The following is a 57,671-nucleotide window of genomic DNA, read 5'->3' on the forward strand; positions in this document are numbered from 1 at the left end:
TGCCGATCGCTTAGCCAGTACAGGTGCGTGTCAGTTCCACTACCATAATGCGACTTTTCAGGGCAATCATGCGCCCGCTGAAATCCGCCAAGCCATCGTTAGCGCCCAGCAGCAGTTTTACGATACTTATCAGCGTCTACCAGACTTACTAGTCATCATTCGCGGCGGCGGTGCGGTTGGTGATTTGGCTTATCTCAATGATTATGAGTTGGCCGCTCTGGTTGCTGAGCAGCCCGTCCCTGTCTGGGTGGGCATCGGTCATGAGCGTGACAAAGTCATCTTAGATGAAGTGGCACATACCAGTTTTGATACACCTTCAAAAGTAATTGCTGCTATCTATAGCCATTTAGCCCAGCTCGTCACTCAGACGCTGCACTATCAGGCGCAAATCAAGCAAGCGGCTCAGCGTCAATTGAATACTGCTGAACAACAAACCGCACGCCAGTTAAGCCAAATGCAGTCGCAAACGATTGGGCAACTCACCGCTCTACGAAAAGACAGTGATTATGCATGGCGCAGTATTCAACAAAGTGCCCAGCGCCAAGTAAAACAAGCAATCAGACTGACAGCTGAGCGATACACACAAACGCAAACCTTAGCGCATCAAAAGCTCGCAAAAGCCGCTACCAATAGCAGAAATCATCAAAAGTCAATCATGCAGAACGCGCAGCAGCAAATTGTGCAAGCACAGCGCGATAGCGAACATCTACGTGACATCGTGCTATTACATCGCCCCTCTCGCGTGCTCAAGCAGGGCTACACCATGCTCACGGATGCTCAAAACAAGCAGACTCTCACTAGTAGTACCCAACTGTATCCTGAGCAAACCGTTAATATCATTTTAAAAGATGGCAACGCAAAAGCGCAGATTATCGATGTCACTATGGATAAAGAAGCGACGGAAACCTCAGGCGCTCTAACTTAACCACATAATAATATCTAACGATTATTCACCGACTTACCTTTAAAAATTAGGAAATTTTATGACTACCCCTACTCGCCGACGCAAAAAAGCCGCCCCAAAAACCTTTAAGGCGGCTTACGATATTTTAAAAACCAATGCGGCTGAACTACAGCAACAGGATGAGCCTGATATTGACAATCTAATGACAACGGTTGAAGAGTCTATTGCCGCTTATCGTGTTTGCGAGACTCGTATCAATGCTGTACAGCAAGCACTAGATGCGGCCTTTGCCGAAGAAAAACCTACTAGCAGCACGGATAGTTAGTTTATTCAGGCTCATCAACCTCAAAGACTTGGCGCAGATAGGCAAGATACGTGTCGTTATTGATCATGGTCTTGCCTGGGCTGTCAGACAGCTTGGCGACTGGCTGACCATTGCACTCTACCAACTTGAGCACGATATTAATCGGTGTAATGCCCATATCATTGGTCAAATTGGTGCCGATGCCGAAACTGGTTCTAATGCGACCTTTAAAGTATTGATGCAGCTCCCACGCCTTCTCTAAATCCAACCCATCGCTAAAAGTTAGAATTTTAGTTTTTGGGTCTATCTTTAGCTTCTCATAATGGGCAATCGCCTTATCGCCCCAGATGTAAGGGTCACCGCTATCATGACGCAGACCGTCGAATAGCTTAGCAAAATACAAATCAAAGTCACGTAAGAACGCATCCATGCCGACTACATCTGTCAATGCAATACCTAAGTCGCCACGATACTCATGCACCCACGCTTCAAGCGCAGCCTTTTGTGAGTCACGCAGACGCACATCTAATGCCTGAAACGCCTGCATAAACTCATGCGCCATCGTGCCTATCGGCGTCATTCCTAACTGCTTGGCCAAATACACGTTAGATGTACCACCGACTATCTTTGGCTCGGCTTTATGTAGCGTCTCCACTACATGTGCTTGCCAGCGTCGACTAAAGCGTCTACGCGTGCCAAAATCAGCGACGATAAATGGCGGTGTATCCTGACCGTACTGAGTTTGCGCATCGGCATACTGATGTAATAGCGCTACTTTTGCATCGAGGCGACGTTGCCCTTCTTCTATCACGCTGTCATTAGATAGCGTATTGAAATACAGCTCATTGACAATAGCCAGTACAAATACTTCAAAGAACATCGCTTGAATCATCGGCCCTTCGATATCGATAAACAGGCGACCTTTATCGTCTGTACTTACCGTAATAAAGCGGCGTTTTAGCTTAAATAATTCTAGATAATCAACGAAATCTGAGCGAATAAAGCGTAAGCTACGTAAGTACTCTAGCTCATCTGGCAAAAAGCGCAATTCGCATAAGCTGTCTAGTTGCTGCTCTAGATCTTTTTGGATATCAGCCAACGGATAGGCTGCATCTTTGTTATTACGACAGCGAAAGCGATAAACACCATGGGTTTGCGGAAACTGATGCAGCATGGCTTGTAACATCGTAAATTTGTACAAATCATTATCAAGCAATGAAGTAATAATAGGTGCATAAGAAACGGTCATGCTATGGCCTTAAAAGTGCAAAATAAGAAACAAACGTCATTTGATAGACAAAGCGACATCATATGTGGACGATAAACAATACACGCTCATTCATTATGAGCCATCGATAAACCGTTCAGTATAACGAAGTTTGGTATTTATTTCAGAGTTCACTTTTGATTGCCGAAAAAGAACAGTAAAATTCCAATAAAACAATTACTCAGACCATTCATAAAAATATCGTATAAGTCTATCCAGACAACCTATTCATGGATGGTTAACACGGCTTACGCTTTCGCACTCATAAACTGCTCCACATAATCATCAGCAGGATTATGCCGCAACTCGTTTGGCGTCCCCGTTTGTATGAGTCGACCACCATTTAGCATACTGATACGCTGACCTACTTTGACAGCTTCATCAATATCATGGGTAATAAATACAATGGTTTTGTTCAATCGCTCTTGCAATTCGAGTAATTGGTCTTGCAGTTGAGCGCGAATGAGCGGATCAAGCGCAGAGAACGCTTCATCCATTAGCAAAATTGGATTATCCGTCGCTAAAGCACGAGCTAGCCCGACGCGCTGCTGCATACCCCCTGACAACTCGTCAGGGTAGCTATTTTCCAAATTTGATAGACCGACTTCATTAAGCCAATGTCGAGCCGTTTCATGTCGCTCGTTTGCGCTCATCTTTCGGACACGCAGACCATAAGCAACATTTTGTATGACCGTCATGTGCGGCACTAAGCCGAAATGCTGAAAAACCATACTGACTGTCTGCTGACGATAATGCTGCAACTGCTTATCGTTGAGCGCTAAAATATTAATAGCTGTAGCAGAGCTTTCTTCTACTACCGTACTTACATTATCTGTCGCTGATTGCCTATCAGCTGTTGTGTGAGTCGCATGTTCTCTATTCAGAGCAGTATCTACCCATATCTTACCATTGGTTGGATCGATCAAGCGGTTAATATGGCGTATCAGCGTTGATTTTCCTGAGCCTGACAGACCCATGATGCAATGCAACTCGCCTGCCTTGATATCTAGATTGATATCATACAGACCAACTGAATAGCCCGTTTGCTCTTTTACTTTGATGCTATCCATACCCTCAGCCAGCAATGCCAATGCAGACTGTGCTTGCGTGCTACTGGCATTATAAATCTTACTGATATTTTTTAATTGGATATGATTCATCGGTGCTCTCACTATTCATGTGGTTTTTATCATTATGGCTTCGGTCGATTACCATAGGTTCAGTCGTATGCCACTAGACGACTTTTTATCCAATCGGACGTCTGCCTGCTTCGATGGTTTTTTGACGGGTACGCTTACCTTGACCAAATGCTTGCGTAATACGGTCAATGATAATAGCAACGATAACGATGGCCGTACCTGCTTGTAGACCCTGACCGATATTGAGCGTTTGGATAGATTGCAATACATCTTCACCCAGCCCAGGAGCACCAATCATTGAGGCCAATACCACCATGGCAAGTGACATCATCACAGCCTGATTGATACCTGCCATAATACTAGGCAACGCTTGTGGCAATTTAATCCAGAGAAGTAGCTGTAAATGCGTACTACCAAAGGAGCGTCCTGCTTCGACCATTTCATGATTGACTTGTGTAATCCCTAACGTCGTCAGACGAATCAAGGGCGGCAACGCATAAATCACGGTCGCGAATAACGCAGGCACTTTACCAATACCAAACAGCATCAGCACTGGTATGAGATATACGAAACTCGGCATCGTCTGCATGATATCTAGCACTGGCGTCACTATCTTGCGTAGTAGTTTGCTACCTGACATAGCGATACCAATAGGAATACCAATTACCACCGTGACCAGTACCGATACGATAAGCAGTGCTAAAGTATCGATCAGTGCGCCCCATAATCCAAAAGCGCCAATCAAAAACAACCCTGCACCACATGCCAGCGCGAACCAAATCTTGCGAACACCAAACCACCCAAGCACAGTTACAAATGCAATAATCAGCCAAGGCGGGATAACCGTTAATAATCGCTCAATAGGTAGTAGCAGATAAGTAAGCGCCATCGTGCTAATAGTACGGAATACATCGCCATAGTTTTGGACGACGTTTGCTAAAGCATTATTAAGTGGGATCTCAAGCGACCATGCAGGAAAGCTTGAGGCGAGCGCTGACGCATTGATACTAGATGCAGTTGTACCGGTAGAGATAGCACCCGTTGAGCTAAGGCCTAACTTGGTAGCGAGATTGGTAGCAGCCTCATCGGATAACCATGCTTGCCAAACCTCTGGGTTGTCACGCAAAAACACCATGGCTTGCTCATCGCCAGTGCGTTTACTTTCGCTCATCTCCAAGATAGCACCGTTTAGCTCATCAGAGGTAAATTGCACCTTTTCAAAGACAGCTGCTAGTTCGGGATTGGATTCGACAAACGGGGTAGAAACGGCTATACCTAACGGTGATACTGGGAATCCTGACACGCAATCCATCTTACCATCAGCGAGCAAAAGATTTTGCCAACAAGCATCCTCATAAGCTGGAAACTCTAATGGCGCAAGGTCATATTTTGCCATTAGCCCAGTGGGTTGCCAGTAGTAAAATAACAGTGGCTTATGCTGTTCAAAAGCGGAGGCAATTTCGGCATCGAGAGCAGCACCTGTACCAGGGTGTGCGTTGTTAAAAAGACTGTCTAGACCGGTGGTTTTTAGCAAACGTGTGTTAAAAATCTCACACGTCCAACCAGAGGGGCAGTTCATAAAGCGAGATTTACCAGGATCTTCATGGTCTTTAAATAGCTCAGTATATTTAGGCAAATCTTGATAGCTGCGAAGTCCTGGGTTCTCTTCCAATACATATCTTGGGACATACCAGCCTTGAGTTGCACCGCCTTTTAGCGTATCGCCGATGATAGCCACTTTATTCTGCTCAATGGCTTTTTCCATGATTGGCGAGCGACCAACCCACTGCTCCCCGATGACCTGAATGTCATTCTGTGAGAGCGCTGTATCAAGTGCAGGCCCTGCTCCTGGCACTTCTTCTACCGTACAACCGTATCCATCTTCTACGATATGTCTGAGTACGCCAGAGGTAAACTGCCCACTCTCCCAGGTTAGCGCCCCAAATTTGATCGGTGATTCACACGCCGCTGACGCCGATACAGGCAGTAGTAACGCGCTCATCCAAAGTAAGCTTAATGCAATCCATTGGCGCATACTCTTTCCTATTATTATGTTGTATCGGCATGAAACCACTATCAAAACAATAGAACTAAAAAACAGCTAAACTTCGCTATATCAAGTTTACCAATGCTGGCTCTAGACCATTGAGCTACTATCTACTGTTGTTTAGACTTACTACAAAGTGTAGCGATTTATAGAAGTGATGACAAACGCTTATTTGTCGATTAACGCATTAGATAAATTTACGATAATTTTGATAAAGCTCTTATGACAAGTCGCTCTTAATTTGAGAAATCTATATTCGAGAAGTCATATTTTAGACAAAAAAATAGCACCTATCTGGATAGGTGCTATTGGTTATGGAATCGATTAAAAAAGGTCACTATTAATTTCTATAGCTACTATAAAATGTCTAATTCAAGAATTGTTATTTTAAAGACTGTTATTTCAAGAACAGTTATTTCAAAAAAAGCGCCATCGCCTTTTTAAACAGTCCACCATAAGGCGGCAATAATAAATTCAGGCCATTGAGCTTGGTTTGGACAAAAATCGGCTTCATATGGCTGAGGCGTTCAAAGCCGGCCTTACCATGGTATGCGCCAGTACCAGAGTCACCCACACCACCAAACGGCAAATCATGCTGAGCCACATGTATCAAAACTTCGTTGATACATAAGCCACCTGAGACCGTATTATTACGTACGTTTTCGATACTGCTGTAGTTGTCACTAAACACATATAGCGCCAATGGACGTGGACGCGAGTTTACAAAGTAAATGGCATCATCAAGCGTCTCATAATGCATCAGCGGCAATATCGGAGCAAAAATCTCGTTTTGCATGAGGTCGCTGTCAGGCGCAGGCTCGCTGACGATGACTGGCGGCATTAGACGGGTTTCTATATTGGGTTCGGCGCCAGTTAACGCATGTACCTCGCCACCTGTTAGCGCATCTAGATAGCCTTTTACCCGTTTAAACTGCTCACCATTAATAATGCGAGAGTAATCTGGGTTTTCTTCGATATCAGGATAATGCTTGGTCATCCACTCTTTTGCGAGTTCGATAAACTGGTCATGGTATTGGCGCTGAATCAAGACATAATCTGGCGCAATACACGTCTGTCCAGCATTTAGTGTCTTACCCATCATCACTCGATTGACGACAGACTCTAGATTGGCATCATCTAGTACGATCACTGGTGATTTACCACCAAGCTCAAGCGTCACTGGCGTTAGATTTGGCGCAGCAGCAGCCATGACCTTTTTGCCCACCGCAGTCGATCCAGTATATAGTAGGTGATCAAATGGTAGCTCACTAAAGGTGGCAGCAATCTCGACTTCACCGAGTACCACACAGATCATATCTGGCGAAAAATAACGAGCAATGGCGTCAGCAAACGTCTGAGCAAATTGCGGCGCAGCTTCACTCATCTTGACCATAATGCGGTTACCTGCGGTGATTGCATCAATCATCGGGCCAATTGCTAAAAATAACGGATAGTTCCAAGGCACCATGATACCGACCACACCCAATGGCTGAGGCTGGATTTCATTATGGGCTGGCATATATAGCGCTGAAATAGGCGCACGATGTGCTTTCATCCATTTTTTGCCGTGTTTTTTGGCGTGGCTAATACCGGTAAAGCTAGGAAATAACTCAGCAAACTGCGTCTCTGACTGGCTACGATAGCCAAAATCTGCACTAATCGCCTTTGCAAAACTCTCTTGGTTGTCGCTAAGCATCACTTCTAGATTGTCTAGCTGCGTCGTACGAGTGCCCCAATCGTTGATTGGCTGGGTGCGGCTTAACATTTGCAAGCGTGAAAATTGCGCTTTCATCTCATCGATAGTCGTCGCCGTACTTAGGGCTTCAGGCACACGCTGCAGCGCAAAACCTGTCTCGGTCACTGCCTGCTCATGGGCGCTTTGGTTGCTATCTGTCATTTGTCTTCCTTGTTATAATCATAGTAATAGTCATAAGGTTTGTAGTCACTACATTATATTGGGTTAGAGGCTCTATCTTTCTAGTCAGGTGCACTCTTTGATAACCTACTCTGACTATAAATTTCATCAGATTCCATTCATCACACTTTAATGTAGCGCATCGACTGAGCAATGAACAGCACCTTTGGTTGACTACTGCGTCTGTACTAGCAGTACCTTTATAAGTGACTTACCACTGTTCTATACCAGTTACTTCTTCGTCCATTGCTAGCTGTTTTCTATTAGAATTTACGCCACTTACAGACATTGCGCCAGTATATATCTTTGGGCGATAGTCGCCAAAACTGCTACACTACCGATGAGCATTATTTATTTTAAACTTGATAATAATAAGACAGATACTCTCATGCAAAATGACACACAACCCCTCAATGATACGCTTGTCAGCAAATCTCTATCAGCCGCCGATTATGTCCCTACTCTCGATGCGATGCTGGCACGCACCCTCGAACGTATCGACCTAAAAAAACAACAAGGGCTGCGTACGCCTGATGAATTATGGATTGTAGATCATAACGATGTCTACACGCTTGGACAGGCAGGCAAAGAAGAGCACATATTACAGCGTACTGACACGCCTATCATCAAGACCGATCGCGGTGGTCAAGTGACATGGCATGGTCATGGGCAGCTGGTTATATATTGGTTGTTTGACTTGGACAGCCTCAAATGGAGTGTGCGCAATCTTGTCTCCCATGCTGAGCAAGCGATAGAAGACGTCATCAATGACTGTTTGCGTAGCTCACCATCTGATAGCAACAATATCAGTGCTCATGCGCGCCGTGACGCTCCTGGTGTCTACCTATACGCAGATACTGCTGCAACAGATGACAGCACCTCTACAGATGATAACTCTCTTGATAATAAGATTATGCTTGGCAAAATGGCCTCGCTAGGCTTTAAGATTAAGCATGGCTTTAGCTACCATGGTATTGCGATTAATTTAAATTGTGACCTGTCCTCATTTAACGCCATCAACCCTTGTGGCTATGCTGGCATGCAAATGTTGCGATTGTCTGATTTTGTAGCCATGCAGACAGATTCAGAGCAAACAGAGCCAGAGTCGCAAACCGGGCAGCAAATGAGCGATTCATTCAGCTATGAGACAGTCACTCAAAAACTTATTGATAACATCGCCAAGCGTCATGCTGGGCTGATTGAGTTGCGAGCTATCGCGCCCAAGTAAATTTTGAGTCCGTTTTTGCATAATCTTTTTTTGCATAATATCTTGCACGCTTAGACTTAAGCATTAAGAGAAAATTCAGTACAAACTTGCTATAATCGCATGCAGTACAAATCGGACGCAGCAACTATCCTTGCTGGATCCCTAGCTCAGCCCCTTATTCAAACATTTAAAACAAAAGCAAATTGGAGCATTTTATGGCAGATTTTAACAAAATTTTGGACGCAGGCGACGTAGACGGCGGCATCATCAACGTAGTAGTAGAGATCCCAGCTGGTAGCAGCCATAAAATTGAGTGGAATCGCGAATTAGCAGTATTTGAGCTTGACCGTATTGACCCACAGATTTTTGCTAAACCTTGTAACTATGGTTTCATCCCACAAACACTTGACGAAGACGGCGATGAGCTTGACGTATTGCTATTGACTGAGCAGCCACTACCGACTGGTATTTTCTTAAAAGCCAAAGTCATCGGTGTGATGAAGTTTGTTGATGATGGCGAAGTAGATGACAAAATCGTTGTTGTCCCTGCTGATGACCGTGACACAGGCAATGCTTACAACAGCTTAGAAGACCTACCAAAGCAGTTGATCAACCAGTTAGAGTTCCATTTCAGCCATTACAAAGACCTGAAAAAAGCTGGTACGACGGTTGTTGAATCTTGGGGCGATGTCGCAGAAGCGAAAGAAGTTATCAAAGAGTCTATCCAACGCTGGAAAGATCTATAATTATCAAATATGGGCAAAAATGCCGATAACGATAAATAGTAAAATACCGCAGTCACCATAGTGGCCGCGGTATTTTTTTGCTTGAACATTGCTTATCTAACATGGTTATAATGAGCATATTACTCATTCACACTTATACGCCGTAATAAGGACAGTCATGTTTAACCCCGACCCTAGCGCAAAACCGGTCAATACCAAGTTGCCAAGAGACGTCATTATGATGGTCGAAAAAAACAACCTAGTAATGGCTATTAAAACTTTGGCGGCAGACGAAAACATCAGTATGGATGAAGCCAAAAGTAGAATTGATGCTTATGAGACCCAGCTGAAAGTAAAGCAACAACAGAAGCTCAATACCATCGCTAGTAAACAAGGCATTCCAAATCAAGCCATCAGTTTTGATAGAGAGCAAGAGGAAGACGAGCCTAGGCCATTGGTAAAAAATCGTGTTAAAACGACCAAACAGAGCCAAGGGTTTAAGGGGCTACAAGATGGTGTCGATAGTCAGTTGAATGACTTAGGCTACAAGAAACCTCTACTGCCTTATTGGCTAAAACGATTGCTCGTGATCGCTGTCTTAATGATAGGAATATTTTGGATATTATGGCGAGTATTTGGTTAAGTGATTTAGCTAAATAAGAAGCTGGCTCGACATATTCCCTATAAAACTACATACCGACTAGCTACAATTTAAGAATGTAGCTAGTCGAATAGTTCATTGAAAACCTGCCCTTGAATCCTTTCACAGCGTCCACTAATCTAAAACTACTTATAGCAACCCTTTATATAAAAAGTAACAGCCTACGACAGTCAACAGTACCGCAAAGCATTTTTTCAGCAACTGTGGCGATAATGCGTGAGCGACTTTTGCGCCTAGCTTGGCCGTGAAAAAGCTCATGATGCTAATGCCTAAAAAAGCATAGATATGGACAAAGCCAATCGTATTGGGCACATCGACTTGCGCTTGCATGCCAAAGAACATAAACCCTAGCGCACCTGCAATCGCGATAGGCAATCCACATGCGGCTGAGGTTCCAACGGCTTTTTGCATAACCACACCGTAACGTGTGAGATAAGGTACGGTTAAGCTACCACCGCCAATCCCAAAAATAGCAGAAGCGATACCAATACCAGCCCCTGCTGCTAGCTGCTTAGGCTTTGAAGGCAAAGCTATATGGACATTACCAGCATCGTTATTTGCTTTCTTTTTGCCACCCATAAACATTTTATAAGCGACCCAAAGCAAAAACACACCAACAATCAACTGAAGATATAAACCAGATATCTGTCCTGCAATTCCTGCTCCTAAAAAGCAGCCTATTGCTAAACCTGGCGTCAGATTTTTAAAGACAGGCCACATGACTGCGCCTTTCTTGTTGTGCGCCATGAGCGAGCTTATGGACGTGACAATAATGGTTGCCAGTGAAGTACCCAAGGCCAAGTGCATAATACTGTCAGGACTGTAACCCATTTGCGTAAAGACAATAAATAGCAGTGGTACGATAATAGTCCCACCGCCTACTCCAAATAGCCCTGCAGCAAATCCTGCTAGCGCCCCTATTATTAAAAAAGTTATTAATTCCACAGGATAGTTACTTCTTATTTAGATTTAATGAGATGATAATTATAGTTAAACGACTGCTCAATATTGAACGAGCAATAGCCCATAGGCTTAGGTGTTGGATAATAGGTATTGGATTAAATAAGCTCTACTTGCCCCACTCTAGAATAGGCACGATTAAAATAAACCAACCCTTCATCAGTGCCGCCTTGTGGCTCAGCCTGATTGATGGCGACAACGCGGCACATAAAGACGCTATGCGTGCCAACTTCTTGAATTTGTTCAATCTCACAATCAAAGCTGACCAAGGCATCCTCCAATACAGGAGCGCCTGTTTGTAATTGTGTCCAAGAACCATATTCAAACCGTTCTTCTGAACACAGCTTAGAGGCAAAAGCATTGGACAGCTGCTCATGTTGCGCGCCTAACACATTGACAGTTAAAATCTTGTTTTCCAGAAAGTAGCCATGTGACCGAGACGTTTGATTCATACAGACAAGCAAGGTCGGCGGTGTGTCTGTGACACTACATACTGCCGATGCTGTAAACCCATGTACGCCCGTTGCACCTGCTGTGGTCACCACATTGACCGCAGTCGTTAGCAAAGACATGGCATCTCTAAAGTCGGTCGCGTCAATCCTATCTTTAATCATTGCTTCAATCCCGAGAAACGTTAAAAATAACGTTAAAAAATAACGTTAAAAAATAACGTTAAAAAATTGTGCTTCAATTTTAGTTTTGTAAGGGAAATTCTCTAAATAGAATTTCCTAAACGGCTAGACTCTAAGCAGTCAGTTCTTGACGAACAATTTGAGCACCAGCGCTTAATGCCGCGAGCTTACCACGTGCGACTTGGCGAGACAAAGGTGCCATGCCGCAGTTGGTCGCAGGATACAGCTTATCAGCATCAACAAATTGTAGCGCTTTGCGTAGCGTATCTGCCACTTCTTCTGGTGTCTCAATAGTGTTGGTTGCCACATCAATGGCACCGACCATCACTTTTTTACCACGAATCAGCTCAATCAGATCCATAGGTACACGTGAGTTTTGACACTCCAGTGAGATAATATCGATTTTCGACTGTTGCAGTTTAGGGAACGCTTTTTCGTATTCGCGCCACTCTGAGCCCAGTGTCTTTTTCCAATCGGTATTGGCTTTGATGCCATAACCGTAGCAAATATGCACAGCTGTCTCACATTTTAGACCTTCAATGGCGCGCTCTAAAGTCGCAATACCCCAGTCGTTCACATCATCAAAGAATACGTTAAATGCAGGCTCATCAAACTGGATAATATCAACGCCAGCCGCCTCTAATTCTTTTGCTTCTTGGTTCAGGATTTTAGCAAATTCCCAAGCCAATTTTTCACGGCTTTTATAATGACCGTCATATAACGTATCAATCATCGTCATCGGCCCTGGCAACGCCCATTTGATTGGCTGATCGGTTTGCTGACGTAAAAACTTGGCATCATCAACGAACACGGACTTAGGGCGACTCACCGCACCAACAACTGAGGGCACGCTCGCATCATAACGATTACGGATTTTGACCGTCTCACGCTTCTCAAAGTCGACACCATCAAGGTGTTCGATGAACGTAGTCACAAAATGCTGACGGGTCTGCTCGCCATCACTCACAATATCAATCCCTGCATGCTGCTGTTCTTGCAATGATACACGTAGCGCATCTTGCTTGGCTTCAAGCAACTGCTCGCCCTCTAACGCCCAAGGTGACCAAATTTTCTCGGGTTCTGCTAGCCAAGAAGGTTTTGGTAAGCTGCCAGCGGTAGACGTCGGTAATAGTAGTTTCATACGATTTATCTTCTGATTAATTTATTTTTTATTATGTTGATGAGTAATGCTCAGTTAAGCAGCTTGCTTCCTAGCCGTTTTCTTGTCAGCGGCTTCTTTTTGAGCAGTCTCGCCTGTTACATCATAGCTTGCAGCCCATTCCTCAAGGATGGTTTGATACGGCTTGATAAAGTGTGTCTCAGTAAATCTGCCTTGGGTTACTGCCATCTGACTACGTTCGGCGCGGTCATAGACTACTTGCGTCAATGAATAGTCTTGGTAATTCAGGCTAGGTTGATACACTTGTCCAGCGCTTGAGTTGGCATTGTAAATCTCAGGACGGTAAATCTTCTGAAAGGTCTCCATAGTACTGATTGCACTAATCAGTTCAAGATCGGTGTAATCACTGAGCAAGTCCCCTGCAAAATAAAAGGCTAACGGCGCGGCGCTACCTTCAGGCTTAAAATAACGTACCGTTAAGCCCATTTTATAAAAATAGTCGTCGGTCAACGAGTATTCATCTTGCTTGTATTCAATACCCAATACAGGATGCTGATTGACAGTACGATAGTAAGTCTTGCTGGTTGACACGCTCAGGCAAATTACAGGTTTTTTGTGAAAATGAGCGTTGTAAGCCTCTGAGTTCAATAAATATTGAAACAGCTTGCCGTGCAACTCACCAAAATTATCTGGCGTTATGGATGCTAGGTTTTTGTCGCGATGCTCTGGTAACACAATACTAAAATCATAATCACGCACGTAAGAGGAGAAACTGTTGCCAACCATGCCGTCGATACGCTTGTTTTCTTTGTGATCCACAATCGTTGTTTTTAGCGTTTCGATAATAGGAAACGTCTGACCATTGCCTTTAACATCTAGATCGACAGAGATGATATCAACTTCAACAGAATAACGATTTGCTGTCAGATTATCCCAATGCGCCAATGCATTAAAGCGGTTATTGATCATGGTTAACGTTTTGCGTAAGTTCTCTTGGCGGTGCTCGCCGCGTGCCAAATTTGCAAAGTTAGTCGTCAAACGCGTGCTATCTGCAGGCTGATAGTTTTCGTCAAAACGAATGTGCTTAATTGAACAATTGAATTCTTTACTCATGGTGATTCGCTACCTTATTTATCTGAGATAAAACCAAATCTGTGTATGAGGTGAATCATACCGAAATCTAAACATGAATAAAAACGATACAATTTAAACATAAGATGAATTTTATTCATCTTCCTGAAAATTAGACATATGAAGGAAATTTAACAGCGGAATTTTTAAGGATTTATTTAACGTACAACTAAGCCCTTCACACAATGGCAGCGAAGAGGCTTTTATACTGCTTAAGCATATTTTTAAGGCATAAAAAAAGGATACCGTAGTATCCTTCTTATTCAAATTCGAGCCTGATAACAAATCGATTCTAGTGATGCTCACCAGGAAGAATTTTGGCAAAGGCACGCTGAGCAAGGTTAGGCTTGCTATCCGTCGTTTGTGCAGCTGTCGAACTTGGGAAAATGCGATAACCAATGGACTGGACGCCAACGTTAAAGGCTGGTACCAGTGAATAAGTCGCCGAGGCAAATTTGCCCATATTACTAGCAATGCTATTTGGCTTATGAACGATGGCTTTTGCGACCATCATCGCTGCTTCGTCAGGCATCAGTGCTGGCATATAGCGATATAGCTTGGTTGGCGCAATCATCGGGGTACGTACAAGTGGCATAAAAATATTAGTCACTTTGATGTTATCGCCTTTGACTTCAGCAGCCAAACAGCGACTAAATGCATCTAAGGCAGCCTTTGATGCGACATACGCTGAAAAGCGCGGACTATTTGCCAATACCCCAATCGAAGATATATTCACGATTTGACCGGTCTGGCGACCAATCATCGTTGGCAAGAAACCAAGAATGATTTTGACCGCGCCAAAATAATTAATCTCCATGGTACGTTCAAAGTCATGAAAGCGGTTGACCGACTCATGCACTGAACGGCGAATCGAACGTCCTGCATTGTTGACTAGTACATCAACATGCTTAAAGTCAGCCAAAATCTTTTCACTGGTTTTTTCAATCTCATCCATATTGGTCAGGTCACATGGATAATAACTGGCCGTGCCACCAAGTATTTCAATGTTTTCTTTGACCATTTTTAGCTTATCTTCAGTACGGGCCAGCAAAATAACATGCGCGCCACATTCACTGAGCAAAAAAGCCGTACGCTCACCGATACCACTTGAAGCGCCTGTAATGATAATATTCTTGCCTTTGACGGCTTTGGTAATTGCTTTTTTCGAGAGATTGGCCATAAAAAGTCCTTTTCGTTTATTCTATAGTTATTGGCATTCGGTTATAGCATAGCAAAAAAATGTCGTAGGGAGTGAACAAAACCATAGTGGGCGTTAGCTAACGGAACTTTTACAAATTTCGTCGTCGATATAAATATTTATAAATACATTTTTAGCTTATTGTTAATTCCTAAGTGCTAAGTACTAAGTGTTAAGTGCTAAGCTTTTTTCTGATTAATTATTAGGAGTATCTGCTTTGATAGACACACTAACTCACTATATCGACTTAATTGCCAAAATGATCGAAGTCATTGGCGTCCTCATTATGTTTTTTGGGCTATTTCTTGCTTTATATAGGGCTTTTCGATCGTCGAGGCATTTTAATAATGATACTTATGTTGAAATCAGACAGACCGTAGGCAAGTCTATATTGTTGGGATTAGAGGTGCTAATCGCCGCTGATATCGTGGCTACTGTCGTCACTGAGCCATCGCTACGCAGCGTACTGGTGCTAGGTTTTATCGTACTGATTCGAACCTTTTTAAGCTTATCGTTACAGGTTGAACTAGAAGGACGATTCCCTTGGCAAAATAGAAAACCTGCGCCTGACCAACAGTCTGATACTGACAATCATACTGTGCCAATTGATAAAGCATAGCTGTTAGATAAAAGAGCTATCAAAAGGCAACACGTAAAAGGCACTATTAAAAGTAATTAGCACGAGTTTATAAAACAATATTTAAGCGATTACTATTCGTGCGCCTGCAAAAAAGTCTCGACCACTTTAAATTGCCCAGCGGTGCTTTCTTCACCATACATCGCCTGTCTAAAGGCGTTGGAGTTTGGAATACCTGTCGTATACCATGCAATATGTTTGCGAGCGATACGGCAGCCTGAATACTCGCCGTAGAAATCATAAAGCTCTTGCAAATGGGCCAGTACGATCTCTTTTATCTCACTAACGCTCGGTGCCTCTAGGCACTCGCCAGTACGCAAAAAGTGCTCAATATCGCGAAATATCCACGGCTGCCCTTGTGCAGCACGCCCAATCATCACCGCATCACAGCCTGTCATCTCATAGACGTGTTGGGCTTTTTGTGCGCTATCGATATCGCCATTGGCAATGACAGGAATACTGATACTTTCTTTGACTTCGCGTATTAGCTCATATCGTGCATTGCCTGTATACATGTCTTCACGTGTACGGCCATGAATAGCAATCGCTGCAATGCCTGCCTGCTCAGCACGCTTGGCGACTCGTAAGATGTTTTCACGACCGTTTTCAAAACCTAGACGTGTCTTTAGCGTGACAGGTGCATCAACGGCATTGACCGTGGCATCTAACAATCGCGCGACCAAATCTTCGTCTTGCAACAATGCAGAACCTGCCAGCTTACGACAGACCTTTTTCGCCGGACAGCCCATATTGATATCGATAATCTGCGCACCATTATCAATTTGATAACGGGCCGCTTCAGCCAGTTTGTCCGGTTCAGCACCTGCTATCTGTGCCGAGATAGGCGCAATCTCATTGTCAAAATTGGCACGGTACAAGGATTTTTTGCGTGCATAAAGCGCCGTATCAGCGATGATCATCTCGCTGACCGCATGACCTGCGCCAAATGATTTGCACAATCGACGAAAGGGGTTGTCCGTCACGCCTGCCATCGGTGCGACCATCAAACGATTTTCAATCGTCAGGCCACCGATATTTAATGGCTGCAACAATGGATGATCAGACAAAGTCGAGGAAGAAGGAAAAGCGGGAGAATCAATAGACATAAAAAACGGCTTGATTTGTAAGGAAAACAAGCCGTTATTCTAAGGATTCCTGCGTTTATTGCAAGCGATTAACGTGAATAGCTTGCATAAGCATTACTCGTTTTTAATACATTCCATGCATTATTTATCAAGCACACTGCCCTGCTCTAGTGTGATGTCATCATCATGCTCTTGCATGCGCCACGGTAGACTATCAGGCGATACATTGAGGAAATGTAAATACTTCTCAAACTGATCAATGATGTCATTAATCACTGATTCAGATTTGTAGCCGTATAAGTCATAGGTCTGACCACCACGGCGTAGATACACCTCAGCGCGATGATGATGCTCTTGTGGCAAGGTATCTGCGCTGTCTGCAGTATAATAATCAGGCGCATCATGTTCAGATAAGCGAACTTCATACCAAAACTCGACATCGTCACCACGTTGCAACTCTAGCACCGCACGGTTATTGACCGCGTCATAGTTGACCTCAGTCGTCCAGCCGGTTTCTACAAATTTAGACGACACTTCCATCATCGAGGGCATCACCACTTCTTTGATGTAGTTTAGCACCTTGTCACGTGTGGGCTTATCAGCCATATAATCAATACGCTCACGCCATGCAGACGGTTTAAGCAAGTGCGGCGGTAGTTTGTTATTTTGATCAAGGCTTTGATTACGATGTCCCTCAATACGCAATGCGCGCCACATACCGAACATGGAGATCAGAATGATAATCGCAAATGGTAGTGCACTAACGATTGCTGCCGTTTGTAGCGCTGTGAGACCGCCTGCAATCAAAAGCACTGCGGCAACGGCCCCTTCAGTCACTACCCAAAAGCTACGCTGCCACCATGGCGTATCACTACGACCACCAGCCGCTAGCGAATCGATTACCAATGAGCCAGAATCCGATGACGTCACAAAAAACGTAATAATCAACAAAATAGTCAATGACGACACAAATTCGGTAAACGGTAACCGCTCTAATAATTTAAATAAAGCGATCGCTTGGTTGTTTTGTACTTCACTGATGAGTGAGTTATAGCCATCGACCATAATCATATGTAGGGCAGTATCACCAAACACCGAAAACCAAAAGAACGTAAAGAACGTTGGCACCAACATCACACCGAGTACAAACTCCCGGATGGTACGACCACGGCTAATCTTGGCAATAAACAGACCGACAAAGGGGGCCCATGCAATCGTCCATGCAAAAATAAACAAGGTCCAGCTGCCGATCCAATTGCTATTCTCGTATGCCTGCAAGCTAAAGGTACGCTCAACGATATTACCCAAATAGCTGCCTGTATTTTCCATAAAGGCATTTAGGATAAAGATCGTCGGCCCTACTACAAATACAAACACCATCAACGCGGTTGCCAATACCATATTTAGAATAGACAAGCGTTTTACCCCTTTGTCCATCCCTGCCAATACGGACACCAGTGCTGCTGATGTCACTAATGCAATCGCCACGACCTGTATGGTAGTATTCACGGGGATAATATCAGGTAACAAGTAGTTTAGACCTGCATTGATTTGCGATACTGACAGACCAAGACTGGTAGCAATACCGAACATCGTACCCAATATCGCAAACACATCGACCGTATGACCGATAGGGCCATGAATCCTGTCACCAATAATCGGATACAGTGTCGAGCGTATTGATAATGGTAGACCATGACGAAACGCAAAATAAGCTAGTGATAAACCAACGACACCATAAATTGCCCAAATATGAAAACCCCAATGAAAATACGCTATTTGCATCGCCTCTTTTGCCGCAGCAATAGTCTGCGGATCCGACATTGGCGGACTAGAAAAGTGCATTACTGGTTCCGCTACCCCATAAAACAGTAGCGCAATCCCGTAACCTGCCGAAAACAGCATGGCAAACCATTCAAGGAATCCGTACTCCGCCTCAGCATGATCAGGGCCTAGCTTGATACTGCCATAAGACGAAAACGCCAGTACAATAATGAACATCAAAAACAGTGCCACTGCCAGCATATAAAACCAACCGAATGTCTCAGTCGTAAAACTAAGCACATCACTAAACAGAGCACCCGCTGCTTCAGGATTAATAGCCGTACCAATGACCAATAGCAGCATAATAATTGCTGCAGGTACAAAGACTGGTAATAAAATAGTCGAACGAGGTAATTTACTCATGAAAGATAATATCCTCAAAAGTTGACGATGCCTTTTTATAGAAAAGTTTTAATTAAGGCAAAGATTAGAAAATGTGTGTGAATGGTTATAATAATTATCACACTCTTTTCCAAAACCCTAGACAAGCGTTCAACTCGTAACATGACTTTAACGAATGTTACATGACTATTACCAAGAAAATAAAAAAGGCAGCTTGCTAGCTGCCTTTGGATTGTATATGTATTTTTTTAGTGATTTATAATCTATAAATGCTCGCTAATTCGTAAATACCAGTATTTGTTGTACCTAAATAGAAGCATTCTGTCTCCTAACTAGGCATCAATCACTGCCGCCAACTTCTGCGCAATATTTGCCAAATCATTACTATCGGCTTGGGTTACTGCATGACGACCCAATTCATGAATACTTGATGGAATGAGGTGCACATGATAATGAAAAACCGTTTGACCTGCTTGTGAGCCATTCAACTGCATTTGGATAACGCCTTCACGCTCAAACACTTGACGCTGGGCTTGCATGACTTTCTTAGACGTCATTAGCACCGCAGCAGCATATTCAGGCTCAAGATCCGCCAAATCTACCGCTTTTTGCTTCGGTATCACCAATACATGTCCTTCGGCTTGCGGCATGATATCCATAAAGGCGAGCGTTTTATCATCTTCATACACTTTATGATACGGAATATCACCATCTAGCATTTTGGCAAAGATATTATTGTCGTCATAAGTGGTCTGTTGATTTACTTCAGTCATTATTTTTTCCTTTAAGAGTTTTATTATTAGTTAATTAATAGATTAATAGCTATCACAAATAGATAAAAGTGTCTGTCATATAGTGGACGAAATATGACTTTAGTACAAGTCAGCAATGTGAGTTCAAAGCGAACGAACCTCTAATAACTGAATTTTTTTACACACTTCAAAAAAATATTTTTCCAAAAAACAAACCAGCCATAAAAAAATCGGATACCAAAAACGATAAATATGTATAAACCGTTGATATATAAATTCTCGAACCATGCTTCTTGATCTATCAGACCTAATGTGAACCAGTTTGCATTGGTTAAAAAACCTAACGTGCCAATAGTCATAAAAAATCCAAAGATAAATGACCAAGCACAACTACGTAAAAAAGACATGACACTGTGAATATTTCTGGGATCAATTTGCTGCATTCCCATAAACTTTAGCGGCTTCCACAATACGATAGACAATGCCGCTAAGATAGGAACAAACATCATCACTCGAATAAAATGGTAAAACATTGCGGCATCACCAAATGGAGAAGCCAAAAATGCCCATTCATCTTCAAACTGTTGCTTCAGTTTGGTATCTGCACTATTGCCACTAAAATACAAATCAAAAAATTTTCTGTTCTCATTAATTGGTGGCAGCGTTAAATTATTATGTACCCAGCCAATACAGGCATTGACCCAGTCAGGCTGCCATACTAAACTTAAATCGCTGATCCAGCTGCGGATATACAATATATCGAAGAGTAAGAATGCAAATAAAAATGCCAGTGATAGCGTTTCTAATCGGTTAGGGGGCAACTTGCCATTGCTAGTAATCTGCTTATGTACCTGCTCTCTTTGTTCAACATCTTCTATGCTACCTAATGTTTCATACACTTTAACAGTGGCTTGAAACAATTGGCCATGACGCCCTTTTATCAAAAAATACCAAAATTTGGGGATGCTTAATGCGACACATAGGATTAAAAACCATACCGTATTAAATGCTAAATTCTGCATATCGTTGAATACAGGTATGCGTATACCAATAGAAAACAAACCAACGAAAAACCAAAATAGGCATATGAGTAAGTAGTAGAAGAGGTACTCTTCATAGAGACGATTTGATGTTATCCATTCTTGGATAGATTCATTATCGGAGAACTTTTTCATTAATTCCTTTGCTTATATTTCCATCTAAATTATCGACTATATTTTAGATTATTTTAATAGACAAAATACGATTAATTTATAATAAGTCATTCAACTAAAGATATTATTTTATACGTATAAACTACCATCTCATCTCACTAATTTATTGGCGAGTCATGCCCTTAAAATGTTATATTAACCCTCTATTTTAATAACGCTATGTTTATGGATTTGCCTACTTTGCCAACTCAACCAGATATGGATAATACTGCTGTAACCCTTGATAATCAGGAAGAACACTCTGATATTGAGAGGGAAAGTGGTACTCAAACTATCGATCCAAACGCTATCATATTAGCAGAAGCATTGACTGATAAAGCCATCAGCTGGCAGATACACAATTGTAAAATTATAAAGAAGACTGTCACGCAAGATTTGCCACTGCCTTTTTTGTATCACTATGACAGTTTAGATGATGCGATCAAACAAACGCACCCGCTTACTCCTGAGCTACTGCTTCAATTCAATAAACCCATGTCAGCTCATCAAGCTGCCAAGTTAATTGGTATTGACGAGGAGCTGCTGACCAGTCCTTGGCATGTAAAAATTATCGGCTCGTTGGTGGTATTTAGTGAGGCATTGCAGTTGGCTGTACGGCTACATTGGACCAATACGGGTAAAGAGACGCAGCAGGTATATACCAAGGATGCCGCCGACGCTATTATTGCCGCTTTTAAAGACTGGCAGTTTTTTGGTCGTGTAGACGTCCTCTATAAAAATAATAAGCAAATATTAATTAGTATTGACGAGCAAAACCCTAATACGCAAGCACTACCTACCGAATCATTGCTGACGATTGAAGCTATTGGCGATTATCAGCAGCTACTGGCTACTCATGCGCTTGCAGCCATTGTAAAACTAGAAGCAGACAAAGCTGATCTTCCTTGGTTTGACAAAGCCATATTAGAACGTATTGAGTAGCTATTTTGAATAACTGTTTTTTCGCTCATCGCTTTTGGTTATTAATTCTTTATTATTAATTCACTGTTATTAGCATATTGTTTTTAGTTATTCATATCTAATGGTATGGTAACGAATTAGTATTATTCACTAGTACTCACTCTCTATAAAAAGCACACTATCCCTATTAAAACTGAGGGTGCACATTTTAACAACCCCGCCTATTTGTAAGGAATATCACATGGATTATCGCTCAAAAACCTCTACCGGCGGTCGTAATATGGCAGGCGCGCGCGCATTATGGCGTGCAACCGGCATGACTGACGGCGACTTTGGCAAGCCAATCATTGCGATTGCTAACTCTTTTACCCAGTTTGTACCCGGCCATGTGCATCTAAAAGACCTTGGACAGCTGGTCGCCCGTGAGATTGAGCAAGCAGGCGGCGTTGCAAAAGAGTTCAATACCATTGCGGTCGATGATGGTATTGCGATGGGCCATAGCGGTATGTTGTACTCGCTACCAAGCCGTGATTTGATCGCTGATTCTGTCGAGTATATGGTCAATGCCCACTGTGCAGATGCGCTAGTTTGTATTTCTAACTGTGACAAAATCACTCCGGGTATGTTGATGGCCGCCATGCGCCTTAACATACCAGTGGTGTTTATCTCAGGTGGCCCAATGGAAGCGGGCAAAATCTTAGCCAGTACCGTTGGTAAGAGCCACAATACCGATAGTAGTGACAGTAGCGCTGTTCGCAAACTTGACCTTGTCGATGCCATGATGGACGCGGCTGATGATAGCATCAGTGATGAAGACGTCGCCGCTATCGAAGCCTCAGCCTGCCCTACTTGTGGTTCGTGCTCTGGTATGTTCACAGCCAACTCGATGAACTGCTTGACCGAAGCTTTAGGCCTAGCACTACCAGGTAACGGCTCACTACTAGCTACTCACTCATTGCGCCGCGAGCTATTCTTAGAAGCGGGTCGTACAATCGTCTCATTAGCCAAGCGTCGCTACGAGCAAGATGATGACTCTGTGCTACCACGCTCTATCGCTACCAAAGCTGCTTTTGAAAATGCCATGAGCTTAGATATCGCCATGGGCGGTTCGACCAATACTATCTTGCATTTACTTGCTGCGGCCAATGAAGCAGAGATCGATTTTAAGATGGCTGATATTGACCGTTTGAGTCGCGGTGTGCCTTGCCTGGCAAAAGTAGCCCCTGCCTCACAGAAATACCATATGGAAGACGTGCATCGTGCTGGCGGTGTCTTTGCATTACTCGCTGAACTTGATCGCGCCGAGTTACTAAAAACTGACGTGCCAACTATCCATAGCGCAACGATGAAAGAAGCCATCGACAAGTGGGATATCATGAACCCTGACAACCATGAAGCTCGCGCACGCTTCCTTGCAGCACCTGGTGGCGTACGTACCACAGAAGCATTCTCACAATCAAAAGAGTGGTCAAACCTCGACGTCAACCGTGAGTCGGGCTGTATCCGTAGTGCCAAACACGCCTACTCTACAGATGGCGGCTTAGCTGTACTATATGGCAATATCGCTGAGCGAGGCTGCGTGGTCAAAACCGCAGGCGTCGACGAAAGCATCTTGACCTTTACTGGTCGCGCGCGTCTATTTGAATCACAAGACGATGCGGTTGCTGCGGTATTGGCTGATCAAATCGTTGCAGGCGATGTTGTTATCATTCGCTATGAAGGTCCTAAAGGCGGCCCTGGTATGCAGGAAATGCTTTATCCAACGACTTATCTAAAGTCAAAAGGATTGGGTAAAGAATGTGCTCTACTTACCGATGGTCGTTTCTCTGGTGGTACATCAGGTCTATCCATTGGCCATGCCAGCCCAGAAGCTGCTGAAGGCGGGGCGATTGGTTTGGTTGAAGAAGGCGATAGTATTCATATCGATATCCCAAATCGTACCATCAACATGCAAGCAAGCGATGCAGACTTAGCTGCTCGCCGAGAAGCTATGGAAGCGCGTGGTCGTGATGCATGGAAGCCTGTCAGTCGTGATCGTCATGTCTCGCCAGCATTACGTGCTTATGCTGCTATGACTACCAGTGCTGATACTGGTGCCGTCCGTGACGTGAGCCAAGTGGAGCGCTAGTCTGTAAGCTATTAATGCTCCAAACATACTGATGAAAATATATTAAGCCTGCGCAATGCAGGCTTTTTTTTCACCAAAAAACAACGTAGCTGTCGTTTTGATAACTATTTTTTGCGGTAATTATTTTATTTTGACGTCATGATAAAGAGTATCCGTGACTGACTATCAACTATTGCTGTTAATTGTCATCAATACCTAAAATTACCCTTTTAAAATTGACCCTTAAAACATAACGACGTGCGTAAACCTTATGATTGAAAAATACAACTTATTCTTATTAATCTGCGGGATTGCCTTTTTATTCGGGGCCTTGTTTCCTGTTATTTTTAAGCGCACCTCTATATCATTACCGATGCTCCAAGTCAGCTTCGGTCTGATGATGGGCTACTGGTGGACGTCTTTATCCTTTTTAGACCCACTTGATAACGGTTTACTCATCGAAAAGCTGACTGAAATTGTTGTATTGGTCTCATTGGTTGGTGCTGGTATTAAAATCGATACAGAGTTGTCTTGGCGATTGTGGCGACCAACAGTAAGACTGCTACTCATTACCATGCCTATTGGTATTTTTGCGATGGCAGTCTTGGGGTATTACGCGTTTGGTTTGAGCCTTGGTGCAGCTATTTTGTTAGGTGCAGTGTTAGCGCCTACTGATCCAGTGTTAGCTTCGAGCATTCAGGTGGGACCTCCCAATACAGGAGGAGAAGACACACCACGCTTTACTTTAACGTCAGAGGCAGGATTGAACGATGGTCTGGCTTTTCCGTTTGTGTATCTAGCGATTAAAATTGCGGAAGCATTCAGTGAAGGCAAAGCCTTTACTTACGAGATGCTGTGGTCGTGGTTTACTCATGACGTCTTGTGGAAGATTGGCGCAGGTGTAGTGGTAGGTGTATTGGTTGGTAAAGTATTGGCTAAAGTCGTGTTTTCTAAACATACCCGTGAGACGACCATCTCGCAAGGCTATGTGGTTATTGCATTGACGCTACTAGCCTATGGACTTGCAGAGTATGTACACAGTTATGGCTTTATCGCTGTATTCGTGGCCGCATTTGCGTTTCGTCGCTCAGAGTGTGAGCATACTTATCATCAAAAACTGCATGATTTCGCTGAGCAATCAGAAGGCTTACTGATGTCATTGGTGCTCGTTATCTTCGGTATGTTCCTTGGTCAAGGGTTGCAGGCAGGTGTCGAGTTGACATGGCGCGTCTATATCGTCAGCTTTACCTTCTTACTACTTATACGTCCGATTGGTGGATTTATTGCCTTATCAGGATTGAACTTACCTCATACCGAAAAATATGCGATATCGGCTTTGGGTATTCGCGGTATCGGTACCCTATATTATCTTTCCTATGCGCTCAATCAAGGTTTCTTCGCGGATGAAGATGCGCTTAAATTGTGGATTGTTTGTTCGATTGTTATTTTGACTTCTATCTTTATCCATGGTCTTAGCGCATCAAGATTGCTTAAAATGACACCAAAAAAGTAGCATTAAAATTAATGCTGCTTATGTTTGAAACAGAATCAATTCGCGATTGAAGTTGGCGTTATTAAAGTATCTCTTCTACCCAGCTCAAGACGGCTTCTGTCAGCGCAAACTGACGAACGTCATTGAGCATAGTGGTATCAAAATTATGAATAAAAGCAAATGACAGTTGGCGCTCAGGGTCGCACCAAGCAACCGATCCGTTATATCCCATATGCCCAAATCCTGATAAATCAGAACTCATTCTCTTATCCGTATCATCGTTGTTAGCATACAAGCTAAATAATCTATGGTAGCCCAATCGCCATTTCATAGCCGTTGGCATAACCGCATCTAAACCCTCAACCTGCGGAGTAGATAACTGCTCAAAAGTAGCACTATCGATCAGTGTTTTCCCTTGCCATACACCGCCATTAGCAAGCATTGCATAAATCGTTGCCAGTGCTTTAGCGGAAGCGACACCATTTGCCGCTGGAATGACAGCTTGTAGCGTCTGGCGCTTATGATAATCAAGGGCATGTTTGCCAGCAGGTATCAGCGCTGATTTATAGTTTTTTAGATTAAGCTGACTGGTATTGAAATATAAGCTATTGATACGCGCAGTATTTAATACAGGCTGTGCGTTATCAGTATCAGGGCTATTTAGATTTTCATCAAGGCGGTCATCAAAGCTACTTTGCGTCTCAGCTGCACGCTTATCATTTATCATTTTCTGTTGCCAGTAATGATAACTAGGTAAGCTTGCATAAGTACGTAAAGTTTCTTGAGAGTCTACTTTTAAGGTTGGTTTTTGACGTCTCGATTTTAATTGGGAGCTCGTATCCTCTGTTTCTTCAAAATCTTTGGCCAATTTTGCCACCTGATCTACTTTGCTATCCGGCACACCAAAATAGCAGCTGTCGGCAATGCCCAGAGGCTCCGTTAGATACTGGCGCAGTGCTTCAGCGAACGATAGATTCGTAACCGCATCTACTACGCCGCCCAATACCCAACCGTAGACCAATGCACTATAAGCGCTGTCATATTTGGTAGCATCTTCGGGAGAAGTAATGGGCATCGCTGCAATGTGGCGCAGCATTGTATCCCAATCGAGTACCGTCTCGCTATCGACATCGATACTTTGAATCGAAAACAAGTCGGCCTGATGTGACATGATTTGTCGCAACGTAATTTGATCTTTGCCGTTTGCAGCAAATTCTGGCCAGTAATGGGCAATAGGTTTGTCATATTCAAGCAGTTGCTGCGAAACCAGCACATGAACCAACGTTGCCAATATCCCTTTACCGGTAGAAAAATTAATCGCCAACGTATCGGGTTGCCACGGCATATCAGGACGCGCCATACCTGTACTGGCTTGCGCTATACATTGACCTGCTTGATACACGGCCACAGCCCCGCCAGCAGGTGCATCATCAAGCTGTAAATCTGTCAGTAATTGCTGTAATTTGTTTTGAAAGTCAGCATTTATAGATGTATTAGAATTTTCTGTATTATGACCCATTATTATTACCTTACTCCAGTGATATGAATTATTCTATTTTTAAGATGATAGTAATACACAAGCTATATAAAATATTTGAACCAGTATAAATGAATTGTGAGCCAATAAAAAAGGCCACCTATTGGTCGCCTTTTTTATTATTTATTTCGATGATACTTTTAAAGTTTGCTAACGTCTAAGACAGCACTAACATTTAAAGCCGCAAATTTAGTTAACGCGGTACTAGCAAACGATTATGAACTTCTTGTTCAAGCTTGGTCAAACCATGGCTGCGACCACGTTCCATAGCCGTATCCATCTTACGTCCACGCAACCATCCTGCCCGTAGCGCTATTGCAGCTCCTACTCTATTGCCCGACCCACAGTGCATAGCGACTTTTTTGCCATGATGTTGGCGTAATACATTATCAAATGCCAATATCTTAAGCTGCTTTAGCTCTTTAGCACCGCTGATAGGCAGCTGTTCGTAGTGCATACCTGCTTGCTCAACTGCTGATGCCTCATCAAAGCTCAACTCGTCATCAGGCTGTAAGTTGATGACGAGCTCGACGCCCGCTTTCGCTAAAGCCGCAACTTTTTCGTCATCTAATGCACCGCACACAATAGTGTTTGCATCTGGACGAAAATAAGGCTCAAAGATATCGGCCAAATCAATGCCATTATCTGCACTGATATGAATGTTAGCGCCGCTATCGTTAGCAGCGGCCGTATTAGTTGCTATCGAGCTATCTGTCTGATCTACGTCTATCGCGTTTTCTTCTGAAGGCATGTTTTGGGAAGTCATAATAATAAATATGTACGTTAAATATGGCTGTTAAAATAGAAGCTTTAAGATGCTATATTCTACTTGCTATCACTCTTTAGGGTTACAACACCCGCCAAGTGCGGTTTATTGTTTTTGGAGCTATACAGTCCAAACTCACAAGTATCATCTACGTTTTTGAGCTGGGCTACTGGCTCAGCAATCAGCTCTACTTCAGCTGGCAAAAAGATAGGCAGCTTAAATGAGACGTCAATTGTGTAAGCATCAGGCAAATCACCCATTAGAGCAAGACACTTAGCTTTTGACCACATACCGTGCGCAATCGCTTTAGGGAAACCAAACGCACGTGCTGATAGCGGATGCAAATGAATCAAATTAAAGTCGCCTGAGACAAAGGCATAACGACGACCGATATCTTCTGGCACTTCAAAAATGCTATGAACACCTTCTTCGTTTACTTCAGGCTTGACCATTACCGGACGCGGCGCGCTCTTTTTATCTTTACTGCTAGGTTTTTTGCTACGTGATAAATAAGTTGACGTACCTTCCCAGATGACTTCATCTTCTGACTTTACGATAGTGACAAAGTCAAACTGCTGACCTTGGGCATGATCGCGTAGGTTATCAAAAGTGACCGACATTGCTACTGTTTCACGCTCTCCAATCGGGCGATACTGGGTAACGCTATTATCAACGTGAACAAGACCTAACATGGCAAATGGGAATGGCTCTTTGACCATCATGTTCATTTGTAGCGTCTGTGACAATACCGAGAAGTAAGTCGCTGGCACTTTGCCATCATCAGCAAAACCGCAAATTTTGCGATAGTCATCTAGGTTTTCTTGATCGATATGCAAGTCATCTACATAGTAAGTAGATTGTGGCAACTGGTCTCTACTAACCTTGCCACCATTACCGATAGGCAATAAGCTTTTGACAATATTGGCATAAGTGGTGTGCGCTTTTGGCAACGCATCATAATGTTTGTCTGACATAAGTACATCCTAAGTGTGGCTTGAACAAGTTCTTTAACGTTTATAAAGACAATCTGCAGTCATTGACTAAAGCCTACTATTAAATCATCTAATAAGCATTAAATTTAATCAACCTCATGAGTATCTTTAATAGCAAAAAATAGTTTGGCTATTGGTTCTTGTGTTTTTATCATAAAAAAGCCACCCTTGGGCAGCTTTATTACACTTTATCAGAGATTATTTCGTAAGCATATGTGATACAAACGAGGAATAATAGCTCATATGATACAACTACTGTCTCTATCTGTACCTTATTTCTCACATATACCTGTCAATTAATCAACATTATGCACCAAGTAAGCTTTGACCACAGACGCGAACCGTGTTGCCATTTAGACCGCCAGACGCAGGTGAAGCAAACCATGCGATAGTCTCAGCCACATCTACTGGTAAGCCGCCTTGGCTCATTGAGTTCATGCGGCGACCAGCTTCACGAATAGCAAACGGAATGGCTTCTGTCATTTGAGTTTCGATGAAACCAGGAGCGACTGCATTGATCGTCATGCCTTTAGCATTGTCTTCTAATTGCTTAGCAGTTGCGTTAACCAAACCAATTACCCCAGCTTTAGAAGTGGCATAGTTGGTCTGACCCATGTTGCCCGCGATACCTGAAATCGACGACACACATACGATACGTGCGTTTTCTTTCAGTACGTCATTGTCCAACAAGTAGCGGTTCAATCTAGCGATACTGCCTAAGTTGATATCAATGACCATGTTCCATTTTTTCTCATCCATCTTAGCCAACGTCTTATCACGAGTCACGCCAGCATTATGGATGATTGAATCTAGACCACCACGTTTTTGAGCAGCGTCAGCGATTTCTGCCCCAGCATCTTCACTAGTGATATCTACCGTCAAAGCAGAACCACTGATTTCGCTAGCAACTTTTTGTAGGTCAGCTTGCTGCTGTGGTACATCTAGACAGATAACATGAGCCCCTTCACGAGCCAACACACGAGCGATAGCTTCACCAATACCGCGACTTGCGCCAGTCACTAGCATCGTCTTGCCGCCCAAAGGCTGGTTCCAATCAACATCGACTGAGCTGCCTTTACTGACACGTACTACTTGTCCTGATACATAAGCTGAACGAGCTGAGGTAAAAAAGCGTAAGGTTGAATCTAGGTTTTGCTCTGCGCCTTCTTCAACATAAATCAGCTGCGCTGTAATACCGCGCTTGAACTCTTTGCCCACTGACTTCACAAAACCTTCAAGCGAGCGTTGAGCCATTGCTGTTTCAATATCAGTGATGTTCTCTGGCGTACGACCAACCACAACCACACGGCCTGATTTTTCTACGCGGCGTGCAACTGTATGGAAAAACTCATAAAGCTCTTTTAGCTGTTCAGCATTGCTGATATTACTGGCATCAAAAAGCAGTACTTTGAATTGATCATCGCCGCCCGTGTTGGCTTTTGCCTCTACGCCTGCATCAGCAAGTGCGTCTTTGATATCATCGCTGCTATTTACATATACTTCGGCATGGACGTCTGACAGGATACGGGCAACAGACTCACTGACACTTTTGTCATCACCAGTAGCACGGCCAACCAATACGCTACCACGCACCAAACGCTCACCGCTTTCGAAACGATCAAGCGTCGTTGGCATCGGCAAACCTAAATTTTTTGCTACTTTTTTGCCAATAGAAGATTGAACAAAATCACCATAACGGTCTGACATAATATAATCCTTATAATTAATGATTCGTATAATAATAAAAAATGCAATGAATCTATTATATAGAGACATTGACATCGTCATTATTTAAATTTAGTAAATTGCCTCAAAACTAGCCTAACTATACACTTCCCTTATAAACAAGTCCAAAAACAGATAATGTCTACAACAATCTGTAAACAAGTCAGTATACAAGCCAGTCGTTTTTAGCAGCGTTAAGCGCCACTATAACATGTTAAAATCTGACCTATAGGTTATGGCATACTTAATTATTGATAACAATATATTATCAAACGTACTGTTATGCAATGCTAATATTTCTTACTAGCCAGTCTATTAGAGCGATGCGTCATGGTCATGAATCTACTACCGACCTCATACAAGCGTCACATAGTTTGCTAAAGAGATACATTAAATGAATAAAAACGCCTTATGATAAACAGCTGTATTGCGTAATAAATGATAATATTTGCTTGTATAAAATAACTTAACTATTTTTTATTGTTACCTATCACTTTTTACTTCTACCCATACTTTTTAAGGATAATATTATGAGTAATAAAAACAATCATCCAGATAGCCCTGTTGTTGAAAGTACAGTTGTTAAAGCAACGGATACAAAATCGGATACAGCAAAAAAAGAAACCGCTGCAAAAAGCACTTCGACTAAAGACAATAGCGCTAAAGACACCAGCGCTAAAGAAACTGCTAGCAAAAAAGCGGTCGATGAAAACGTAGAAACCACTGCTGCTAAAAAACCTGCTCCAGCTAAAAAAGCTAGCACCGCCAAACCAGCTTCAAATCTGAATCGTGTTGCGATCTTAGGTGGTAACCGTATTCCATTTGCGCGCTCGAACGGATCATACGCTGATGTTAGCAACACAGACATGCTAACCGCTGCATTGGACGGTTTGGTTGAGCGTTATAACCTACAAGGCGAAACCGTAGGCGAAGTGGTATCTGGCGCAGTGATGAAACTTAGCCGTGATATCAACCTTACTCGTGAAGCCACATTGAATACCGCGCTGAACCCACATACGCCAACTTATGATATCTCACAAGCTTGCGGTACTGGCTTACAAGCAACATTTGCTTCTGCTAACAAGATTGCACTTGGTCTGATCGATTCGGCAATTACTGGCGGTGTAGATACTACTTCTGACGCTCCTATTGCTGTCGGCGATGGCTTGCGTAAAGTACTGATCAAACTTGGTGCAGCAAAAGACAACAAGCAACGTCTAAAAGCATTAATGGGTCTAAATCCAAAAGACTTAATCGACTCACCGCAAAACGGTGAGCCACGCACTGGCCTATCAATGGGCGATCATCAAGCGATTACCACGCTTGAGTGGAATATCAGCCGTGAAGCGCAAGATGAGCTTGCATTTAATAGCCATCAGAACCTAGCACGTGCTTATGACGAAGGTTTCTTTGACGACTTGATCACGCCGTACAAAGGCCTGACTCGTGACAACAACTTGCGTCCAGATACTACATTAGAAAAACTGGGTAAATTAAAGCCAGTATTTGGTAGAAAAAATGCCAACCCAACGATGACGGCTGCCAACTCTACGCCGCTTACTGACGGCGCTTCTTGTGTACTACTAGGTACTGATGAGTGGGCAAAAGAGCACGGCCTAAAGCCACTTGCTTATATCGTCCATCAAGAAACCGCAGCAGTAGACTTCATCGGTAAATCTGGTACCACAGAAGGCTTACTAATGGCACCAGCTTATGCGGTACCACGTATGCTTGAGCGCGCTGGCCTGACTCTACAAGACTTTGACTTTTATGAGATTCATGAAGCCTTCGCTTCACAAGTACTATCAACCTTAGCTGCTTGGGAAGATGAGAAATTCTGTGAAGAGCGCTTAGGCTTAGATGCCCCGCTAGGTTCTATCGATCGTAGCAAATTAAACGTAAACGGTTCATCACTAGCGGCAGGTCATCCATTTGCGGCAACTGGTGGTCGTATTCTAGCTACTGCTGCTAAATTATTGGATCAAAAAGGTTCGGGCCGTGCACTTATCTCTATCTGCGCAGCAGGTGGTCAAGGTGTGACTTGTATCCTAGAAAAATAAGCTTGGTCACTTTTAAGTGAAAAAGATACGCTGACTTATTATTTTAATCAGTACATATCTATCAATAAAAAAATGCCCTTTAATTTATTTAAAGGGCATTTTTTATTGTCTGTACTTTGCTATGATAGAAACGACCTAGATAGTAGCCTCTTAAAAAAGCCGATACGCAAAACAAAGGTAATATTTATGGGTAAGACAAAAATTTTATTAAGAAAAATGAGGCAAGTCATTTTTGGCTCTGAAAAACTGGTGATGACAGAACCGCTTGCAACCGCTGATTTTCAATCTCTAACGACTGAGGAGGATATAGATCGGTACCATCAGGAACAAGCCATTCTTACTGAACGCATCGAAAAAGACATTCTTGATGATGATTTACGTCGAAAAATGCACCAAGACTTAATCGATACATATGATGAAGAACTAGAAAATGAAATAGATGACTATGCACGTGACTTTCGTTTTAACGGACGTGAGATGAGCGAGCAAGAAAAACTGGATCGACGCACCTACTTTCAAGAGTTGGTACGACTACAGCGAGAACTTATAAAACTACAAGATTGGGTAGTTGATCGCGGTGAGCGTATCGTCGTTATCTTTGAAGGGCGGGATTCTGCTGGTAAAGGTGGCGCCATTAAACGCATTACCCAACGATTAAACCCACGCGTGTGCAGGGTAGCTGCCCTACCGGCTCCCACTGAGCGCGAGCAAACGCAGTGGTACTTCCAACGTTACGTGGCCCACTTGCCTGCAGCAGGCGAAATCGTATTGTTTGACCGTAGTTGGTACAACCGCGGAGGCGTCGAGCGTGTCATGGGGTTTTGTACTGACGCGCAATATGAAGAATTTTTTCAATCAGTACCAGAGTTTGAGCGTATGCTCGTACGCTCAGGCATTCGCTTAGTAAAATACTGGTTTTCTATCACTGATGATGAGCAACATGCTCGATTTATGAGCCGAATATATGATCCGCTTAAGCAGTGGAAACTCTCACCAATGGACCTACAGTCGCGCCGACGCTGGGAAGATTACACCAAAGCAAAAGAAACCATGTTTGAGCGCACTCATATCCCTGAAGCACCCTGGTGGGTTGTCGAAGGCAATAATAAAAAACGTGCTAGGCTGAACTGTATTGCCCATTTGCTCGACCAAATCCCTTACAAAGAAGTGCCTCGTGACGAAATTGAGTTACCCAATCGCAAACGCGATGATGAGTATTACCGTGAACCTATTCCCGATGATATGTATGTACCGCCTCGTTATTAAGCGACTAACGCCTACTACTATAAAAAACTAAAGAAAATTGATCGAAAAAAGCAGCCTTACTAAGTAATAAGGCTGCTTTTTTTATATTAATAAATTCAAAACCACAGCCGAACTTATTAAAGATACAGGTGTGATTTCTAGATACTACTTAGTTATTAATAGATACTACATAGTATAAGTCGATTGCAAGCTATCGATTTTTCCCGCTAGTAGGCGCTCAACTTCATTCTTAATTCTTTGGCCAGAGACATCACTACCAATTTGCACAGCAAACCCTGCAGGTCGACTGCCCTGACTCTTAGAGTTAATCCAAACAACCTTACCATTCATTGGTAGGCGCTCACTGGAGTTGGGTAGCGTGATAGCAATAAACACCTCATCACCCAATTGCTGAGGTTTGTCAGACGGTACAAACAAAGCGCCATTACTGACAAATGACAAATAGCTGGCATATAACATTTCGATACTTTCATAATGACAGGTTAAAATCCCGCCACGTCCTGGCATTGCCATAGTCAGCTTCCTTCATCAACTGGGTTTAATATGTTTATATAAATAATCGATAGTATATAGTTAAGAACAATTGCAAATTTTCGAGCACTAATTAAATGCTCAAGCATGGCTCTATAAGCTTGCCAACTCTTGCATTAGCTTATCATAGGCAAATTTTTCTTGCACATTTTGTTGCAGTGCGATTTTGGTCTGCTGCACGCTGTTGGCAAATGCCTCTAACCCGCTATCAGTAGGATGATAAGTAGCCAATATCGTTGATAGATTGACATCCGTTTGTAGTTCACTCAGCCCCAAACAGACACGGCGTATATCAAGGAGCATCAGCTCAGACAGCTGTATAAACTCTTTAATATTAAGCTGACTTTGCCAATAATCACTCGCCGCCACACCACTACGTTTACCGCTACGTAGCGCCTGCCATGTGGTCAGCCATAGGCTGCGCTTGCTATACCATGGTGCTTGCGCTAAGGCGATAGCAGCTAATGGCGCACCGTTGGCCAGTTGTATCAACTGTTCAATCGCAGCGGTACCGACGGCTTCGCGGTTAATCGTGTGACCTAGCGCCTGCGTCACGTAATCGACAGCAACAGTTGGCTCAATTGTCTGTAGTGCCAACTGTTGCACACGACTCTTAATCGTTGGCAATAGCTGAGCAGGCGTATCACTAATCAAAAACAGATGCACCTGCGCTTGCGGTTCTTCCAATGTTTTAAGCAGCGCATTAGCAGCGGCCACCGTCATTTTTTCAGCGTGATCTAACACGCAGATACGCATCCCCTGCCCGCCTTGATAAATAAAAGGCTGCAAAGCACGAATATCATCTACTTTGATCTTAAGAGCACTATTGCTAGTAGCTTTAGCGCCTTTTTTATCTTTTGTACTGCTTGATTTTTCTTGAAGCGCATCGCTTTCGGCACTGATAGGCATACTAACGAGTGGTAATACTTGCAAGCTCGGATGAGTTCCCGATTTGAGCCACTGACAGCTCTCACACACTTCACAAGCACCTAGTGGGTGTGCGCCACGCTCACGGCATAATAGCCAAGCGACCAATCTCCATACGAAAGCGCGTTTGCCCATACCTTGCATACCAGCAGCGAGCAATGCATGCGGCAAAGACTGCTGCTTAAGTACGCGCTCGGTCAACTGTAACCACAGTACTTTTTGCCATGGCAATAGTGGCGCAAAATACATACGGTCTGTGTTATCTAGTGCGTCCATATTTCCTGTCAAATTATTCATGGTTATGGCTCTATCACATTGATTAGGTACTTTAGGTATAGCCACGACAACGATACTTTAGCGTTGTAGTAAACTTAGAATCGTACGCAACTTTGCTCAGACTATTACTTAGTAGGGTTGTGAAAGTTATCTAAGCTCATCGCGTTTAGACGGTCTAAATCTTCTTGTGTATCGACGCCAGCTGGTAGCTGACAGGCGGCTTCTGCGATGGCGATATGCTGACCATTTTCTAAAACACGTAATTGCTCTAAGCTTTCGAGTATCTCAAGTGGCGTTTGTGGCCAGTTTACGAACTGCTGTAATAGACTGACACGATAAGCGTATAAACCCAAATGGCGATAGGCGCTCTTTGGTGATTGCATCTGATTATTATCAGCTAATACAACATCACGATCACAAGGAATCGGTGCGCGGCTAAAATAGAGCGCACGCTGTAAGTTATTAGCAAATTGGCTGACCACTTTTACTACCGATGGTTTTTGGAACGTATCATAGTCATCGATAGGCTCACAGAGTGTGGCCATCACGCTATCTTCATCCGCTACCAAAAGCGCCTGTACTTGCTCCAAAAGCAATGGCGGTACAAGGGGCTCATCGCCTTGCATATTCACCACAATATCATGCTCAGCCCAACCTTTGATAGCTGCTACTTCTGCCAAACGATCCGTCCCTGAAGCATGCTCGCTACTGGTCATAACCACATCAAAGCCTGCATCAGTGCAAACTTTTGCGATTTGCTCATCATCAGTCGCTATACACATGTCATCAGCAAAACTTGCTGTCTGCGCTTTTTCTGCTACCCAAAGTATCATCGGCTTACCATGAATAGTTAGCAATGGCTTACCAGGTAAACGCGTACTCTTGAAACGTGCAGGAATCACGATATGGGTTTTGGCAGGTATGGTGGCGAACGACATGGCGTATTCCTATAAAAATTATACGGCGATTTAAAATATTAGCTGATATTTATAATGAGGCTGACGTGTTCATATCATGGTCGATACGAATCCCTAGCGCCTTTAGTTGCTCATCTAGATTATCATAACTATTCTCAGATAATGCAGCCGTCACTGGCAACACCCATAGTCTACTGACAAGTTCTACATACTCACCACTGAGTGCTTGTGCCGCTGTATAGTCCGCCAATAATGCGCTGATTTTTACCGCATCTTTACTGGTTACGATGATAGGATAATCACCATATTGTAAAAGCTCAGCTAAACTAAAATTATAATGGTCAGGGTAAGGGTGCCCTATGACCTCAAAGCCAATAGATTCTAAGGTATCAAAAAACCGCTGCGGATAGCCGATACCACTAACAGCATGGACGCGGCTGTTATTAGTAGGCTTCACACTATTAAGTTGAGCTGCGCTAGATGTAGGATTCCATAGGCGCTGTAACTCAGCTGGTTGCAAATGCATGGTCAAACGATCAGTAGACTGTATCTTATTACAACTTCTAGAAGTCCGAGTTAAATCTGTACTTGGTTTTTCATGATAAATAACATTGGCACCCTCTAATCGTGACATTGGCTCACGCAAAAAACCCGTTGGTAATAGCTGCTCATTGCCAAACCCACGGGTGGCATCTACCACAATCCATTCGATATCACGCTGTAGTGCATAGTGCTGCAAACCATCATCTGCAATAATCAATTGTAAATCAGGCTTTGCCTTTAACAGAGTAGCAATCGCTTGCTGACGATTGGGACACACTGCCATAGCAGCGCCTGTCATATGAGCAATCAAACACGGCTCATCTCCGACTATATGGGGTAAGCTGGTAGCACTAACCAATGCTGGCATTTGACTCGTATCACCGCCATACCCGCGACTGATCACCCCTACTTTTATACCTTTCTTTTGCAGATAGCTGACCAGAGCAATAATCAGCGGCGTCTTACCACTACCGCCCACACTGATATTACCAATGACCATGACGGGAATAGGTGCTCGATAGCTTGATAATAGGCCGGCCTTATAAGCTTGACGACGCAGCAAAGTGATGAAACCGTATAACCAACTGATAGGCAGCAAAAACCACAACCAAACAGCTTGACGTTGCCATGCGCGGGTGATTGTCGTCTCAATACTCATTAATCAATATCGCTTATCTTATTAGTTCATGGCTGCGTGAAAATTGGCTAAAAACTTCTAAACTGACTACTCAAAATCTCGAGCATACATTTGCGCATAGTGGCCTTGTAGCTGCATCAGCTCATTGTGCGTTCCTAACTCAACAATCTGACCACCATCCATTACGGCAATACGATCCGCTGATTCGATAGTCGTCAGTCGATGGGCAATAACCAATGTAGTACGGTCTTTCATCACATTATCTAGCGCTTGCTGGATATAATACTCAGACTCATTATCAAGCGCGCTAGTGGCTTCATCTAAAATTAGAATCGGAGCATCCTTTAGTAGCGCACGAGCAATAGATAATCGCTGACGCTGACCACCAGATAATTGCAACCCTTCAGCACCAATTTCGCTTTGATAGCCGTTTGGCATTTTCATAATAAAGTCATGAGCGAAAGCATCTTTTGCTGCTCGTTCAACCTCAGCTTGAGTCTTGTCAGCTAGGCTGCCATAAGCAATATTATTAAATACAGTGGTGTTAAACAATACTACCTGCTGGTTCACCATTGCAATCTGGGCGCGCAAACTCTCTAACTTAATGTCTTCAATTGGCATACCATCCAATGTGATCTGCCCTGAAGAGGTCTCTAGAGTTCGTGTTAATAAATTGACCAATGACGACTTGCCCGCCCCACTTCGCCCTACTAGCGCAACTGTCTCGCCTGCTTTAATGTTCAAGGTAAAGTCGCGTAGAGCCACCGTCGAATCTGGATAAACCAAGCTGATATTGTCTAACGACATTTGCCCTGATAGCGCTTTACTGATTGTGCCTGTGTCTTCTTCTTCTGGCTCATCAAGTAGCGCAAAAATCGACTCACCAGCAGCCAGACCTTTTTGCAGCTTCTGATTAATATCAGTCAGCGAACGTACTGGTTTACTTAATAAACCTGCTGCTGCAATGTAGGAAATGAACTCACCTGCTGAAATATCATCTATTACTTCAGGTCGCAGCGCAAGCCAGACGACAACGGCCATCGCAATCGCCATCAATAGCTGTACGGCTGGTGTATTAATACTATTGGTAACAACTACCTTCATACCTTGGCGTAGGTTTTTCTTCGATGTTTTGTCAAAACGTGCTGACTCGTATGATTGACCGCCGTAGTTTTTGACCACTTGATAGCCGCCGATGACTTCATTGGTAATGTGACTGACATTACCCATCGTCTCTTGGATACCTTTTGAGAGCTTAAGATAGCGCTTTGATGCAATGCGCACCAGCCATAGTATTGGTGGTAGGACAATAAACAAAATAAGCGTTAGACGCCAATTGCTATAGAACAAAAAGCCGATCAATGCAACAACGGTCAAACCATCACGCAGCAAAGTCTTCATTGAGTCTGTACTAGCGGCCGTGACCTGCTCAACATCAAATATCAACTTCGATGAAATCGTACCGGCTGGATTGGCCAAATAAAACGAGCTAGGCAAGCGCAGTAATTTATTGAAAACTTCTACACGTAGCTCATAGACCAAGTTGCGTGAGACCAATGCAGAATAATAGTTACCCAAAAAGCTACCAACCCCGCGCACAAAGAATAGCAATATAATCAATAGCGGAAATAAGGCTTGTTTGCTTCGATCATTCTGATTGATAGCATCAGTAATATATTGCAGAAGCTTGGCAGTCCAAATCTCTGTCCCTGCATTAATCGCAAAACCTAACGCTGTCAATAGCAATGCCCACCAATAAGGCTTTAAATACCTTAATAAGCGTAATAGTGTCTTACTCTTAGGGGTAACGGGCGATACTGCCGATGCATTTTTAGCAGAAGATTTTTTAGAGTCAGGTAAATAAGCTTGGCTCATAAAAGCCTCAATTTGGGTATAGTGGTATGAATGGGCTGTGTTTTACACAGTTTTATGATGATAAGACTATATCTGTTATTGCGACAGCGTTTGGCCAAGTGGTACCACTGTACTGATGTTTAAATTCAAAAATCCGAGCTTTCCAGCGATATCCATTACTCGTACCACAGACTGATGAGTCGCATTGGCATCCGCTGCAATAACAAATAGCATATCGCGATTACTGCCCGCCTCTTGCTGCAACATACTGGTCAGTTCAGCCTCATTGCTACTAGCAAGTGTAATGCCGTTGACCAAATAGCTACCATCTTCTTGCACAGCTACTTCGATACTGTTTTTTTGTTCTGTCAGTGCAACACCTTCCGCTTCCGGAAGAATAATATTTAAACGACTGAAGTGATTGAATGAAGTAGCAAGCAATAAAAATACAATCAAAAACAGTAAACAATCAATCATCGGTGTTAGATTAATTTCGAGCGGTTCAACCGTTGGTTTTCTAAAACGCATATCAATCTCTTTAATTCAGCTACCATTTATAGGCTTAAGATTTCTATTCTTTAAAACCGTATTTACTACACTGCCGCTATGCTGGTCTTATCAGAATCCAACCCACCGAATGAACGTTCTTGCACAATACTATCTTCTATTGACGTACGGCTAGAAGATGTAGATGGCTGCGTACTAGCAAGCAAGTGATAGTCATACAACTCTTGAATCATAAGCCCTGCTTGAGTCTCAAACTGAGCATTAATATCAATGATACGGCGCTGAAAATAACGATAAGCAACCAGCGCAGGGATAGCAACAATCATACCAGCAGCGGTAGTTATTAGTGCCTGTGATACACCAGCGGCTAGCATCGTCGGATCTTGCATTGCGCCATCGGTAATCGCTAAGAATGAAGAGATGATTCCTAGTACCGTACCTAATAGACCAAGTAACGGAGCTATCGCACCGATAGTGCCTAACATATTGATGTTTTTTTCCAACTGATGAACTTGGACGCTGGCACGATTTTGCATGTGCATTGTCATCGACTCTAGCCCATACTGACGATATAGCAACCCCGTTGCCAAGATATCGCCAAGCGCCGTCTTTTCTTTTACATTCATCAATTGTGTGCGGCCAATATCGCCATTTTCACGTAAACGAGTTATTAGCTGTTCGCGTAACCTGCTAGGAGCGACTTTGTTAAACTGCAGCGTATGACTACGCTCAATGATAATAACCAAAGCCAATACAGAGCAAACAACGATAGGTGTCATTAGCCAGCCACCTGCTTTTACCAATTCCCACATACTCACTCTCTTCCATATTTTTGCAAAAATAATGGGGCTGTAGTAGATAAGCACTATGCTAGACTACTTTTATGAAGATAACCCGTTGTAAACTAAGTAAAAAAGTACAGCGAAGGCTATTAGAGTTTTTCACGGCTGAAGTAACTGCTAGAACAGCCGCAGATTTGCTTAATATCCAGCCTAACAGTGCTGCACTTTTTTATCATAAAATTAGACTTGTGATAGATCATCATCTCTCATTACAAGCTGATGAGCTTTTTGATGGCGAAGTCGAATTAGATGAAAGCTACTTTGGCGGCGTACGCAAAGGCAAAAGAGGTCGCGGAGCTGCTGGTAAAACAGCCGTGTTTGGTATCCTAAAACGACATGGTAAGGTTTATACCATTGTCGTAGCAGACACCAAACAAACCACCCTAATGCCTGTCATCAAGCGTAAAATCAAGCCTGACAGCTTTGTTTATACTGATAGCTATCGAAGTTATAATGCATTAGATGTGAGCGAATTCAAACATTTCAGAGTCAATCACTCTAAAGAGTTCACTTGCGGTAAAAGCAATCACATCAACGGCATTGAGAACTTTTGGAATCAGTCTAAACGAACACTCAGAAAATATAATGGGATTGATAAAAAGAACTTCCATTTATTTTTAAAAGAGTGTGAGTTTAGATTTAACTACGGGTCACCATCTAATCAGCTTAAAACCCTGAGAAAATGGTGTGATATTTAATCCTTATCTACTACAGCCCCTAAATAATTATTACAGAGGCGATTTAGCATTTGGATAGATACGGCTAACTCGCAAACGTTATTAAGCCTGAGCTTCTATATGTTTAATCAGCGCAGCTAATTGATCTTGATTGTGGAAAAATATCTCAACACTACCTTGACCATCTTTTTTATGCTTTAGTTTGACTTCAGCACCAAGCATGTCTGTTAATCTCTGGGTTAAACGCTCTACATCACGAGATTGCGCTTGTTCAGCACGATTGATTTTGGGCGCTGGCTGCAAGATGGATTTGACCAATTTTTCTGCTTCTCGCACGGTCATACCGCCATCGATAATCTTTTGCGCGATGATAGGTTGTTGTTCAGAGGACAATGCTAAAAGTGTACGAGCATGACCCATATCTAGCACACTGTTGGCTAAATGGTCTTTTACTGTATCATGCAGCTGATTTAAGCGGAGTAGATTCGATACTGTCGTACGCGCCTTGCCGACGACTTCAGCGATCATGGCATGACTCATACCAAATTCCGTATGAAAGCGCTGCAATGCTGCCGCCTGCTCAATCACTGATAAGTCTTCGCGCTGAATATTTTCAATCAGTGCTAATGCAATTGCCAACTCATCAGATAAGGCGCGCTCAATCGCAGGGATAACCGCCTTTCCTGCCATTTTTGCTGCGCGCCAACGGCGTTCACCAGCGATAATTTCATGAGTGACAAATGCCTCACTTTTATCTTCATTTGCCAACAGTGGACGGATAACGATAGGCTGCATCACGCCATGCTGCTCAATAGAAGACGCCAATTCTGCAAGTGCTGTCTCACTCATATCACGACGAGGCTGATACTTACCTGCTTGCAAGCGTGTGACATCGATTTGTACAAGGCTAATCTGGTCTTCAGTTGCGCTCGTATCTGCACTATTGCCGCGCGATTTGTTGAGCGACGCCTTGCTGGTAGCACGAGATGAACGTGGCGCGCGAGTGCTATTCTCACTAGCAGTATCGTTATCAGTAATCTTCGCAGATGATTTTTTACTGGCTTTTGTTGGAGTGATATCAGGCGCTATATCCGTAGACACAGTATTTACAGGCGCATTAGTCTCTACAGGCACATTAACATCTGGCGCAGCATTTTCACGCGCCACCATGTCATCTTGCAAGGCAGAGGCGGTAATTTGCTTTTCTTTTTTGATTGACCCTAATAAGGCATCTAAGCCCCGATTAGCAGCCAACCCTCTTTTCTTCGCCATGATTACCTATCCTCTAACGCTAAAATAAAAGCCAATTGATTACTGATGCGGCTTACTAAATACAATGTTAAGTGTTCTATACTTATGCTATTCATTTACTGTCTTGATCAATGACGCTTTTTATCTAAAAACCCTTTGTAAGAGACTTTAGATAAAAACTAGTTGCTTTGTTTCATCACTTCAGCGGCCAACTTTTGATACGCGCGCGCGCCTTTTGACCATCTCTCATACGCAATAACTGGTAAGCCGTGCGCAGGAGCTTCTGCTAAGCGAATATTCCTTGGAATATGAGTCTTGTACATGATATCGCCAAAATGCGCTTCTAGCTCAGTAGAGACATCACGGGCAAGCGTGTTACGCGCATCAAATAGCGTTCTGACCACACCGCGAATATATAGCTTAGGGTTCAACTCTGTAAGGCGTTCAATCGTTTGTGATAAGTCAGCCAACCCTTCTAGTGCATAGTACTCACACTGCATAGGAATAATCACACTATCAGTAGCAACCAATGCGTTAATCGTCAATAAGTTCAAACTAGGCGCACAATCGATAATCACATAATCGTATGGCTGTTTTTGCGCAGAGACCTGATCTTTGACCAATTCAGCCATGGCAGTTTTGAACAATTCGTGACTATCTGTCTTACTCATTAGCGTAATGTCCATGCCAGCCAAATCGCGATTGGCACCGATGACATCGAACCCTGCAGGACTAGTAACAATTGCTTCAGACAACGCAACACCATCTAGCAAAACGTCCGCTATGGTAAGACCCAACTCGTTTTTATCAACACCTGTGCCACTGGTCGCATTACCTTGTGGGTCTAAGTCAATCAGCAGTACATGCTTGCGTTTAGCAGCCAAGCTGGCGGTCAAATTTACTGCCGTTGTGGTTTTACCCACACCGCCTTTTTGATTCGCAATTGCTATGATTTCCATACACTCACTCAATTTTATTAGGGTCTATTACTTTTGACTCGGTTGGTACGATTATTTTTATTCAATCTTATACAGCGACACTCGCTCAGTATTTAAAAATAAGCAATTTATGGTCTAAAATGCTCAGTTTGCGGTCGAGCATTTTAAATGCTTTTAAATACTATGTCATTTAGATACAGACGTAAACTGTGTTTCACAAAAAACAGTGCCTGTTTCATGACTGCGAAGTGTTTATGCCTTAGCTATCTTTGGCAGACATTTCAATTAAATGACGACTGTCGTGCAAACGTGGCACCGTCAGTTTAATAGTTTTGATATGCCAATCACTATCAAGTGCTTGCAGCTCTTCTTCATTCGGTACTTTACCTTTCATAGCGCATAAGAAGCCGCCATCTGCCAATCTCGGCTGCGCTACTTCTACAAAATCTATCAAACTGGCAAACGCTCGTGATGTCACCACCGCATAACTTGCTTCATGCGCTTCAATACGCGATGCAATCGGCTGCATATTACTCAAACCAAGCTCGCTGCTGATTTGCTTAATAAAGCGGATTTTCTTCTGATTACTATCAAGCGCAGTACACTGGCGCTCAGGCTGGCAAATGGCAATAATAACTGCTGGCAATCCTGCTCCCGTGCCGATATCTAGCAACGATCCGGCGGGTAAATGCGTTATAATAGACAGACAATCTATCACATGCTTGATCAGCGCTTCTTCTGGATCAGTGATGGCGGTCAGATTATACGCTTTATTCCATAATAAAAGCTGGTCTAAGTACAATAATAACGTGCGCTGCTGCGTTTCACTTAACGACAGACCCAGCTCATTTATCGCTTGCGCCAAGATATTGGCCAACTTTGGCAATTGCGAACCAAGCTTTACGAAACCAGCCGGATCAATATTGATATTACCCATACTAGCAGACGATGAAAAGTTTTTAGCGGAAGCTGACATACAACGAGTTATCCAGTTTTGACTTGTGAACCGTTTATTTTATCATGCAGTCTGCCCATTGAATAGTTGCAGATTGCGCCAATGTGGGACATCTTATACTATCTACGCTTATCATGAGGCGTTATTCTGCTTTGATTGCCTTCAATTCGTTGATTAATTCATTCGTTTTTTACCAGTTTTACTCAAGCATTTGTCTAAATATGATACAAAACTGCGCTTAATGACTTCGCTAATAGGTGACTATATCTTGTAAGATGTCATGATTGATTATAAAAACTCAGAATACGCATGACTAGATAAAACCAATCACTTCTCATATTCCTTTAATACTTTTTAAGATGATTTTTCAAACGCCTATGACAGAACAACCCTACACCCCTATATCGCAAGTATCAAAAGACGCTAACAATATGGTAGTACCTACTACCGATACAAAAAATACTAAGCAAACAGCACCTGATACCCCAAACCCTATCTTCATAGAAGTTCAGCAAAATTGTCGCATTTCCGCTGAGCAATTAAAACGCTATAGCGACCCTGATGAATTGCCTACAGATACTCGCACTGCGCCTGACTTAGATGTAGGCTTCGGCCAACAACGCGCGCTTAAAGCATTGCATACAGCGCTGGATATTAAAGCCAGTGGTTACCATGTGTTTGCCGCTGGTGAGAACGGTTTGGGTAAGCGTACTGTGATTAGTCGTCTGTTAACGCGTATCGCTGCTGACGCGCCGACGCCTGATGATTGGGTATACGTGCATAATTTCACTGATCCACGCACACCATTGGCGCTGCGTCTACCAGCTGGTCAAGCCTCGCTATTACAGCAGCAAGTTAATAACTTATGGCAGCAAGCAAAAAAGCGTTTAAGCCAACGCTTTCGTAGCGATCAATACCAGAGCAAAATCGAAGCCATCAAAAACAGTACTCATCAAAAAGAAAGTCATGCCTATGACGCGCTTAATGCTGAAGGCAAGCAATATGACCTAGCATTGACGTTTCGCTCGTTTGATAATAAAGCCGTATTTGTTCATCCTAGTCAACTGCCTACAGAAAGCAACAGCGGTGATAACAAACAAGTAGAAACACCTAACAATCGTAAAAATTTAGAAAAGCTCGATGATAGCGAAAAAGTTAACACCTTGAGCGATGAAGATAATGAGCGTAAGGAAAATAAAGATTCTACATATGGCAATAATGAGTATGAAGCTGAGCTGAATAACTTTGTGCAAAAGAACCATATGCAAAAGCGTCTGAGTCAATTGACTATCGCTTTAGAGCAACTAGAAGACGAAGCCAATGACGAGATAGAGTCGCTACATCGTAGTATTGCCCAACGTGCTTTACAGCCATTATTTACTCCTATTTATGAGCAGTTTGCGACTCATCCACTTGTCGTGGCATATCTCAAGGCTGTATTTGATGACATGGTCACTCACGTAGAGCGTATCGTCAATGGCGATGATGAGGAGTTTGTGACAGCAGTGTTGGCTACGACGCCCAGTCGTTATGCGGTCAATGTTATTGTCAGTCACACACCTGACAGTGGCGCGCCCGTGGTTTTTGAGGATTTGCCAACCCATCTCAATTTGTTAGGGCATGTCGAGCAAATCACCCAATTAGGCACAGTAACCACTGACGTAAGTATGATTCGTGCAGGTGCTCTACATCGCGCTAATGGCGGCTATTTACTGTTAGAAGCCAGCCACGTACTTGAACATCCTTATGCATGGCAAGGCTTAAAGCGCGCATTACAATCACGAAAAATCAAACTGTCTAGTCTAGAGCAAATGCTGACGCTAACCGGTAGCTTGTCTCTCTCCCCAGCGCCTATTGATTTAGATATCAAGGTTATTTTGTTAGGTGAAGCAGATTTATATTATGAGCTGCTAGAGCTTGAGCCTGAATTTGATGCAGTATTTAAAGTCCGCGCTGACTTTCATGATGATGTGCCTCGTACCATTGAACATGAATTGGCATTGGTCGCAAAAATGGCCGATATCATCGACTATGCCGACCTTTATCCGTTTGATAGTAGCGCGCAAGCCACGCTACTTGAGCACTTAAGCCTGCAAGCTGAAGAACAAGATCGTTTAAGCCTACACAGTGACTTATTGATTAAACTATTGCATGAATCAAACCGTCACGCTCAATTAAATAATGAGACTATGGTGACGGCAGATCACGTCACTCAAGCAATCGATGACATGGATGAGCGTTCAGGATATTTGCGCGATCTGTACTGGGATGAGCTTAAAAACGGCCAGCAGCTGATCCAAACGCAAGGCGATGCTATCGGACAAGTTAATGCATTAACTGTGGTCAGTTATGCTGATAGTGAGTTTGGTATGCCAGCACGGCTTACTGCGGTCATTCAGCCCAACATTGGCACAGGTGAAATTCTTGATATTGAGCGTGATGTAGACTTGGGCGGTAGTTTACACGCCAAAGGTATGCTGATTATGACCAGCTATTTGCGCGCGTTATTTAGTCAACATCATGCACTGAACTTTAGTGCCTCACTGGCGTTCGAGCAGAGCTACGCGCAAATCGATGGCGATAGTGCCACTGTAAGCGAAGGCTGTGCATTGCTATCCGCATTAGCAAACGTCCCTATTAATCAGTCTCTCGCGATTACTGGATCAATGAACCAGCTAGGCGAAGTACAGGCAGTTGGTGGCATCAATGCCAAAATCGCAGGTTTCTTCGACGCTTGCCGCGAGCAAGAGCTAACAGGCGATCAAGGCGTCGTCATTCCAATGGCTAATGTCAAACAACTGATGCTACGTGACGACATTATCGATGCGGTAAATAGAGGCAAATTTCATATCTATGGCGTCTATACTCTCAGTGAGGCCCTGACGTTGATGACTGGTTTACCCATCGACACCATGAATAAAAAAGACCGTTATCGTAAAGATACTTTATTTGGCAAAGTATTAAGCCGTCTGATGCTGTGGGATGAAAACCAGGAAAGCACTGATGACATCGATGATGAAAAGTCCAAAAAGAAAGCGAAGAAAAAGCGTAAAGAAAAACGTCAAAAGAAAGAAGATAAAAGAATAAAAGAAAAGCGTAAAGATGAGAGAAGTGATAAGAAAGGTAGCGAGGAAAGTAGCAAGCAAAGCGATGCTAAGCCTATTGATGACACCCTAAACGATAGCGAGACAACAGCTGTCGATGAAGATGGCAATTAAAATTTGAACGGTACTGCCGATACGTACGCACATTGCTGTTCGACTAGATTCATTGTTATGTCTATGCCTATAGCTAGATCGAGCAGCTATCATCGAATAGTAACCATCAAATAAACATACGCATGCATGAACCTCGCTAGACGCTACGCTGCTTTTCTGCGATGATTAACGGTTCCTGATCGAGCAATATTGTGCCAGAAACCGACTTGTAACTTCATAAAGGGTATCTCTTAATGACTGTACATCCTACTGATGCTGATAACATCCAAGCTCAGTCCAATCTTAGTGAGCAGGCAGGTGCGCTTGCAACTGTAGACACTGGTACCTCAAAAGAGGCCAATGCCGCCAATATTAGTGACAATCGACATGGTGCGGCAACGACTGCTCGGCAATGGCAGGTGCTATCACAGCTGCAGCGCAATCGCTGGGTAGGCACCACGCATATTTATGAGCAACTGATGATGGCAGGCTTTGATATCAGCCTACGTACTGTCCAACGTGATTTGAATGCCCTTGCCAAACGCTTCCCTATCGAAAAAAACAATGCCAATCCTCAAGGATGGCGCTGGAAAGAAGACGCACCATTACAAAGTTTGCCGCATATGAATTTATCACAAGCGGTTGCTTTTAATATGGTCGAGGCCAATCTGACCCAGTTACTGCCACCTGTTATTTTAGATGAATTATTTCCTTGGTTTGACTTAGCACGGCGACAGCTGAAAAACAGCAAAGTAACCCACTCTTGGATAGACAGAGTGCGTATCGAGCCTGCCACCCAGCCGCTTATTGCACCAGATATAGATTTGGATAGTAAAGACAATATTTACCACGCGCTATTTTATCAGTTGCAGATTCATGCTTGTTATACTCGTAGCAACAAATTACAAGCCAGCGAATACATCCTAAATCCAATCGCAATTATCCAGCGTGGCGTGATTATCTATCTACTGGCAACTCGTACCGACGATCCAGAAGCCACCATTCGCACCTTTGCCTTACATCGTTTTGATAGTGTTGAGATTCTCGAAACCGCTGCAAAAACACCGGAGAATTTTCAACTTGATACGTACTTAGATGAAGGTAGCATGGGCTTTAGCCACCCACTGTTTGGCGAATTGGACGAGCGTGGCAAGAATACCGCTGTTGAGCTTAGGTTCACTAGGCAAGCAGGTAAAAGTCTGACTGAAAGTAAGCTTAATGACGATCAAACCGTGATGCTAAATGAGGATAACACCCTTACTGTAAAGGCTACTGTTAATTTAACCTCACAGCTGGTCTGGTGGCTACGAGGATTTGGTAGTGGGTTATTAGATGCTAAGCCTGAGCTGCTCTATCAAGCGGTATTAGATAAGTCTTCGACAGCAATCAGTGAGTGATATCACTGGTATGAAGCTTGCGCAAATTACCATTACTCAAGTAAGCAGTCACTAAATCTAGATAACGGTTAGAAACTAAGAATAAAAAAGGAAAGTTATGTCGACCACTGCCCCATCACCACTGTTGTCAGATAGTTTACGAGGACTGGGACTAGACGCAGGGACTTTGTTCTTTGCGCTCAATTATGAATTTACCAAAATTGAGCCAAAAGGCATGTTTAAGCGCTTTAAGAAAAATCAAAGCGCGATGGATATTGATTTAGCTTGCGTGTTGTACGATGATAATTGCGTCATCAGTGACATCGTTTGGTTTAAGCAATTACGAGATAAAGCTGAGTCGGTCAAGCATCAAGGTGACAGCTTAAATGGTAAGGATCGCGGTGAACAAGCCATGTATCTTGCCCCGCTTGATCAAGAACAAATCAGATTGGAGCTCGAAAAAATTCCCGCTCATATTACTCATATTGGTTTAATTGCCAACTCATACCATGGCCATTCGTTTTCTAGGGTGAAAAAAGGCGAAATTCATCTGAGTGACGATGAAGGAAACCGTTGTTTTGAAGTCAACCTTAAGCAGCTTCCACGCGACTGCACGACGTTATGGGTAGCGCATTTGCGTCGATCTGTTGATGATTGGCATTTAACATTGCAAAACTTACCACTCACTGCAGAAGGTCTAGCAGATGCAGCACAAGAAGTGGCTCATGAGTTAGCGCGTGCATTGCCTATTCCTCAGGGAATATAAGAGCAATTAGTAATCGCATATAAAAGAGGTCTTGTGCTATGTAAACACAAGACCTCTTTTTATGGGCAAATCATTAGCTGTAATTAATTGCTAAAAACATATCTGTTATAAATCATTTCACACTTGCCTATAAAACTTCACCGCAATGCGGACAGAAGTTCTTTTGGCGCGTTTCAACTTCTTTCTCACGCCGTTCAAGCTCTTGCTCTCGAAGTACCTGTAAGACGATATTTTGTGCCTGCTCTTTATCTAAACCCAGCTCTCGACGAATTTTATCAATCATCATCTGATTCTGTACCAAATCAAAGTCACTATCAATGAGCTGCTCACGAAAATGCTGTTCAAGCTCTTCACGGCGCTGAGCCAGTTCATTCGCTAATCCTGTCGCTAGAATACCAGCTGGCAGTGCTGCGAGACCTACGCCCAATATCGTAATGACAGCACCCAATATTTTTCCCGCATTAGTAATTGGCGTGACATCTCCATAGCCTACTGTTGTCAGTGTCACCACAGCCCACCACATCGCTTTAGGTATAGACTCAAACTCGTCTGGCTGTGCGTGATTCTCTACCAGATAAATGCCGCTAGAGGCGGTCACAATCATAATAATGAGAATAAAGATAACAGCCTGAAATGAGCCTCGCTCCTTACTAATAACGACTAGCAAGATGCGCATTGAAGCAAAGTAACGAGTCAATTTTAGAATTCGAAACAAACGTAAAATACGTAAGAAACGCAAATCAATGTTGACAAAGAAATTCAAAAAGGCGGGCACGATAGCTACTAAATCAATCAATGCGGATGGACTTCTGAGCCAATCCCATCGCTGTTTCCACGTTGTGTTATCGGGCTTGGCTTCAGCCACACTCCACAGACGCAGTAAGTACTCAATAGAAAAAACAACTATAGAGAAGTTTTCGAATAAGGTGAAGTAATCTTGATAAGGGTAATACCACTGATCGACAGACTCCGCTATTACAGCAGCTACGTTAGTCATAATCAAAAATATAAGAAAATAATCAACGTAACGGCTAAATAACGTGTCATGTTCTTCATTTTGTAAAATATCATAAACAAAATGACGCAAGCGCCGTATAGATTGGAATAACATGCCAGCCCTATGCGGTGAAATACCGAATTGATATTAGTAGAATAAAACAACGGTCAAACAATAAAAACCAAACTTTCATCACAGAACATAGGATATATTTGCAGCAATCATCCATGATTTGTATCAACAACGCTTCATTTGGTACTAACCTGTCCATTATCAGCCATGACTATCGGCTATACAAAATGCAGGTAGTAAATATAGACTGATACCAGCAGTATAAACACAATTAGTAGGATAGAGAACCTTAAGAACTGTTCGTCAGCACGAAGCTGCTGGCTAATATCTTGTGCAGGTATCAAAAACAAGTGACATTCAGGACAACAAGAGTCTACCTGATTCAATATTTTCATAGTACGCGCATTCGTACAGCGTAGAGGGGAGTTATTGCAATAGCCAAGCATAATATATTGCACCTCTTGTTGAATCATAAATAAGAGATACCGACTTACGTCAATGACACTTACTTAAAAAGCAGCTTTTGTTATGTTTAATTATAAACTGTAGACAATTGAATTACATGTAAATGTAATTTATTGCAGAAACATTGCTAATTTATATTTAAAACCTTACCAATAATAATGATTTTCGTATTATAATATACATTAAATGTTACAGATTAAACTTTAATCATGACATTATGTATCAGTAGCTAATGCCATCCCTCATTAGAAAACTGCTGATAATTTTTTATTACGTTAAGGAATGAAATGATGAAACTACAATCCCTAGTTTTAGCAACTGCTGCTGCACTTACAATGACAACTGCTTTTGCAGTCCCTGCTGGTACTTGGTCTGTTGCTGCTGGCGCGCATTATGTTGATCCTAAAAGCGACAACGGTACAGTATCTACTGGCTTAGGTAACTTTGAAGTTGATGTTGATGGCGATGTACGTCCAACTATCAGTGGTGAGTACTTTATCGCTAACAACGTTGGTGTTGAATTACTAGCTGCTATTCCGTTTCATCATGACATTACTCTAAAAGCTGGTGACACTACTATTGATGCGAAAACACAGCATCTACCACCTACTCTATCTGTACAGTATCACTTCGATGGCTATGATCTGCCTATGAATGTGAAGCCTTTTGTTGGTGTTGGTGTGAACTACACCACTTTCTTTGAAGAAAAGGTTTATATTCCTCTCGCTGGTGACTATGATTTAGAACTTGATGATAGCGTTGGTGTAGCTGGCCATGTTGGTCTTGATATTCCTTTTGCTCCAACTGAATATTTCCGTATTGATGCCCGTTATATGGACATCAAAACAGATGCAAGCCTAAACGGTGATGATATTGGTGAAATCGATATCAGCCCTTGGGTATATGGCGTAGCATTCGTTAAACAGTTCTAAATTAGTAAAGATACCATGCGTAATAAGAGCCAGCTTGATAGCTGGCTTTTTTGTGCCTATTAACTATGGTTACTACCATCTGTCTACACTAACTACTAAGCAATTATTTATAAAAATAGCTAATAACCTACAAGAACAAATAATCTCCATAAAAAAGACCACCCGTGGGCAGTCTTTTTGTATTGCTAGTTAGCTTTAGATCAAGATACGACGTGGGTCTGCTAATAGCGTTGCGATATAACGAGTGAATACAGCAGCATCTGCGCCATTGATCACACGGTGGTCATAAGACAAAGACAGTGGCAGCATCAAACGTGGCTCAAAGCTTTGTTTTTTAGCATCCCAACGTGGCTGCATACTTGCTTCAGAGACACCTAAAATACCAACTTGTGGCCAGTTAACTAATGGCGTAAATGCCGTACCACCCAAGTTACCTTGGCTCGATATGATAAAGCTAGCCCCTTGCAAATCTTTAGTGCTGAGCTTCTTATCACGAGCTTTTACAGCAAGCTCGCCAATCTCAATTGCGATTTGCTTTAAACCTTTATCTTGTACGTTTTTGATAACCGGTACGATAAGACCATCATCTGTTGCCACAGCAATACCCATATTGACACTTTTACGCAATATGACCTGAGTATTGTCATCACTCAAGTGACTGTTGAATCGTGGGTGCTGGGTCAATGCGTAAGCAGTTGCTTTAACTACGAATGCTAAAATGGTAAAGCCAATACCTTCAGCTTTCATGCCACCTTTTAGCTCACCGCGTAGTTTTTCAGTCTCAGTGATATCAGACAAATCGAACTGCGTTACTTGCGGTAGCAAAGTATTGTAGTTGAGCTGTGGTATCGAGACTTTCTGCAAGCGGCTAAGGTCTTGTGTTTCTGTCTCACCCCAGATCTCAGCGTTACTCATGTCAGGCAGTTTCGGTAGACCTGAGCTAACAGGATTACTGCTCACAGGTGCCGCTTTCTGCTTGGTTAGACTGTTTTTAACATGTGCAAACAAGTCCTCTTTTAGAATGCGATCGTTTAGAGCTGAACCATTCACTTGTGTGATATCAACACCTAACTGACGGGCTAGTTTGCGAACAGCAGGACCTGCATACACATCAACCAATTTTTCATTGACCTGTGCTTCAGTTAATTTACCCTCTGTTTTGCTAGCAGCTGTATCAGTATTGGTCGGTTTGGCAGCTTGTTTTGGCTCACCAGTGGTTTTAGCAGCTGATTTATCTTCTGTTTTGGCGGGTGCTGACTCTTGTGGCTTAGGAGCTTCAGATTCACTATCACTAGCATCATCTGTACTACTTTCCATGATGATGATGAAGTCCTGACCATTAGCAACCATATCACCTGCTTCGACCAAGATTTTCTCAATCTTGCCGGCAACTGGCGCTGGCACTTCAACTGAAGCTTTATCTGATTCGATTAGCAAAATGGACTGCTCAGCGCTAACAGTATCACCAACGCTCACCATGATTTCAGAAACTTGTGCCTCGTCAACACCTAAATCAGGTAATGCATGAGTAGTTGCTTTACCAGCATTAGCGGCTGGCTTGGCAGCAGACTCTGATTGCTTTGATTCAGTTGCAACAGGCTCAGGTTTTGATTCTGGTTTAACATCGTCTGTGCTGTTCGCTTCTTGCTCTTCAGCAGCATTTTCATCGTTGCTTTCTGCGCTATCATCTGCGCTTTCAAGCTCAATCAGCACCATACCTTCGCTGACTTGATCACCGATAGCAACGCTAATCTTAGTCACTTTACCAGCAGCAGAGCTTGGTACTTCAACCGATGCTTTGTCAGATTCTAATAATACAATGTTGTCGTCTTTTTCGATGACATCGCCAACTTCTACCATAATCTCGCTGACTTCGGCGCTATCAACACCTAAATCGGGGGCTTTAATGTCCATGATTTATTTCCTCGTCTTATGGTTATTATTATTTGACATCTTTATCATCAAGTACATTTGCATCTGCTTGATCTTCAGCACGGCCTTCATTACTGATTTCATCATCGTCTTCAGCGATAAACTCAGGTACAGGATTTGGATTTACGTTACCTGGCGCTGGTGCATCTGGAGACTGGTCATAGTAAGACTGCTGTTGCCATGCAGGTGGATGGTCCACATCGATACCTAAGCTTGAAATCGCGTCTTTAACCAAACGCATCTCAACTTCGCCTTCATCCGCTAGGCGTTTAAGCGTTGCCACAACGATATGCGCAGCATCAACGTTAAAGAAACTACGTAGGTTTTCGCGCGTATCAGAACGGCCATAACCATCGGTACCTAGAGTCGTGTAAGGACGGTTGTCTGGTAACCAAGCACGGATCTGCTCTGAATAGTTACGCATATAATCTGTCGCTGCAACTACAATACCTTCGTGCGGTGCTAATTGCTCAGTAACCCAAGGCACTTTCTCTTCGTCCATTGGATGTAGACGGTTGTAGTCATCACAAACCATACCATCACGAGTCAGCTCATTAAAGCTGGTTACACTCCAAACGTTAGAAGTAATATTGAACTCGTCTTTTAGTATCTGTGATGCTTTTTGTACTTCGCGTAAGATAACACCAGAACCTAATAGCTGTACTTGTGTTGAACCATTGTCTTCAAGCAAGTACATACCACGTTTGATACCTTCTTCGGCACCTTCTGGCATAGCAGGTTGCTCGTAGTTTTCATTCATCAACGTCAAGTAATAGTAAACGCGCTCGCCTTCACCATACATACGGCGTAGACCGTCATGCATGACCACAGCTAGCTCATAGCCAAAACAAGGATCATAGCTGACACAGTTTGGCACGACATTGAATAGAATCTGTGAATGACCATCTTGATGCTGCAAGCCTTCGCCATTAAGTGTCGTACGACCAGCAGTTGCGCCTAACAAGAAGCCTTGTGCTTGACAATCACCTGCCGCCCAAGCCAGATCTCCCACACGTTGGAAACCAAACATTGAGTAGTAAATATACATCGGAATCATCGGTAGCGCGTTCACAGAATAACTGGTTGCCAATGCAATCCAAGTACTCATTGCGCCTGCTTCGTTGATACCTTCTTCTAACATGTGACCATCGATAGCCTCTTTATAGCCCATCAACGCTTCACTGTCTTCTGGCGTATATTTTTGACCAACAGCCGAGTAAATACCCAATTGACGGAACATACCTTCTAGACCAAACGTACGCGCTTCGTCAGGTACAATTGGTACGACGCGATCTTGGATGTCTTTGTTTTTGAGCATCGCAGATAGCAAGCGCACAAATACCATCGTTGTAGACTGCTCTTTACCATTGCTGCCTTTTAATACCCGATCAAACATTGATAGTTCAGGGATATTTAGTGGGATATGACCACTACGACGGTTTGGCAGATGACCACCTAACGACTCACGACGACCTTTAAGATACTTCATTTCCGCCGAACCTTCTTCAGGGCGGTAGAACGGTAGAGTCTCTAACTGCTCATCAGTAAATGGCAAATCAAAACGATCACGGAAATACATCAATGCTTCTTGATCAAGCTTCTTCACCTGATGCGATTTGTTGACTGCTTGCGTTTGAGCAGATAAGCCATAACCTTTAACGGTCTTGACCAAAATAACCGTCGGTTGGCCTTTGGTTTTCATAGCTTCGCTAAAGGCAGCATAAACTTTAACTGGATCATGGCCACCGCGGTTTAGACGTGAGATTTCTTCGTCAGTCAACGCATCTGCCATCTCTTCTAGCTCTGGATATTTACCAAAGAATTCTTTGCGAGTAAATTCAGGCGTACGCGCTTCATATAGCTGATACTCACCATCCACCACTTCTTCCATACGTTGTTTAAGGACACCCGTATGATCTTTACCAAGTAATGAATCCCAGTTACCACCCCAAATAACTTTGATGACTCGCCAGCCTGCGCCGCGGAATACTGACTCTAGCTCTTGAATGATTTTACCGTTACCACGGACTGGACCATCAAGACGCTGCAAGTTACAGTTAACTACCCATATTAGGTTGTCCAGCTTCTCACGACCAGCAAGAGAAATGGCACCTAGGCTTTCTGGCTCATCAGTTTCACCATCACCTAAGAATGTCCAAATCTTACGACCTTCTTTTTCTAACAACCCACGGTTTTCCATATAGCGATGTACATGGGCGTGATAGATAGACATGATTGGGCCAAGTCCCATTGATACCGTTGGGAACTGCCAATAATCAGGCATTAGGTATGGATGCGGATAGCTTGATAAACCTTTACCACCGACTTCACGGCGGAAGTTATCAAGTTGATCTTCGGTCAAACGACCTTCTAAATAAGAACGGGCATAGATACCTGGCGCTGAGTGACCTTGATAATAAATCATGTCACCACCGAAGTGATCGCTAGCGGCGCGGAAGAAATGGTTAAAACCTGTTTCATAAAGCGTTGCACTAGAGGCAAATGTCGCTAAATGACCACCCAAGTCGTCATCATTTTTATTGGCACGCATGACCATGGCAAGTGCATTATAACGAATCAAAGCACGTATCTTACGCTCCATGCCTAGATCGCCTGGGTACATTGGCTCGTCTTCAACAGCGATACTATTGACGTACGCAGTGTCTAGTCTGTTGAACGGCAGTCCTTCTTGAACTGCCATATTGTATAAGGCTTTTAGGAGGAACTGTGCACGGTCCTTGTCTGCGTGTTTGACCACAGACTCAAAGGCTGCTAGCCATTCCTGAGTTTCGGTGCTATCAGCATCCTTATAATAATTCATTCTTGTTAATCCTTTTATATCAGTCATACCTACCTAATGGCAGGGCTTCATTGAAAAATGCATGATGAGAGATTGGTTTACTTATGACATCCTTGCTACGTCCAAGCATTCCATTGTTTTGTGCGATGATATACAGCTTGATTATAAAAATAGTATTACTCATATCGACAAATGCATCAAATCAACACACCTGCCAGATCGTCATAATGCTATAGCTATTCGTTTAATCATTATTTGACTATGACATTCCATTATAAGCTTTTACGGTTAAGTTGTTTATGGCTGTAGAGAAATGATGAAATAACAAGTATTTTTTAAATAAATAACGATTAGTTGTTAGGTAAATATT

46 protein-coding genes (1 of these 46 cut by a window edge) are annotated in these 57,671 nt (G+C 43.1%); 16 read left to right on the forward strand and 30 right to left on the reverse strand.

The features are described from left to right. Window positions 1-925, forward strand: partial view of an exodeoxyribonuclease VII large subunit gene (gene xseA, locus ACI2IW_RS00905; protein WP_404692331.1) — the 3' portion only. The gene continues 608 nt to the left of window position 1, outside the view; 925 of the gene's 1,533 nt are visible here — the last part of the coding sequence; the start codon falls outside the window, past its left edge; it ends in the stop codon at window positions 923-925. Window positions 926-983: 58 nt separating this feature from the next. Beyond that, window positions 984-1,229, forward strand: coding sequence for an exodeoxyribonuclease VII small subunit (gene xseB / locus ACI2IW_RS00910; RefSeq protein ID WP_075106096.1), 246 nt, complete (start codon window positions 984-986; stop codon window positions 1,227-1,229). 1 nt (window position 1,230) lies between these two features. Here xseB and pncB read toward each other — a convergent pair whose 3' ends face one another. The 4 genes from pncB to ACI2IW_RS00930 all read right to left on the reverse strand — a co-directional run bounded on the left by pncB (window position 1,231) and on the right by ACI2IW_RS00930 (window position 7,558). Beyond that, a complete protein-coding gene (gene pncB, locus ACI2IW_RS00915; RefSeq protein ID WP_404692332.1) occupies window positions 1,231-2,457 on the reverse strand; it encodes a nicotinate phosphoribosyltransferase in 1,227 nt (408 codons plus the stop codon). A gap of 266 nt (window positions 2,458-2,723) precedes the next feature. After that, window positions 2,724-3,635: an ATP-binding cassette domain-containing protein gene (locus ACI2IW_RS00920; protein ID WP_404692333.1), complete on the reverse strand. Its 912-nt coding sequence runs from the start codon at window positions 3,633-3,635 to the stop codon at window positions 2,724-2,726. An 85-nt stretch (window positions 3,636-3,720) separates the two neighbouring features. Continuing rightward, window positions 3,721-5,649 (reverse strand): glycine betaine ABC transporter substrate-binding protein, encoded by a 1,929-nt coding sequence (locus tag ACI2IW_RS00925; protein WP_404692334.1) that lies wholly within the window; start codon window positions 5,647-5,649, stop codon window positions 3,721-3,723. A gap of 424 nt (window positions 5,650-6,073) precedes the next feature. Continuing rightward, window positions 6,074-7,558 carry a coniferyl aldehyde dehydrogenase gene (locus ACI2IW_RS00930; RefSeq protein WP_404692335.1) on the reverse strand — a complete coding sequence of 495 codons (1,485 nt, stop codon included), beginning with the start codon at window positions 7,556-7,558 and terminating at the stop codon, window positions 6,074-6,076. A 406-nt stretch (window positions 7,559-7,964) separates the two neighbouring features. Here ACI2IW_RS00930 and lipB point away from each other — a divergent pair, with 406 nt between their 5' ends. From lipB to ACI2IW_RS00945, 3 genes are all read left to right on the forward strand, one after another. Then, window positions 7,965-8,804, forward strand: a complete 840-nt coding sequence (lipB, locus tag ACI2IW_RS00935; protein WP_404692336.1) for a lipoyl(octanoyl) transferase LipB — start codon at window positions 7,965-7,967, stop codon at window positions 8,802-8,804. A gap of 194 nt (window positions 8,805-8,998) precedes the next feature. After that, complete coding sequence (locus tag ACI2IW_RS00940; protein WP_057759479.1) at window positions 8,999-9,529, forward strand: inorganic diphosphatase; 531 nt, start codon at window positions 8,999-9,001, stop codon at window positions 9,527-9,529. Window positions 9,530-9,686: 157 nt separating this feature from the next. Further along, the gene (locus tag ACI2IW_RS00945) at window positions 9,687-10,151 is read left to right on the forward strand and encodes a hypothetical protein (RefSeq protein ID WP_404692337.1); all 465 of its coding nucleotides are present in this window, start codon (window positions 9,687-9,689) and stop codon (window positions 10,149-10,151) included. Window positions 10,152-10,298: 147 nt separating this feature from the next. Here the strand turns inward: ACI2IW_RS00945 and ACI2IW_RS00950 are convergent, their stop codons facing one another. From ACI2IW_RS00950 to ACI2IW_RS00970, 5 genes are all read right to left on the reverse strand, one after another. Then, window positions 10,299-11,114, reverse strand: coding sequence for a sulfite exporter TauE/SafE family protein (locus ACI2IW_RS00950; protein WP_201579019.1), 816 nt, complete (start codon window positions 11,112-11,114; stop codon window positions 10,299-10,301). Window positions 11,115-11,227: 113 nt separating this feature from the next. Beyond that, window positions 11,228-11,743, reverse strand: a complete 516-nt coding sequence (locus ACI2IW_RS00955) for a flavin reductase (RefSeq protein WP_379544098.1) — start codon at window positions 11,741-11,743, stop codon at window positions 11,228-11,230. Between the two features lie 130 nt (window positions 11,744-11,873). Next, complete coding sequence (locus tag ACI2IW_RS00960; protein WP_102090954.1) at window positions 11,874-12,902, reverse strand: methionine synthase; 1,029 nt, start codon at window positions 12,900-12,902, stop codon at window positions 11,874-11,876. Window positions 12,903-12,956: 54 nt separating this feature from the next. Next, window positions 12,957-13,994: a DUF1852 domain-containing protein gene (locus tag ACI2IW_RS00965; protein WP_404692338.1), complete on the reverse strand. Its 1,038-nt coding sequence runs from the start codon at window positions 13,992-13,994 to the stop codon at window positions 12,957-12,959. A 310-nt stretch (window positions 13,995-14,304) separates the two neighbouring features. After that, window positions 14,305-15,192 (reverse strand): SDR family NAD(P)-dependent oxidoreductase, encoded by an 888-nt coding sequence (locus tag ACI2IW_RS00970; RefSeq protein ID WP_404692339.1) that lies wholly within the window; start codon window positions 15,190-15,192, stop codon window positions 14,305-14,307. 235 nt (window positions 15,193-15,427) lie between these two features. On the opposite strand from ACI2IW_RS00970, the gene ACI2IW_RS00975 reads away from it, so the two are divergent. Next, complete coding sequence (locus ACI2IW_RS00975) at window positions 15,428-15,829, forward strand: DUF1622 domain-containing protein (RefSeq protein ID WP_404692340.1); 402 nt, start codon at window positions 15,428-15,430, stop codon at window positions 15,827-15,829. A 92-nt stretch (window positions 15,830-15,921) separates the two neighbouring features. On the opposite strand, the gene dusB is transcribed toward ACI2IW_RS00975, so the two are convergent. From dusB to ACI2IW_RS00995, 4 genes are all read right to left on the reverse strand, one after another. Then, window positions 15,922-16,953 carry a tRNA dihydrouridine synthase DusB gene (dusB, locus tag ACI2IW_RS00980; RefSeq protein ID WP_404692341.1) on the reverse strand — a complete coding sequence of 344 codons (1,032 nt, stop codon included), beginning with the start codon at window positions 16,951-16,953 and terminating at the stop codon, window positions 15,922-15,924. A gap of 120 nt (window positions 16,954-17,073) precedes the next feature. After that, window positions 17,074-19,119, reverse strand: coding sequence for a BCCT family transporter (locus ACI2IW_RS00985; RefSeq protein WP_404692342.1), 2,046 nt, complete (start codon window positions 19,117-19,119; stop codon window positions 17,074-17,076). Window positions 19,120-19,430: 311 nt separating this feature from the next. Further along, window positions 19,431-19,871 carry an HIT family protein gene (locus ACI2IW_RS00990; RefSeq protein WP_404692343.1) on the reverse strand — a complete coding sequence of 147 codons (441 nt, stop codon included), beginning with the start codon at window positions 19,869-19,871 and terminating at the stop codon, window positions 19,431-19,433. Window positions 19,872-20,011: 140 nt separating this feature from the next. Beyond that, window positions 20,012-21,025 carry a hypothetical protein gene (locus tag ACI2IW_RS00995; RefSeq protein ID WP_404692344.1) on the reverse strand — a complete coding sequence of 338 codons (1,014 nt, stop codon included), beginning with the start codon at window positions 21,023-21,025 and terminating at the stop codon, window positions 20,012-20,014. A 204-nt stretch (window positions 21,026-21,229) separates the two neighbouring features. Between ACI2IW_RS00995 and ACI2IW_RS01000 the strand changes: the two genes are divergently transcribed. The 3 genes from ACI2IW_RS01000 to ACI2IW_RS01010 all read left to right on the forward strand — a co-directional run bounded on the left by ACI2IW_RS01000 (window position 21,230) and on the right by ACI2IW_RS01010 (window position 25,584). Then, entirely contained in the window at window positions 21,230-21,985 is a 756-nt protein-coding gene (locus ACI2IW_RS01000; protein WP_404692345.1) for a hypothetical protein, read from the forward strand. Between the two features lie 220 nt (window positions 21,986-22,205). Next, entirely contained in the window at window positions 22,206-24,092 is a 1,887-nt protein-coding gene (gene ilvD, locus ACI2IW_RS01005; protein WP_404692346.1) for a dihydroxy-acid dehydratase, read from the forward strand. 250 nt (window positions 24,093-24,342) lie between these two features. Continuing rightward, window positions 24,343-25,584: a cation:proton antiporter gene (locus ACI2IW_RS01010; RefSeq protein ID WP_404692347.1), complete on the forward strand. Its 1,242-nt coding sequence runs from the start codon at window positions 24,343-24,345 to the stop codon at window positions 25,582-25,584. A 61-nt stretch (window positions 25,585-25,645) separates the two neighbouring features. Here ACI2IW_RS01010 and ACI2IW_RS01015 read toward each other — a convergent pair whose 3' ends face one another. From ACI2IW_RS01015 to ACI2IW_RS01030, 4 genes are all read right to left on the reverse strand, one after another. Beyond that, window positions 25,646-27,082: a serine hydrolase domain-containing protein gene (locus ACI2IW_RS01015; protein ID WP_404692348.1), complete on the reverse strand. Its 1,437-nt coding sequence runs from the start codon at window positions 27,080-27,082 to the stop codon at window positions 25,646-25,648. A 211-nt stretch (window positions 27,083-27,293) separates the two neighbouring features. Further along, the gene (locus ACI2IW_RS01020; RefSeq protein WP_404692349.1) at window positions 27,294-27,866 is read right to left on the reverse strand and encodes a serine/threonine protein phosphatase; all 573 of its coding nucleotides are present in this window, start codon (window positions 27,864-27,866) and stop codon (window positions 27,294-27,296) included. Window positions 27,867-27,925: 59 nt separating this feature from the next. Beyond that, window positions 27,926-28,840, reverse strand: coding sequence for a MaoC/PaaZ C-terminal domain-containing protein (locus ACI2IW_RS01025; RefSeq protein ID WP_057759453.1), 915 nt, complete (start codon window positions 28,838-28,840; stop codon window positions 27,926-27,928). A gap of 324 nt (window positions 28,841-29,164) precedes the next feature. Then, the gene (locus ACI2IW_RS01030) at window positions 29,165-30,565 is read right to left on the reverse strand and encodes a 3-oxoacyl-ACP reductase (RefSeq protein WP_101205406.1); all 1,401 of its coding nucleotides are present in this window, start codon (window positions 30,563-30,565) and stop codon (window positions 29,165-29,167) included. 548 nt (window positions 30,566-31,113) lie between these two features. Between ACI2IW_RS01030 and ACI2IW_RS01035 the strand changes: the two genes are divergently transcribed. Together ACI2IW_RS01035 and ppk2 are read left to right on the forward strand one after the other, a co-directional pair. Beyond that, window positions 31,114-32,643, forward strand: coding sequence for an acetyl-CoA C-acetyltransferase (locus ACI2IW_RS01035; RefSeq protein ID WP_404692350.1), 1,530 nt, complete (start codon window positions 31,114-31,116; stop codon window positions 32,641-32,643). A 186-nt stretch (window positions 32,644-32,829) separates the two neighbouring features. After that, the gene (gene ppk2, locus ACI2IW_RS01040) at window positions 32,830-33,909 is read left to right on the forward strand and encodes a polyphosphate kinase 2 (RefSeq protein WP_404692351.1); all 1,080 of its coding nucleotides are present in this window, start codon (window positions 32,830-32,832) and stop codon (window positions 33,907-33,909) included. A gap of 165 nt (window positions 33,910-34,074) precedes the next feature. On the opposite strand, the gene ACI2IW_RS01045 is transcribed toward ppk2, so the two are convergent. From ACI2IW_RS01045 to ACI2IW_RS01075, 7 genes are all read right to left on the reverse strand, one after another. After that, a complete protein-coding gene (locus tag ACI2IW_RS01045; RefSeq protein ID WP_101205408.1) occupies window positions 34,075-34,422 on the reverse strand; it encodes a PilZ domain-containing protein in 348 nt (115 codons plus the stop codon). A 111-nt stretch (window positions 34,423-34,533) separates the two neighbouring features. Further along, the gene (locus ACI2IW_RS01050; RefSeq protein WP_404692352.1) at window positions 34,534-35,664 is read right to left on the reverse strand and encodes a DNA polymerase III subunit delta'; all 1,131 of its coding nucleotides are present in this window, start codon (window positions 35,662-35,664) and stop codon (window positions 34,534-34,536) included. 104 nt (window positions 35,665-35,768) lie between these two features. Then, complete coding sequence (kdsB, locus tag ACI2IW_RS01055) at window positions 35,769-36,581, reverse strand: 3-deoxy-manno-octulosonate cytidylyltransferase (RefSeq protein ID WP_404692353.1); 813 nt, start codon at window positions 36,579-36,581, stop codon at window positions 35,769-35,771. Between the two features lie 49 nt (window positions 36,582-36,630). Then, window positions 36,631-37,761, reverse strand: coding sequence for a tetraacyldisaccharide 4'-kinase (lpxK, locus tag ACI2IW_RS01060; protein ID WP_404692354.1), 1,131 nt, complete (start codon window positions 37,759-37,761; stop codon window positions 36,631-36,633). A gap of 66 nt (window positions 37,762-37,827) precedes the next feature. Next, on the reverse strand, window positions 37,828-39,615 hold the full coding sequence (msbA, locus tag ACI2IW_RS01065; RefSeq protein ID WP_404692355.1) for a lipid A export permease/ATP-binding protein MsbA: 1,788 nt from the start codon (window positions 39,613-39,615) through the stop codon (window positions 37,828-37,830). A gap of 75 nt (window positions 39,616-39,690) precedes the next feature. Further along, window positions 39,691-40,122, reverse strand: a complete 432-nt coding sequence (locus ACI2IW_RS01070) for an ExbD/TolR family protein (protein ID WP_404692356.1) — start codon at window positions 40,120-40,122, stop codon at window positions 39,691-39,693. 65 nt (window positions 40,123-40,187) lie between these two features. After that, window positions 40,188-40,913, reverse strand: coding sequence for a MotA/TolQ/ExbB proton channel family protein (locus ACI2IW_RS01075; RefSeq protein WP_404692357.1), 726 nt, complete (start codon window positions 40,911-40,913; stop codon window positions 40,188-40,190). 71 nt (window positions 40,914-40,984) lie between these two features. Here ACI2IW_RS01075 and ACI2IW_RS01080 point away from each other — a divergent pair, with 71 nt between their 5' ends. Then, a complete protein-coding gene (locus ACI2IW_RS01080) occupies window positions 40,985-41,641 on the forward strand; it encodes an IS1595 family transposase (RefSeq protein WP_404692358.1) in 657 nt (218 codons plus the stop codon). Window positions 41,642-41,722: 81 nt separating this feature from the next. Here the strand turns inward: ACI2IW_RS01080 and ACI2IW_RS01085 are convergent, their stop codons facing one another. The 3 genes from ACI2IW_RS01085 to rsmG form a co-directional block, all read right to left on the reverse strand. Continuing rightward, window positions 41,723-42,892 carry a ParB/RepB/Spo0J family partition protein gene (locus tag ACI2IW_RS01085; RefSeq protein ID WP_404692359.1) on the reverse strand — a complete coding sequence of 390 codons (1,170 nt, stop codon included), beginning with the start codon at window positions 42,890-42,892 and terminating at the stop codon, window positions 41,723-41,725. Between the two features lie 158 nt (window positions 42,893-43,050). Continuing rightward, a complete protein-coding gene (locus ACI2IW_RS01090; protein ID WP_404692360.1) occupies window positions 43,051-43,830 on the reverse strand; it encodes a ParA family protein in 780 nt (259 codons plus the stop codon). A gap of 238 nt (window positions 43,831-44,068) precedes the next feature. Beyond that, on the reverse strand, window positions 44,069-44,785 hold the full coding sequence (gene rsmG, locus ACI2IW_RS01095; RefSeq protein WP_404692361.1) for a 16S rRNA (guanine(527)-N(7))-methyltransferase RsmG: 717 nt from the start codon (window positions 44,783-44,785) through the stop codon (window positions 44,069-44,071). Window positions 44,786-45,141: 356 nt separating this feature from the next. Here rsmG and ACI2IW_RS01100 point away from each other — a divergent pair, with 356 nt between their 5' ends. From ACI2IW_RS01100 to ACI2IW_RS01110, 3 genes are all read left to right on the forward strand, one after another. Continuing rightward, window positions 45,142-47,982 carry an AAA family ATPase gene (locus tag ACI2IW_RS01100; RefSeq protein ID WP_404692362.1) on the forward strand — a complete coding sequence of 947 codons (2,841 nt, stop codon included), beginning with the start codon at window positions 45,142-45,144 and terminating at the stop codon, window positions 47,980-47,982. Window positions 47,983-48,215: 233 nt separating this feature from the next. After that, window positions 48,216-49,358: a helix-turn-helix transcriptional regulator gene (locus ACI2IW_RS01105; protein WP_404692363.1), complete on the forward strand. Its 1,143-nt coding sequence runs from the start codon at window positions 48,216-48,218 to the stop codon at window positions 49,356-49,358. 97 nt (window positions 49,359-49,455) lie between these two features. Then, window positions 49,456-50,103, forward strand: a complete 648-nt coding sequence (locus tag ACI2IW_RS01110; protein WP_057759423.1) for a TerD family protein — start codon at window positions 49,456-49,458, stop codon at window positions 50,101-50,103. Window positions 50,104-50,230: 127 nt separating this feature from the next. Here ACI2IW_RS01110 and ACI2IW_RS01115 read toward each other — a convergent pair whose 3' ends face one another. Next, on the reverse strand, window positions 50,231-51,214 hold the full coding sequence (locus tag ACI2IW_RS01115) for an ion transporter (RefSeq protein ID WP_057759421.1): 984 nt from the start codon (window positions 51,212-51,214) through the stop codon (window positions 50,231-50,233). A 713-nt stretch (window positions 51,215-51,927) separates the two neighbouring features. On the opposite strand from ACI2IW_RS01115, the gene ACI2IW_RS01120 reads away from it, so the two are divergent. Then, window positions 51,928-52,569 (forward strand): OmpW family protein, encoded by a 642-nt coding sequence (locus ACI2IW_RS01120; protein ID WP_404692593.1) that lies wholly within the window; start codon window positions 51,928-51,930, stop codon window positions 52,567-52,569. Window positions 52,570-52,764: 195 nt separating this feature from the next. On the opposite strand, the gene ACI2IW_RS01125 is transcribed toward ACI2IW_RS01120, so the two are convergent. Both ACI2IW_RS01125 and aceE read right to left on the reverse strand, forming a co-directional pair. Beyond that, window positions 52,765-54,483: a 2-oxo acid dehydrogenase subunit E2 gene (locus ACI2IW_RS01125; protein ID WP_404692364.1), complete on the reverse strand. Its 1,719-nt coding sequence runs from the start codon at window positions 54,481-54,483 to the stop codon at window positions 52,765-52,767. A gap of 28 nt (window positions 54,484-54,511) precedes the next feature. Next, window positions 54,512-57,322, reverse strand: a complete 2,811-nt coding sequence (gene aceE / locus ACI2IW_RS01130; protein WP_191115074.1) for a pyruvate dehydrogenase (acetyl-transferring), homodimeric type — start codon at window positions 57,320-57,322, stop codon at window positions 54,512-54,514. Window positions 57,323-57,671: the final 349 nt, after the last annotated feature.

The sequence above is a fragment of the Psychrobacter sp. NPDC078501 genome, from assembly GCF_044900935.1.
In the GTDB taxonomy this organism is placed as follows: Bacteria; Pseudomonadota; Gammaproteobacteria; order Pseudomonadales; family Moraxellaceae; genus Psychrobacter.

What these genes read in the sequence shown, in the direction of transcription:
- ACI2IW_RS01125 (WP_404692364.1), bottom strand. Translation starts at nt 54,483, where the DNA reads ATGGACATTAAAGCCCCCGATTTAGGTGTTGATAGCGCCGAAGTCAGC.
- ACI2IW_RS00960 (WP_102090954.1), bottom strand. Translation starts at nt 12,902, where the DNA reads ATGAAACTACTATTACCGACGTCTACCGCTGGCAGCTTACCAAAACCT.
- ACI2IW_RS01105 (WP_404692363.1), top strand. Translation starts at nt 48,216, where the DNA reads ATGACTGTACATCCTACTGATGCTGATAACATCCAAGCTCAGTCCAAT.
- msbA (WP_404692355.1), bottom strand. Translation starts at nt 39,615, where the DNA reads ATGAGCCAAGCTTATTTACCTGACTCTAAAAAATCTTCTGCTAAAAAT.
- ilvD (WP_404692346.1), top strand. Translation starts at nt 22,206, where the DNA reads ATGGATTATCGCTCAAAAACCTCTACCGGCGGTCGTAATATGGCAGGC.
- ACI2IW_RS01080 (WP_404692358.1), top strand. Translation starts at nt 40,985, where the DNA reads ATGAAGATAACCCGTTGTAAACTAAGTAAAAAAGTACAGCGAAGGCTA.
- lpxK (WP_404692354.1), bottom strand. Translation starts at nt 37,761, where the DNA reads ATGAGTATTGAGACGACAATCACCCGCGCATGGCAACGTCAAGCTGTT.
- ACI2IW_RS00965 (WP_404692338.1), bottom strand. Translation starts at nt 13,994, where the DNA reads ATGAGTAAAGAATTCAATTGTTCAATTAAGCACATTCGTTTTGACGAA.
- ACI2IW_RS01030 (WP_101205406.1), bottom strand. Translation starts at nt 30,565, where the DNA reads ATGTCAGACCGTTATGGTGATTTTGTTCAATCTTCTATTGGCAAAAAA.
- lipB (WP_404692336.1), top strand. Translation starts at nt 7,965, where the DNA reads ATGCAAAATGACACACAACCCCTCAATGATACGCTTGTCAGCAAATCT.
- ACI2IW_RS01075 (WP_404692357.1), bottom strand. Translation starts at nt 40,913, where the DNA reads ATGTGGGAATTGGTAAAAGCAGGTGGCTGGCTAATGACACCTATCGTT.
- ACI2IW_RS00925 (WP_404692334.1), bottom strand. Translation starts at nt 5,649, where the DNA reads ATGCGCCAATGGATTGCATTAAGCTTACTTTGGATGAGCGCGTTACTA.
- ACI2IW_RS01110 (WP_057759423.1), top strand. Translation starts at nt 49,456, where the DNA reads ATGTCGACCACTGCCCCATCACCACTGTTGTCAGATAGTTTACGAGGA.
- rsmG (WP_404692361.1), bottom strand. Translation starts at nt 44,785, where the DNA reads ATGTCAGCTTCCGCTAAAAACTTTTCATCGTCTGCTAGTATGGGTAAT.
- ACI2IW_RS01000 (WP_404692345.1), top strand. Translation starts at nt 21,230, where the DNA reads ATGGATTTGCCTACTTTGCCAACTCAACCAGATATGGATAATACTGCT.
- ACI2IW_RS01115 (WP_057759421.1), bottom strand. Translation starts at nt 51,214, where the DNA reads ATGTTATTCCAATCTATACGGCGCTTGCGTCATTTTGTTTATGATATT.
- ACI2IW_RS00985 (WP_404692342.1), bottom strand. Translation starts at nt 19,119, where the DNA reads ATGAGTAAATTACCTCGTTCGACTATTTTATTACCAGTCTTTGTACCT.
- ACI2IW_RS00970 (WP_404692339.1), bottom strand. Translation starts at nt 15,192, where the DNA reads ATGGCCAATCTCTCGAAAAAAGCAATTACCAAAGCCGTCAAAGGCAAG.
- dusB (WP_404692341.1), bottom strand. Translation starts at nt 16,953, where the DNA reads ATGTCTATTGATTCTCCCGCTTTTCCTTCTTCCTCGACTTTGTCTGAT.
- ppk2 (WP_404692351.1), top strand. Translation starts at nt 32,830, where the DNA reads ATGGGTAAGACAAAAATTTTATTAAGAAAAATGAGGCAAGTCATTTTT.
- ACI2IW_RS01090 (WP_404692360.1), bottom strand. Translation starts at nt 43,830, where the DNA reads ATGGAAATCATAGCAATTGCGAATCAAAAAGGCGGTGTGGGTAAAACC.
- ACI2IW_RS00990 (WP_404692343.1), bottom strand. Translation starts at nt 19,871, where the DNA reads ATGACTGAAGTAAATCAACAGACCACTTATGACGACAATAATATCTTT.
- pncB (WP_404692332.1), bottom strand. Translation starts at nt 2,457, where the DNA reads ATGACCGTTTCTTATGCACCTATTATTACTTCATTGCTTGATAATGAT.
- xseB (WP_075106096.1), top strand. Translation starts at nt 984, where the DNA reads ATGACTACCCCTACTCGCCGACGCAAAAAAGCCGCCCCAAAAACCTTT.
- ACI2IW_RS01085 (WP_404692359.1), bottom strand. Translation starts at nt 42,892, where the DNA reads ATGGCGAAGAAAAGAGGGTTGGCTGCTAATCGGGGCTTAGATGCCTTA.
- ACI2IW_RS01025 (WP_057759453.1), bottom strand. Translation starts at nt 28,840, where the DNA reads ATGTCAGACAAACATTATGATGCGTTGCCAAAAGCGCACACCACTTAT.
- ACI2IW_RS00955 (WP_379544098.1), bottom strand. Translation starts at nt 11,743, where the DNA reads ATGATTAAAGATAGGATTGACGCGACCGACTTTAGAGATGCCATGTCT.
- aceE (WP_191115074.1), bottom strand. Translation starts at nt 57,322, where the DNA reads ATGAATTATTATAAGGATGCTGATAGCACCGAAACTCAGGAATGGCTA.
- ACI2IW_RS01100 (WP_404692362.1), top strand. Translation starts at nt 45,142, where the DNA reads ATGACAGAACAACCCTACACCCCTATATCGCAAGTATCAAAAGACGCT.
- ACI2IW_RS01015 (WP_404692348.1), bottom strand. Translation starts at nt 27,082, where the DNA reads ATGGGTCATAATACAGAAAATTCTAATACATCTATAAATGCTGACTTT.
- ACI2IW_RS00920 (WP_404692333.1), bottom strand. Translation starts at nt 3,635, where the DNA reads ATGAATCATATCCAATTAAAAAATATCAGTAAGATTTATAATGCCAGT.
- ACI2IW_RS00930 (WP_404692335.1), bottom strand. Translation starts at nt 7,558, where the DNA reads ATGACAGATAGCAACCAAAGCGCCCATGAGCAGGCAGTGACCGAGACA.
- ACI2IW_RS00945 (WP_404692337.1), top strand. Translation starts at nt 9,687, where the DNA reads ATGTTTAACCCCGACCCTAGCGCAAAACCGGTCAATACCAAGTTGCCA.
- ACI2IW_RS00995 (WP_404692344.1), bottom strand. Translation starts at nt 21,025, where the DNA reads ATGAAAAAGTTCTCCGATAATGAATCTATCCAAGAATGGATAACATCA.
- kdsB (WP_404692353.1), bottom strand. Translation starts at nt 36,581, where the DNA reads ATGTCGTTCGCCACCATACCTGCCAAAACCCATATCGTGATTCCTGCA.
- ACI2IW_RS01010 (WP_404692347.1), top strand. Translation starts at nt 24,343, where the DNA reads ATGATTGAAAAATACAACTTATTCTTATTAATCTGCGGGATTGCCTTT.
- ACI2IW_RS01120 (WP_404692593.1), top strand. Translation starts at nt 51,928, where the DNA reads ATGAAACTACAATCCCTAGTTTTAGCAACTGCTGCTGCACTTACAATG.
- ACI2IW_RS01070 (WP_404692356.1), bottom strand. Translation starts at nt 40,122, where the DNA reads ATGCGTTTTAGAAAACCAACGGTTGAACCGCTCGAAATTAATCTAACA.
- ACI2IW_RS01035 (WP_404692350.1), top strand. Translation starts at nt 31,114, where the DNA reads ATGAGTAATAAAAACAATCATCCAGATAGCCCTGTTGTTGAAAGTACA.
- ACI2IW_RS01045 (WP_101205408.1), bottom strand. Translation starts at nt 34,422, where the DNA reads ATGGCAATGCCAGGACGTGGCGGGATTTTAACCTGTCATTATGAAAGT.
- ACI2IW_RS01050 (WP_404692352.1), bottom strand. Translation starts at nt 35,664, where the DNA reads ATGAATAATTTGACAGGAAATATGGACGCACTAGATAACACAGACCGT.
- ACI2IW_RS00940 (WP_057759479.1), top strand. Translation starts at nt 8,999, where the DNA reads ATGGCAGATTTTAACAAAATTTTGGACGCAGGCGACGTAGACGGCGGC.
- ACI2IW_RS01020 (WP_404692349.1), bottom strand. Translation starts at nt 27,866, where the DNA reads ATGACTTCCCAAAACATGCCTTCAGAAGAAAACGCGATAGACGTAGAT.